The organism is Janthinobacterium sp. SUN176, from assembly GCF_030587335.1.
Classification (GTDB): domain Bacteria; phylum Pseudomonadota; class Gammaproteobacteria; order Burkholderiales; family Burkholderiaceae_D; genus Janthinobacterium; species Janthinobacterium kumbetense.
The window spans coordinates 2,449,499-2,507,169 of record NZ_JAPWIA010000001.1 but is presented as its reverse complement, the minus strand read 5'-3'; the positions used below and the strand labels follow the sequence as shown (position 1 = coordinate 2,507,169).

38 protein-coding genes (1 of these 38 cut by a window edge) are annotated in these 57,671 nt (G+C 65.2%); 19 read left to right on the top strand and 19 right to left on the bottom strand.

The features are described from left to right. Window position 1: 1 nt before the first annotated feature. Both O3299_RS11245 and O3299_RS11240 read left to right on the top strand, forming a co-directional pair. Entirely contained in the window at window positions 2-898 is an 897-nt protein-coding gene (locus O3299_RS11245) for a LysR family transcriptional regulator (RefSeq protein WP_305062349.1), read from the top strand. 146 nt (window positions 899-1,044) lie between these two features. After that, the gene (locus O3299_RS11240; RefSeq protein ID WP_305062348.1) at window positions 1,045-1,662 is read left to right on the top strand and encodes an OmpW family protein; all 618 of its coding nucleotides are present in this window, start codon (window positions 1,045-1,047) and stop codon (window positions 1,660-1,662) included. An 81-nt stretch (window positions 1,663-1,743) separates the two neighbouring features. Here O3299_RS11240 and O3299_RS11235 read toward each other — a convergent pair whose 3' ends face one another. The 8 genes from O3299_RS11235 to O3299_RS11195 all read right to left on the bottom strand — a co-directional run bounded on the left by O3299_RS11235 (window position 1,744) and on the right by O3299_RS11195 (window position 10,603). Further along, a complete protein-coding gene (locus tag O3299_RS11235) occupies window positions 1,744-2,571 on the bottom strand; it encodes a MetQ/NlpA family ABC transporter substrate-binding protein (protein WP_099667284.1) in 828 nt (275 codons plus the stop codon). Between the two features lie 32 nt (window positions 2,572-2,603). Then, window positions 2,604-3,278: a methionine ABC transporter permease gene (locus O3299_RS11230; protein ID WP_152251093.1), complete on the bottom strand. Its 675-nt coding sequence runs from the start codon at window positions 3,276-3,278 to the stop codon at window positions 2,604-2,606. After that, window positions 3,271-4,080, bottom strand: coding sequence for a methionine ABC transporter ATP-binding protein (locus O3299_RS11225; protein WP_099667285.1), 810 nt, complete (start codon window positions 4,078-4,080; stop codon window positions 3,271-3,273). Before O3299_RS11225 ends, O3299_RS11230 begins: the two co-directional genes overlap by 8 nt. A 185-nt stretch (window positions 4,081-4,265) precedes the next feature. Further along, window positions 4,266-5,405, bottom strand: coding sequence for a TonB family protein (locus O3299_RS28090; protein WP_370385275.1), 1,140 nt, complete (start codon window positions 5,403-5,405; stop codon window positions 4,266-4,268). Next, window positions 5,405-6,025, bottom strand: a complete 621-nt coding sequence (locus tag O3299_RS11210; RefSeq protein ID WP_251348083.1) for a biliverdin-producing heme oxygenase — start codon at window positions 6,023-6,025, stop codon at window positions 5,405-5,407. The genes O3299_RS28090 and O3299_RS11210 overlap by 1 nt, the downstream gene beginning before the upstream one ends. A 35-nt stretch (window positions 6,026-6,060) precedes the next feature. Further along, window positions 6,061-8,982, bottom strand: a complete 2,922-nt coding sequence (locus O3299_RS11205; RefSeq protein ID WP_305062347.1) for a TonB-dependent receptor — start codon at window positions 8,980-8,982, stop codon at window positions 6,061-6,063. 101 nt (window positions 8,983-9,083) lie between these two features. Beyond that, window positions 9,084-10,079 (bottom strand): FecR domain-containing protein, encoded by a 996-nt coding sequence (locus O3299_RS11200; protein WP_305062346.1) that lies wholly within the window; start codon window positions 10,077-10,079, stop codon window positions 9,084-9,086. An 8-nt stretch (window positions 10,080-10,087) separates the two neighbouring features. Next, complete coding sequence (locus O3299_RS11195) at window positions 10,088-10,603, bottom strand: sigma-70 family RNA polymerase sigma factor (protein WP_251348086.1); 516 nt, start codon at window positions 10,601-10,603, stop codon at window positions 10,088-10,090. Window positions 10,604-10,937: 334 nt separating this feature from the next. Between O3299_RS11195 and O3299_RS11190 the strand changes: the two genes are divergently transcribed. Then, window positions 10,938-11,504: a YceI family protein gene (locus O3299_RS11190; RefSeq protein WP_099667289.1), complete on the top strand. Its 567-nt coding sequence runs from the start codon at window positions 10,938-10,940 to the stop codon at window positions 11,502-11,504. A gap of 74 nt (window positions 11,505-11,578) precedes the next feature. Here O3299_RS11190 and O3299_RS11185 read toward each other — a convergent pair whose 3' ends face one another. Both O3299_RS11185 and O3299_RS11180 read right to left on the bottom strand, forming a co-directional pair. Then, window positions 11,579-13,387 carry an NAD(P)/FAD-dependent oxidoreductase gene (locus O3299_RS11185; protein WP_305062345.1) on the bottom strand — a complete coding sequence of 603 codons (1,809 nt, stop codon included), beginning with the start codon at window positions 13,385-13,387 and terminating at the stop codon, window positions 11,579-11,581. Between the two features lie 142 nt (window positions 13,388-13,529). After that, window positions 13,530-14,666 (bottom strand): sigma-54-dependent Fis family transcriptional regulator, encoded by a 1,137-nt coding sequence (locus O3299_RS11180; protein WP_305062344.1) that lies wholly within the window; start codon window positions 14,664-14,666, stop codon window positions 13,530-13,532. A 210-nt stretch (window positions 14,667-14,876) separates the two neighbouring features. Between O3299_RS11180 and O3299_RS11175 the strand changes: the two genes are divergently transcribed. The 3 genes from O3299_RS11175 to O3299_RS11165 all read left to right on the top strand — a co-directional run bounded on the left by O3299_RS11175 (window position 14,877) and on the right by O3299_RS11165 (window position 19,393). Then, window positions 14,877-16,373, top strand: a complete 1,497-nt coding sequence (locus O3299_RS11175) for an alginate export family protein (protein WP_305062343.1) — start codon at window positions 14,877-14,879, stop codon at window positions 16,371-16,373. 28 nt (window positions 16,374-16,401) lie between these two features. Beyond that, window positions 16,402-17,730, top strand: coding sequence for a serine hydrolase domain-containing protein (locus O3299_RS11170; protein WP_370385274.1), 1,329 nt, complete (start codon window positions 16,402-16,404; stop codon window positions 17,728-17,730). Window positions 17,731-17,851: 121 nt separating this feature from the next. After that, window positions 17,852-19,393, top strand: coding sequence for a CHASE2 domain-containing protein (locus O3299_RS11165; RefSeq protein ID WP_305062342.1), 1,542 nt, complete (start codon window positions 17,852-17,854; stop codon window positions 19,391-19,393). A gap of 15 nt (window positions 19,394-19,408) precedes the next feature. Here O3299_RS11165 and O3299_RS11160 read toward each other — a convergent pair whose 3' ends face one another. The 3 genes from O3299_RS11160 to O3299_RS11150 are packed head-to-tail and all read right to left on the bottom strand — an operon-like array spanning window position 19,409 to window position 24,650. Continuing rightward, complete coding sequence (locus O3299_RS11160; protein WP_305062341.1) at window positions 19,409-22,192, bottom strand: Hsp70 family protein; 2,784 nt, start codon at window positions 22,190-22,192, stop codon at window positions 19,409-19,411. Between the two features lie 2 nt (window positions 22,193-22,194). Next, window positions 22,195-24,066, bottom strand: coding sequence for an Hsp70 family protein (locus O3299_RS11155; RefSeq protein WP_305062340.1), 1,872 nt, complete (start codon window positions 24,064-24,066; stop codon window positions 22,195-22,197). Beyond that, window positions 24,063-24,650, bottom strand: a complete 588-nt coding sequence (locus tag O3299_RS11150; protein ID WP_305052629.1) for a DUF2760 domain-containing protein — start codon at window positions 24,648-24,650, stop codon at window positions 24,063-24,065. Before O3299_RS11150 ends, O3299_RS11155 begins: the two co-directional genes overlap by 4 nt. Before the next feature lie 255 nt (window positions 24,651-24,905). Between O3299_RS11150 and O3299_RS11145 the strand changes: the two genes are divergently transcribed. The 7 genes from O3299_RS11145 (at window position 24,906) to urtE (ending at window position 32,095) form a co-directional block, all read left to right on the top strand. After that, entirely contained in the window at window positions 24,906-25,505 is a 600-nt protein-coding gene (locus O3299_RS11145) for a transglutaminase family protein (RefSeq protein WP_305062339.1), read from the top strand. Between the two features lie 16 nt (window positions 25,506-25,521). Continuing rightward, window positions 25,522-26,310 (top strand): DUF4349 domain-containing protein, encoded by a 789-nt coding sequence (locus O3299_RS11140; protein WP_305062338.1) that lies wholly within the window; start codon window positions 25,522-25,524, stop codon window positions 26,308-26,310. Between the two features lie 200 nt (window positions 26,311-26,510). Beyond that, a complete protein-coding gene (urtA, locus tag O3299_RS11135; protein WP_305062337.1) occupies window positions 26,511-27,764 on the top strand; it encodes an urea ABC transporter substrate-binding protein in 1,254 nt (417 codons plus the stop codon). 67 nt (window positions 27,765-27,831) lie between these two features. Further along, a complete protein-coding gene (urtB, locus tag O3299_RS11130) occupies window positions 27,832-29,433 on the top strand; it encodes an urea ABC transporter permease subunit UrtB (RefSeq protein WP_305062336.1) in 1,602 nt (533 codons plus the stop codon). After that, window positions 29,430-30,551, top strand: a complete 1,122-nt coding sequence (gene urtC, locus O3299_RS11125; protein WP_180278740.1) for an urea ABC transporter permease subunit UrtC — start codon at window positions 29,430-29,432, stop codon at window positions 30,549-30,551. Before urtB ends, urtC begins: the two co-directional genes overlap by 4 nt. Next, window positions 30,548-31,378, top strand: a complete 831-nt coding sequence (gene urtD, locus O3299_RS11120) for an urea ABC transporter ATP-binding protein UrtD (protein WP_305062335.1) — start codon at window positions 30,548-30,550, stop codon at window positions 31,376-31,378. Before urtC ends, urtD begins: the two co-directional genes overlap by 4 nt. An 18-nt stretch (window positions 31,379-31,396) precedes the next feature. Continuing rightward, complete coding sequence (urtE, locus tag O3299_RS11115) at window positions 31,397-32,095, top strand: urea ABC transporter ATP-binding subunit UrtE (protein WP_305062334.1); 699 nt, start codon at window positions 31,397-31,399, stop codon at window positions 32,093-32,095. Between the two features lie 3 nt (window positions 32,096-32,098). On the opposite strand, the gene O3299_RS11110 is transcribed toward urtE, so the two are convergent. Continuing rightward, entirely contained in the window at window positions 32,099-32,683 is a 585-nt protein-coding gene (locus O3299_RS11110; protein WP_099667303.1) for a chromate transporter, read from the bottom strand. Further along, the gene (locus O3299_RS11105) at window positions 32,680-33,267 is read right to left on the bottom strand and encodes a chromate transporter (RefSeq protein ID WP_305052622.1); all 588 of its coding nucleotides are present in this window, start codon (window positions 33,265-33,267) and stop codon (window positions 32,680-32,682) included. The genes O3299_RS11110 and O3299_RS11105 overlap by 4 nt, the downstream gene beginning before the upstream one ends. Before the next feature lie 220 nt (window positions 33,268-33,487). Between O3299_RS11105 and O3299_RS11100 the strand changes: the two genes are divergently transcribed. Continuing rightward, window positions 33,488-33,709 carry a hypothetical protein gene (locus O3299_RS11100; protein ID WP_099667305.1) on the top strand — a complete coding sequence of 74 codons (222 nt, stop codon included), beginning with the start codon at window positions 33,488-33,490 and terminating at the stop codon, window positions 33,707-33,709. A 417-nt stretch (window positions 33,710-34,126) separates the two neighbouring features. Here O3299_RS11100 and O3299_RS11095 read toward each other — a convergent pair whose 3' ends face one another. Together O3299_RS11095 and O3299_RS11090 are read right to left on the bottom strand one after the other, a co-directional pair. Next, window positions 34,127-34,726: a response regulator gene (locus O3299_RS11095; protein ID WP_251348103.1), complete on the bottom strand. Its 600-nt coding sequence runs from the start codon at window positions 34,724-34,726 to the stop codon at window positions 34,127-34,129. Between the two features lie 361 nt (window positions 34,727-35,087). Continuing rightward, window positions 35,088-35,630: a phosphohydrolase gene (locus tag O3299_RS11090; protein ID WP_305062333.1), complete on the bottom strand. Its 543-nt coding sequence runs from the start codon at window positions 35,628-35,630 to the stop codon at window positions 35,088-35,090. 203 nt (window positions 35,631-35,833) lie between these two features. Between O3299_RS11090 and O3299_RS11085 the strand changes: the two genes are divergently transcribed. Both O3299_RS11085 and O3299_RS11080 read left to right on the top strand, forming a co-directional pair. After that, entirely contained in the window at window positions 35,834-38,971 is a 3,138-nt protein-coding gene (locus O3299_RS11085; RefSeq protein WP_305062332.1) for an FAD/NAD(P)-binding protein, read from the top strand. 46 nt (window positions 38,972-39,017) lie between these two features. Beyond that, window positions 39,018-39,929, top strand: coding sequence for an alpha/beta hydrolase (locus O3299_RS11080; RefSeq protein ID WP_305062331.1), 912 nt, complete (start codon window positions 39,018-39,020; stop codon window positions 39,927-39,929). On the opposite strand, the gene O3299_RS11075 is transcribed toward O3299_RS11080, so the two are convergent. Continuing rightward, window positions 39,914-42,805, bottom strand: a complete 2,892-nt coding sequence (locus O3299_RS11075; protein ID WP_305062330.1) for a hybrid sensor histidine kinase/response regulator — start codon at window positions 42,803-42,805, stop codon at window positions 39,914-39,916. The genes O3299_RS11080 and O3299_RS11075 overlap by 16 nt on opposite strands. 156 nt (window positions 42,806-42,961) lie before the next feature. Between O3299_RS11075 and O3299_RS11070 the strand changes: the two genes are divergently transcribed. Continuing rightward, a complete protein-coding gene (locus O3299_RS11070) occupies window positions 42,962-43,591 on the top strand; it encodes a LysE family translocator (RefSeq protein ID WP_251348108.1) in 630 nt (209 codons plus the stop codon). Here the strand turns inward: O3299_RS11070 and O3299_RS11065 are convergent. Beyond that, complete coding sequence (locus O3299_RS11065) at window positions 43,554-44,288, bottom strand: YceI family protein (RefSeq protein ID WP_305062329.1); 735 nt, start codon at window positions 44,286-44,288, stop codon at window positions 43,554-43,556. The two genes, O3299_RS11070 and O3299_RS11065, sit on opposite strands and share 38 nt — an antisense overlap. A gap of 588 nt (window positions 44,289-44,876) precedes the next feature. Here O3299_RS11065 and O3299_RS11060 point away from each other — a divergent pair. Together O3299_RS11060 and O3299_RS11055 are read left to right on the top strand one after the other, a co-directional pair. After that, a complete protein-coding gene (locus O3299_RS11060) occupies window positions 44,877-56,519 on the top strand; it encodes a hypothetical protein (protein WP_305062328.1) in 11,643 nt (3,880 codons plus the stop codon). A 52-nt stretch (window positions 56,520-56,571) separates the two neighbouring features. Beyond that, window positions 56,572-57,671, top strand: partial view of a hypothetical protein gene (locus O3299_RS11055; protein WP_305062327.1) — the 5' end (the start) only. The gene runs 2,206 nt beyond the window's last position; 1,100 of the gene's 3,306 nt are visible here — the first part of the coding sequence; its start codon is at window positions 56,572-56,574; the stop codon falls past the right edge of the window.

Genomic DNA, 57,671 nt, shown 5'->3' with positions numbered 1-57,671 from the left:
CATGGACCGATTTGATGCGATGCGCATCTTTACGCGCATCGTCGAACTGCGCAGTTTTACGCAGGCGGCGCATGACCTCGGCTATCCGAAGGCCACCGTCACGCATGCGATCAAGCAACTGGAAGCGCGGCTGCGCGTGCGCCTGCTGCAGCGGACCACGCGGCAAGTGACGTCCACGCCCGATGGCGACGCGTATTACCAGCGCTGCGTGCGCCTGCTGGCGGACCTGGAAGAAACGGAAGCCGTGTTCAGTTCGGCGGCGCAGCAACCGGCCGGCAAGCTGCGCATCGACTTGCACGCGACCCTGGCCATGCACTTCGTCATGCCCGTGCTGGACCGGTTCTGCGCCCGCTATCCGCTGATCGAACTGGAAATCGGCATGGGCGACCGCCTCGTCGACCTGGTGCGCGAAGGCGTCGATTGCGTGCTGCGCGTGGGCGAACTGGGCGACTCGTCGATGGTGGCGCGCCGCGTGGCGCTGCTCGACCAGGTGACGTGCGCCAGCCCCGCCTACCTGGCCGCGCACGGCACGCCGGAGCATCTGACGCAGCTGGATGGCCACCGTGCCGTCAATTTCTTTTCCGCCCAGACGGGCAAGGTCTGGCCCTTCGATTTCAAGGTGGCGGGACAGCGCCACAGCGTGGCCTTGCCAGGCACCGTGTCCGTCAACAATGCCGACGCGTATCACGCCTGCTGCCGCGCGGGCATGGGCTTGATCCAGGCGCCCCGTTATCACCTGGAGCGGGCGCTGGCGGCCGGCGAACTGGTGGAAGTGCTGCGGGACTGGCGGCCCGACCCGCTGCCCGTGTCCGTGCTGTATCCCCACCACCGGCAATTGTCGCCGCGCGTGCGCGTGTTTGCCGACTGGGTCGCCAGCCTGTTTGCCGACGTGCATTGATGCGCTGCAATGCGGCAATTTTTGACCTGGGCAAAGGAAAAAATCCCTCTGGTGATGCCATATAGCACTATTTGATGTGGATCAAAGTTTTTGTTGCACTGCACTCTTAGACTTCGCAGCGTTACTTAACGACAGAGGAAAACATAATGAAAACGTCCGCAACTGCAGCAGCAATCGTCCTGGCCGCCATTGGCGCATTCGCCGGCAACGCAATGGCACAGGAAAGCCCATGGCTGGTCCGTGCGCGCGCCGTGCATATCGATCCGGCCGATAAATCGACTCCTGTTGGTGGCCTCGGTGCATCGGACCGCTTGACGGTCAGCAGCAAGACGATTCCTGAAATCGATATTTCGTACTTCTTCACCCCGAATATCGCTGCCGAGCTGATCCTGACCTACCCGCAAAAGCATGACGTCAAGCTCGATGGCGGCCAAGTCGGCACCTTCAAGCACCTGCCGCCGACCCTGTCGCTGCAATACCACTTCATGCCTGAAAAACAGTTCAGCCCTTACGTGGGTGCCGGCGTGAACTACACGAATATTTCCGATGTGAAATTGCTGAACGGCGCCGGCCGCCTGGAACACGACAGCTGGGGTTTCGCGCTGCAAGCTGGCGTCGACTACAAGCTCGATAAAAACTGGTCGCTGAACTTCGACATCAAGAAAGTGCAGATCCGCAGCGACGTCTTCATCGGCGGCGCCAAGGCCAGCGAAGTCAAGGTGGATCCGCTGCTGATCGGCGTCGGCGTCGGCTACCGCTTCTAAGCAAGGCATGACTGCGCCCGCGCGGCGCGGACAATAAAAAAGGACGGCCTTGGCCGTCCTTTTTGCATGGCATGCAGCGGTCTATTTTTTCAGCGTCTTTTCCAGCGCCAGCTGGTAATCCGTCTTTTCGTAGCCGGCCAAATACTTGTTCGTCGCGTCGAGGAAGGCGCGCGAGCGGTAGGCCGCTTCCAGGTCCTTCACCCATGGCTTGGCCTTGTCGGCCGTGCGGATGGCCACCAGGTTGATGTAGCTGTCCGAAATCTTTTCCACGCTCAGGGCCGACGTCAGCTTCATGCCGGCGGCCAGGGCGAAGTTACCGTTCACGAAAGCGTAGTCGGCGTCGGCCAGCGAACGTGGCAGCTGCGCCGCTTCCAGTGGCACCAGTTTCAGCTTCTTCGGGTTTTCCAGCACGTCGCGCTCGGACGCGCGCAGCGGGTCGACGTTCGGTTTCAGCTTGATCCAGCCCATCTTGGCCAGCATCACCAGCGCGCGCGCCTGGTTGGTCGGGTCGTTCGGCATGGTGATGGTGGCGCCGTTCTTGACTTCCGCCAGCGTTTTCTGCTTGCCGCCGTACAGGCCGATCGGCATGGTCGGCACGGTGATCAATGAGCTCAGTGGCAGCTTGTTATCGGTGGCGAACTTGGTCAGGTAGACGATGTGCTGGAACACGTTGGCGTCCAGCGAGCCTTCGGCCAGCGCGTAGTTCGGCTGCACGTAGTCGTTGAATTCCACGATCTTGACCTTGTAGCCCTGTTTTTCCAGGATAGGCTTGATGCCCAGCTTCAGCTGGTCCGAATACGGGCCGGAGCTGGTGCCGATGACGAGTTCTTTCGGGTCCTTGGCGTGGGCGGCGGTGGCGAAGGCCAGGCTGGCAGCGGCCAGGAGCAGGTTGCGGCGAATGTGGTTCATGCTTTTCCTTGTACTGAAATACTGAATATGAATTAACGTTTGTCGAGGCGCTTGGCGATGCGCGTGCCGGCGAACTGGATGGTTTGCACCAGCACGATCAGGATGGCCACGGTGGCGACCATGATGTCCGTCTCGAAGCGGTAGTAGCCGTAGCGGATGGCCAGGTCGCCGATACCGCCGCCGCCCACCACGCCGGCCACTGCCGAATACGACAGGAAGCTGATCGACAGCACGGTCAGGGCCAGCACCAGGCCGGAACGCGCTTCCACCAGCAGCACGCGGAAGATGATCTGCATTTCCGACGCGCCCATGGCGTGCGCCGCCTCGATCACGCCGCGCGGCACTTCGCGCAGGTTCTGTTCCACCAGGCGCGCCAGGTAGGGAATGGCGGCAAACGACAGCGGCACGCTGGCCGCCAGCGGGCCGATCGAAGTGCCCGCGATGATGCGTGTAAACGGCGTCAGGGCGACCAGCAGAATGATGAAGGGGAAGCTGCGCACGGTATTGACCAGCCAGCCGAGGATCGTCGACAGTGGGCGGTTTTCCAGCGATTGGCCTTCCGAGACGAGGAACAGCAAGATGCCCAGCGGGCCGCCGATCAGGATGGCGGCCGTCAGGCCGATGCCCAGCATGGTCATGGTCTGGCCCAGCGCCACCCAGATTTCCGGCAGCAGCTTGATGACGTTATTGATCGATTCTTCAAACATGTGTTGCATCCTTCCATGCGGTGGCTTCAAACGCCTCGGTGCCGTAATAAGCCAGCTCGCGTCCCAGCGCCGTCTTGCGCGGGGTGGCCGTGTCGCTCAGGTCGAATTGTTCGGCGATGGCGCCGCTTTCCACGACGGCGACCCGGTTGCAGATGGCGCCCAGCACCGACAGCTCATGGCTGACGATGACGATGGTCACGCCCAGGCGCGCATTGATGTCGCGCAAGGTATCGAGCAGGGCGCGCGTCGTTTCCGCGTCCAGCGCGGACGTCGGTTCGTCGCACAGCAGCACGTCGGGGTGGCTGGCCAGGGCGCGGGCAATCGCCACGCGCTGTTTCTGCCCGCCCGACAATTGCGCCGGATAGCTGTGCAGCTTGTCGGACAAGCCCACCAGCGCCAGGCATTCCTCGACGCGGGCGGCGATGTGCTCGCCCTTGGTGGTGCCATGGATTTTCAGGGGGAAGGCGACGTTGTCGAACACGCTGGCGTTTTGCAGCAGATTGAATTGCTGGAAAATCATGCCAATATTCTGGCGCGCGTCGCGCAGTTCGCCCTTGCTCAAGCTGGTCAATTCGCGCCCGGCGACCGTGATGCTGCCGCTGTCGGGACGCTCGAGCAGGTTAATCAGGCGCAGCAAGGTCGATTTGCCGGCGCCGCTCTTGCCGATCAGGCCGAAAATATCACCGGGATAGACTTCCAGCGTGACCGATTTGACCGCGTGGAATTGTTCGCCCTTGGGCAGCGCGAAGGTCTTGTTTGCGCCATCGATGCGAATCACCGGCGTACGGTGTGGTGTGGTCATGCAGTGTTTCCTTTTTTATTGGACCGTGACAGGCGCGCTTGCAGGGGCCAAATCGCCCAGCCTGTTACGTCGGTTGCGTAGTATACCTCCGATCGTGTTATTACTCCTACGACAGAATCTTGCTTTGAATATGCAAATAATGTCTATATGGGTGTTTGGCGAGAGTAAAAGCGGTTTTTACGCGATCAGCCGATGGAAAATTCGACGGGAATCGATAATTCCAGCGGCTCCGGCCGTTCCTTGGGGATGCGCGGCAGTGGCGCCGCCCGTTGCAAAGTGTCGAGCGCGGCCTGATCCAGCGCTGCGGAACCGGAACTGCGCTCGATGGCGGCCGCCAGCACCTGCCCGTCGCGGTCGATGCGGCAGCGCAGGTACACCACGCCCTGTTCCTGCTTCGCGCGCGACGCCGTCGGATAGCGGCGGAAGCGCTCCATGCGCGCCAAAACCTTGCCTTCCCAGCTCGATACGCCGCTGCGCAGCTCCTGTGGCGCGGGCGGCAGGGCGGGCGAGGGAGGCGCCGCCGCGACGGATGCCGTGGCCACCGGTGCCGGCGTGACGGGGGCAGGGCGCAGCTCGGCGACGGCCGCGACGGCCTCGGCTTGAGGCGGCATGGGCGCGGCATCCGGCTGCGGCGGCACGAATTGCGGCAGGGCTGGCGCTGCTTTTTTGGCAAGGGCGCGCGACGGCGCGGCCGCGGCGCTGGCCTGTTCAGCAAGATTCTGCTCCAGCGGGCGGGGCGGGGCGGCGGCCGGCAGGAACAGCAGCATGGCCGGCTGCGCGGAGTCGGGCGCGATGGCCAGCACGGGCGCTGCCGGCGCGCGGTGGTACACGGCCCATCCCAGCAGGGCGCCATGCATGGCGAAGACCGTGGCGATGGTCAGCGGCTTGTGCCAGTCCGCCGGCGGCGTCTTTTCCGGCGCCGGCCCTTCCGGGCGGCGCAGCAGATAGATGATGACGGCGATTTCCATCGTTGCCACGAGGATGATGACCCACCAGGGCGGATGGCCGAGGCACATGGCGACAAAGCCGATGGCCATGCCCAGGCAAGCGAGGACCTTGCCGCGCCGCGACACGGCGCGGTGTTCACGCCACTGGCGCAGCGGCGCGCCGAAGCGCGGGTGGTGCAGCAGCCAGTGTTCCAGGCGTGGCGAGGCGCGGCTGAAGCAGGCCAGTGCCAGGATCAGGAAGATCGTCGTCGGCATGACGGGCAGCAGGGCGCCGATCACGCCCAGCGCCACCATCAGCATGCCGGCGGCCGTCCAGGCCCAGCGGCGCAGCCGTGCCGTATGCGCTTCCGCGCCGGCCTGGATTACTGGCTCTTCCATCAGGCGCAAGCCTCCACGTGGCCATGCATGCGCAGGAAGGCGGCGCGCGCGCCGTCGATCACGCGCGCTTCACCGGCGGCGTCAAGGACGGCCGTATCGAGTACTGACGTAAAATCGCGCCAGTGGCGCGCGCGTCCGTCCGGATGGCCGGCCAGGTGGCGCGCGCCGTGATGCTCGTCCAGGCCGATCTTGCCGGCCAGCTTATACAGGATGGCCGCGCCCAGCTTCGAGCCTTCGCTCACGTACAGCCAGCCCAGCGCCGTGGCCAGGTCCAGTTGCGCGTCGAACGGCGGCGTGGCCGCATCGGCCGGCAGGACGGTGCCCAGGTCGCTCAGGTCGGCCGCGATGCTGGCGTAGCGGCGGCGCTGTTCCAGGTCCGGCAGCAGGGCGGCCAGCTGCGCGTTGTCGTACAGCGCGTCGACATCGCGCAGGAACGCGTACTGCGCCTGCAGGAAGCGCGCGTAATTGTCGCGGCTGGAAAACGGCGCGCTGGCCATGATGCGCTGGTCCAGCAAGTCGTGGGTGGCCATGGTGTCGGCTTTCAGGCGCTGGCTGCGGCTAGGGGCCGCGTTAATCGGAACGGTGTTCAAGGTGCTGCTGGTGTCGCTTGCTGCATGCATGGAATATCTGCTCTCTATTATAAGGATGAATCAAATCAGAAACGAACGCCAAGCGTGACGCGCGCCGTGCGGCCCGGTCCCGGCATCAGGCTCAGAGTCAGCGGATCGAGGTAGTAACGGTCCGTCAGGTTGTCCACCGCCACATCGACGGTGGCGTTGGGCGTGATCTTGTAGCTGGCGAACAGGTCGGCCAGGGTGTAGGCCTGCGTCAGCACCTGCGGCGAGGTGCCCGTCCACGACTGCCACACGGCCTTGTCATCCTGGCGCGCCAGCGGATGGCCGACGTGCGTCAGGCGCGTGCCGACGGTGAGTTTTTCCTGCAGCCAGCGCGTGCCCAGGGTCAGGTTGGCGCTCAGCTTGGGCTGGATATGGTTGCTCACGTAGGAACTGGAAAAGCCGATGGGCGAGCAGTCGGGCGTGTTCCAGATGTCCGATTCCCACTTGCTGGCCTTGCGCAAATAGGCCGCCGTGGCCGCGTCGCAGATCAGGGTCTTGCGGTTCCAGGTACCGGAAAAATCGGCAAACACGCTACCCCGGTCATATGACGACTGCAGTTCGATGCCCGAGACGCTGTATTTGTCCGTGTTCGCCATCGAAAAATTCTGCGCGTAGGCCGGCAAGTCGGGAATCGGGCGGCGCGTGATGTAGCCGTGGGTGACGTTGTCGAAATAGGAGATGCGCAGGCGCAGCTTGTCGGCGGCGCTCCATACGCCATCCTTGACCACGCTCACGCCCACTTCGCGGTTGTGGCTGCGCTCGGCGTTCAAGGGCGACGAATACGTGGCCGAGAAGCCCATCGTCGATTCGTACAGGCTGGGCATGCGCAAGCCGCGCGCATCGCGCAGGAGCAGGCTGACGCTGTCGGACAGGCGCGCCGTCAGCGCAAACGTGGGCGCAAAACCGTGGTCCTTGCGGCGGATCGGCGTGCTGTACTTGAACAGGCCGGGGATGGCGTCGCGGTAGACATAGCCATTGCCGCTCCACTGGTCCACCTGCGAGACGTCCAGCGGCGCCGGCGCGGTGCCGTAGTTTTCCACCATGCCGCCCACCAGCGCGGGATTGGTGGCGGGCGTGAACCGGCCCTGCGCATCCTGGTACCACTTCGCCGCGCCGATCTGATCGCCGTCCTTGTCCCACATGGTGACCCATTGCCAGCCTTGCGGATGGTATTGCTGCTCGGCGCGGCGGTTGCGGTCGCGCGTATCGAAGCGCTGGAAGCGTCCGCCCGCCTCGACACTCAGCCAGTCGCGCGCCTGCCACTGCAGCGAGGCGAAGGCGCTTTGCTCGTGGCGCTTGCCGTTGCGCAGCGTGTGATTGGCGTTCAAGTCTTCATCGAGGATGCGCACGCTGTCGGCCGGGCCGATATCTTCATTTTGCAAGGACAGGCCGTAATCGAGCTTGAGCGCGCCCATGCCGGTGGCGAAGCGCGAGGTATTCGTCAGGTCCGTGCCGACGCGGCGCGCCTGGTTCTTTGCCAAGTACAGCACTTCCACGCATTCCTTGCATTCGTGGTCGCCCGGATTGGTCTTGCCTTCCAGCGGATTGCTGAAGATATCGCCGTTGCGCGACTTGCTCTGCATGTCCGTCAGCCACAGGTTGGCCTTCAGGTCGATCAGGTTCTGGCCTTCCGGCTTCCATTCGTAGCGCGCCGTCAGCGCGTTGGTGCGCACCTGGCTGGGGTCCCATTGCGGGATGCTGCCGGTGCTGTTGCGGTAGATTTGCGAGGGCATGATTTCGCCATAGCTGCTGTCGAAATAGCGGTAGCCCAGCTCCAGCTTCTGTTCGTGCGGCAGGCGCAGGTTGGCTTTCAGCAGGGCCGAGGTGGTGCGGTTGGCCGTGTTCAGCACTTCATCGCCTTTCTTGAAGAACTGCGTCACGCCATTGTCGTCGCCCCATTCGTTGAGCAACTGATAGCGTTCGAAACCGCGCGTGCCGGAAAAATAATTGCCGATGCTGCGCTGGCTGATGGCGGCCACCAGGTCGTAGTCGTCCTGGCGCGTGGCCACGGCGATGCTGTCAAAGCCGCTGCGCGGGTTGCCCAGCTTGTTGCGGTGCGTGCGCGGCGCGCTGCCGAAATCGTCCGGCGCCGAGACGCTGTTGTCCTGGATGCCGCCGCGCAGGCGCACGCCCGTGCGCTGGCCCGGGCGCAGGATGTCTTCCGGGCGCAGGGTCTGCATGCTGACCATGCCGCCGATGGCGCCCGCGCCTTGCGCCGACAGGTTCGGCCCCTTGTCGATGCGGATGGCGCTGATCAGGTCAGGGTCGATGTAGCTGCGGTCGGCGATGCCCGCGTAACCGCGGTAGACGGTGGATGATTGCAGGCTGCCGTCGATCAGCAGGGGCACGCGGCCCTGGCCCTGCATGCCGCGCACGTTGACGTCGACGGCGCCGCTATTGCGGCTGTCGCCCACCTGCACGCCGGCCACCCCCTTGAAGATGTCGGCCGGCGAGGTGCCGCGGAAGCGTTCGATCTGTTCGCGCCCGATGTAGGCGGACGAGGCGGACGTGACGTAGGGCAGGTCGGCCGGGTCCGTGTCGTCCGTCTCGAACGTGCCGCTGCCGCCCTGGCCATTCACGCGCAGGGTGCCGATCTGCACGGCGCCTGCGGCGACGGGGGCGGGCGCGCTGATGATGATGGTCGTGCCGTCTTGCAGCTGCGCCTGCAGGCCGCTGCCGGCCAGCAGCTGGCGCAGCGCCTCGGGCAGCGAATGGCGGCCTTGCAGCGGCGCGCTTTGCCGTCCCTGCGTCAGGCGCGCGTCGGCCAGCAGCACCATGCCGGCCTGGCGCGCCAGTTCGTTCAGCGCGCGGTTCAAGGGCTGCGCGGGGATGTGCCATTCGACCTGTGCCACCGGCGCGGCGGCGGCATGCACGGCGGGCGTGGCGAAGGCCAGGCCGATGGCCAGGAAGAGGGGAGACAGGCGGGCGTGCAAGGGAGGGCGCGGTGGAGTCATATGCATGTTTTTCCTATGGTGATGTGGTGATCCTTCATAGTTAAAACGAATGAGTCTCATTTACCCTGACGTGCGGATGCATTTTATTTCGCTGCATGTGGACTACATCAGCGGGCGAGAATGTGCAGCTTGCCGTCCTGGCGCTGCAGGCGCACGGGCAAGGCCAGGGGCAGGGCGGCGGCAAACTGCGCCGGCAGCTTCGCGTCGAAGCTGCCGTTCAGGCGCAGGCCGGCCAGGGCCGGGTCGTCAAGCACGAGGCCTGAATCGCCATAGCGCTCGAATTCGGCCAGCGCCTCGGCCAGGGTGGCGTCCTCGAAATCGAGGCGCCCGGCACGCCAGTTGCCCACCGCTTGCGCGCTGACCCTGGCCAGCGCTTGCACGCCCTGCGGCGTGACGGTGACCGTGTCGCCCGCCCGCAGCACTTCGGCATGCGCGCCGGCTTCGCTCTCCACCCGCACCGTGCCTTGCGCCACGCTCACCTGTGTCGTGGCGCCCACGTGGCGCACTGAAAAATGCGTGCCCAGTACCGTCGCCGTGGCCGCTCCCGCGATGACCTGGAACGGACGCGCAGGGTCGGCCTGCACATGGAACATGGCCTGGCCGCGCAGCAGGCGCACGCTGCGCCGGTCGCGGTACAGGGCCACGTCGACGGCGCTGCCGCTATCGAGTTCGATGCGGCTGCCGTCGGGCAGGACTTGCGTGGCGAACTGGCCGCGCGCCGTGCTGTAATCGTGCTGGAAGCCGGGGCGCTGCAGATGGCCGGCCAGCGGCCAGGCCAGCAGGCCGCACAGCAGCAGGCAGCCGCCGGCCAGCGCGCCGCGCGGCGGGAAAGAGGCCGCCTGGCGCAGCCGCCGCAGCAGCGATGACGGCGCGCCCGCCGCCGCGACGGGCTGGCTGAAGGCCGCCACGCGCTGCGCCGGCAGGCTGGCCAGCAGCGCATCGGTGCGGGCCAGCGCCTGCCAGGCCTGCTGGTGGCGCGGGTCCGCTTCCAGCCATTGCTGCAATGCCGCCAGGTCGTGCGCGGCCAGGCCGGCGTCGCGGCGCAGCAGCCATTGCGCCGCCAGGAAGTCGATGTCGTCGGCCGTCGTGTCTTGTGATGTCATGTGCTGTTTCATAGCGTATCCCGCTCGGGCAAGCCTTTTTTACAGGCGAGCATGCCGTTGATGATGTGTTTTTCCACCATGTTGACGGAGATACCCATCTGTGCGGCGATCTCGATCTGGCTCAGGCCGTCGAACTTGTACAGCGCGAAAGCCTGGCGGCAGCGCGGCGGCAAGCCCTCGATGATGAGCAGCAGGCGTTCCATGGTTTGCCGGTCGTGCAGCCGTTGCTCGGGTTCATCGGCGCGCGGCGCGCGCAGCTGCATGTGCGGCTCGTCGAGCGCGTCATGGGGCCGCCTCTGGCGCAAACGCTGTTCGTCGATGGCGATGTTTTTCGCCGTGACGTACAGCAGGGCGCGCTGGCCGCTGTCGGGTGGCGTATCGCCATGCAGGGCGCGGGCGCCGCCTTGCGGCTGGCGCGCCAGGAGGCGGGCATAGGCTTCCTGCACCACGTCCTGGGCCTTGTCGCGGCATCCCGTGGAGCGCGAAATCAGGCGCAGCAATTCCTGGTAATAGCGTTCAAGCACCGCGCATGTCCCCGTGATCAAAGCGCGCCATGATAGCAAGCCCATCAAATAATAACAAGAATCATTCTCATTTATGATGTAATCTGAGGCGCCGGATAACGCTGGATATTTTTGGCAATGCAGACAATAATCGGCAGCAGAAGGCGCTGTCACAGAGAATATCGCCATGTATTATCGATTTTATCGATGCTAACTAGGTATATTTTCCGTTTTACATCGATCTTCATGCCATGCATAATCTGTTGCAACTGAAGCCAGACAATCAGCCGCATGCGCCAGTCGCCTGCAGCTGGTTGCGGTTTTGACATCCTCCACTTTCTGTTAGGAACCTACAATGAAAAAACTGCTCGCTTTTATCGCCGCCGCCGGCTTCTCGCTGTCCGCCGTTGCCGCTCCTGAAGTCTATGTCATCGATGGCAGCCACACTTTCCCCCGCTTCGAGTACACCCACATGGGCTTCTCGACGCAGCAAAGCCGTTTCAATAACACCACCGGCAAGGTCACCCTGGACCGCGCCGCCAAGACGGGCGCCGTCGAAGTGCTGATCGACACCAAATCCGTCGACACGGGTTCGACCCTGTTCAACTCGCACATCCAGGGCGAAGATTTCCTCGACACGGCCAAGTTCCCGGTCGCCACCTACAAATCGACCAAGTTCAATTTTGACGGCGACAAGCTCGCTTCCGTCGACGGCAACCTGACCCTGAAAGGCGTGACCAAGCCAGTCACCCTGACCGTCACCTCGTTCACCTGCGCACCGCACCCGATGCTGAAAAAAGACGCTTGCGGCGCCAACGCCACGGCCAAGATCAAGCGCTCGGAATTCAACGCCGGCAAATATGCGCCAGCCGTCAGCGATGACGTCACGCTGACGTTTGCCATCGAAGCCATCAAGCAGTAATTGTTGGCTGCATAATGCAAAATGGCGGCGGACTTCGGTCCGCCGCCATTTTTTTTATCTGCTTGCCCCTGCCATCACGCCAGGTGATGTACCTCCTGCTGCGCATACACGGGGGTGGTCAAGCCTTCCATGCGCGCCTTCAGCTGCAGCGACAGGTACTGGGAATAGTGGCGCGACTGGTGCAGGTTGCCGCCGTGGAACCACAAGGCTTGCTGCTGCGTGGGCTTCCACATATTGCGCTGCTCGCCTTCCCACGGACCGGGATCCTTCGTCGTGGCGGAGCCCAGTCCCCACACCTTGCCCACCTTGTTCGCTACTTCCGGCGAAATCAGGTCGGCCGCCCAGCCATTCATGGAGCCGTAGCCGGTGGCGTACACCACCAGGTCGGCCGGCAGTTCCGTGCCGTCCGACAGCACGATGGAATGGCTTTTCAGTTCCTGCACGCCGACGCCGCTTTTCAGCTTGATCTTGCCCTCGGCGACCAGCTCCGAGGCGCCCACGTCGATGTAGTAGCCGGAGCCGCGGCGCAGGTATTTCATGAACAGGCCGGAATCGTCATCGCCGAAATCGAGCATGAAGCCCCGTTCTTCCAGGCGCGCATAAAAGTCCGCATCGCGCTCGCGGATGGCCTGGAAGACGGGCTTCTGGAAGTCGGCCAGTATCTTGTACGGGATCGAGGCGAACGTCAGGTCGGCCTTCGCCGTCGTCATGCCGGCCGCCAGCGCCCGTTCCGAATACAGGTCGCCCAGGGCCAGGTCCATCAGGGAATCGGACTTGACGATGTGCGTCGACGAGCGCTGCACCATGGTCACGTCCACGCCCGCTTCCCACAGGGCGGCGCAGATATCGTGCGCGGAATTGTTCGCGCCGATGACGACCACCTTCTTGCCCGCATACGCGTCCGGCCCCGGATGCTGCGACGAGTGCTGCTGTTCGCCCTGGAACACGTCCATGCCCTTGAACTTCGGCATGTTCGCCTTGCCCGACATGCCCGTGGCCAGCACCAGCTGCTGCGGCTTCAGGGTGACGGGCTGGCCGTCGCGCAGCACTTGCACCGTCCACTCGCCGGACGCTTCGTCGAAGCTGGCCGATTCGCAGGAAGTCGAGCCCCAGTAGTTCAGCTCCATCACCTTGGTGTACATTTCCAGCCAGTCGCCGACCTTGTCCTTGGGCGTGAAGACGGGCCAGTTGTCGGGGAAGGGAATATACGGCATGTGGTCGTACCAGACGGGGTCGTGCAGGCACAAGGACTTGTAGCGCTTGCGCCAGCTGTCGCCGGGGCGCGCATTTTTCTCGATGATGATGGTGGGGACGTTCAATTGCCGCAGGCGCGCGCCCAGCGCGATGCCGCCCTGGCCGCCGCCGATGATGACGCAATAGGGCTGGCGTGCGTAGCCCAGTTCCTTTGCTTCCTGCTCGCGGTGCTCCAGCCAGCTGCTGCGGTTGGTGCGCGCGCCGTGTTCCGTGCCCATGGGCCGCCGGCCGCCCTTGGCTTCCTCAAAACCCTTCAATTCGCTCATGGTGGTGAGCAGGGTCCAGATCTTGCCGTCGCGGATGCGGATGAAACCCACGCCGCGCGCCGCCTTCGTTTCCACCGTGATCCAGCTTTGCAGCACGCCGCCGGCCTCGCTGGCGTGTTCGCCGTCGGCGATGCGAATGGAGAGCGGCTGCACGGCGCCCAGCTGGGCGGCCAGCATGGCGGCGATCTGCTCGCGGCCTTCCAGGGTTTTCAAATTCCAGGTAAACAGCACCAGGTCGCGCCAGTAGCCGTCCTGTTCGAACAATTGCGCGGCGCCCGTGCTGTCGCTGGCGCGCAGCGCGCCTTCGAGCTGCTCCAGGATGCCGGCCACGGCCAGGTCGTGCGGGTTGCTATCGGTTTGCATCGTGTCTCCTCCAAGTCTGCTGACTTTATGATGGGATGCGGCTGTGTTGCCGCTGACGATGTTGTAACACTGGCGTTCCGGCGCCGCATTGCGCAGCGCAGCATGGCTGAAGTTGAGACGGAAATCTCAGCTTTTCGGACGGCTACTGGCGGTGCGGCGGCACGATGTGCAGTTGTTTGAGACGCCGGTACAGGGTGGCGCGCGAAATGCCCAGCATGGCCGCCGCTTGCAGCGGGCGCCATTTGGCGGCGTTCATGGCGTGGGCGATGCGCGTGCGTTCGGCCTGTTCCGGCGCGGTGTATGCCAGTGCGTCCGGCGCGACAGGCGCCTCGCGCGTGGCGCGCACGCCGGCCTGGCGCAGCGGTGCGCGCACGCGGGCGTGCAGCCAGGTGCTGCCTCCGGCCAGGCGCAAGGACAGCAGATTGTGTCCCGCGCGCGCATCGAACAGCCGCTCGGCGCGCACTTCCAGCACGTCGCCGACGGGACGCGGCAGCGTGTCCAGGCCCCCGATGACGTCGCGCGCGCAGCGGTTGGCGGCGACGATGTCGCCATGCTCGTCGATGGCGAGCAGCATCTCCGGCTGCACTTCCACGAAGTGGCGGTTGCGGTGCGCCAGCAGGATGCAGCAATGGCCGTAGGACTTCAGGAAAAAGCCGTCCTCGATCAGGGTCGCGCCTTGCCGCACCAGTTGCCTGACCAGGCGCTGGCTGTCGCGCGCATCGGGGGAAGTCAGCGCGGAGGCATCAAGTACGCCGATCAAGTCGCCGTGCGGCGAAAAGATCGGTGCGGCGCTGCAGGTCAGGCCCGTGAACGCGGCGCGGAAATGGTCGGTCTTGTGCACCGTGATGGCTTCCTGGTCGAGCAGCACGGAGGCGATGCCGCACGTGCCTTCCTCCTCTTCCGACCAGCACGAACCGGGATACAGGCCCGCCTTCTTGAAATCCTTGCGCTGGTCCGTGTCGACCACGTAGTCGATCGTCACGCCGCGCGCATTGGCGAGGATGACGCAGTAGCCCGCTTCGCGCACCATGGCGTGCAGGCGCGGCAGGCACTGGCCCGTGGAGCGCAGAAAATTTTCTTCGGATTGCTGGATGGCGCGCAGCTCGGCGCCCGTCAGGATGCGCGGCCCCGTGGTGGAGGCGGGGTCGAGCCGGTAGTCGTCCAGCGAGCGCCGGTACGATGACGCCAGCCTGGCCGTATCGGCCCCTGGATTGACGATGCGGCCGGCGATCAGGTCGCGCACGCGGTCGATATGGCTGGTCTGGCGGACGTAGGGCATGGCGCTCTCCGGTGTCTCGGTATTTTTTATGGTATGCCCGTTTTTAGCACGAAGCGCCGGCACATGCATGCCGCATTGCAGCATGGGACTGCCGTGAGACGTTCGTCTCACCACAGTCGCGCCGCACAATAGGATGCTTTACAACAATAAAAAAGAGCATCTCTGATAACATTCGCTCAAATTGACAGTCAGCCGGCGCAAGGGATATCTATGGCAATGCAAACGATGTTCCTGGCACGCAGAACGATGATGCTGGCCTTGCTGGGAGCGAGCGCCTCCTGCGGCGCCGCCGGCCAGCTCGATCCCGATGGACAGAGCAGCCTGGAAAAGGAAGTGGCCCGGCGCGCCGCCGTCGAACCGGCCTTCGGCGCCGACTGGCAAGTGACGCGCTCCGTGGAAGCGGGCGTGCAGGTGGCCGGCGAAAGCAATCTGTTCTGGAAGCTGTCGAATACGCCAGCGCGTAATCCCGGCTTCGAATTCAACCCCTATTGGTACGAGTTCTATGTCAAGCCGGCCCTTGGCTTCAAGCGCAATCTGGGCGACGGCAAGCAGCTGTATGCGCGCGTGTCCGCCGTCGGCTCGGGCACGGCGCGCCATGATCCATTCGGCGCCGGCGATACGGGCCGCATCTCGATCGAGGAATTCGTCGCCGGCATCCGCATGCCGCTCGGCGGCACGCGCGCCATGCTCGACTTGTCGGCCGGCGCACAGAATTTCACGCTGGGCACCGGCATGCTGATCGCCAATGGCGGCTCGAACGGCTTTGACCGTGGCGCGCTGAAACTGGGGCCGCGCAAGGCCTTCCAGAATTCGGTGGTGGCGAAAATAAGCCAGGATGCGGTCAGCGCCCAGGCGTTCTATCTCGACCCGAATGAAAACCCCGACAACGATTCGGGCACGCGCGTCGTCGGCGTTGATTTCAGCTATGCGCCAGCAAACGACCGCAAGGCCGGCATTGCATATGGCAAGGTGCCCCGTTCGCATGCCGCGTATCCGCAGGCGGCGCCAGGCGGCATCGGCGCGCCGCTGGCCGTGCCCGAAGGCCGCAAGGACTTGCAGTTCGTGTATGGCTATGCGCGCGTTCCCGTATTGCCCACCGTGCTGCCGAAAGGCTGGTTCGGCGTCGACGCGGCGCGCGAATGGAATACGCGCGAGCCGATGCGGGCCTGGGGCTGGCGCACGGAAGGGGGCTTTTCGCTGCCCGACGTGGCCTGGACGCCGAAGTTCACGCTTGGCTACCAGAGTTTTTCAGGCGACGATCCGCGCACGGCGCGCAACGAGCGCTTTGACCCGCTGTTTTTCGAAGGCACGCCGGGCGCCTGGGCTTCTGGCAGCAAGGCGACCTGGGTCTTCGTCAATGCCAACGTGAATGCGCTGCAGGCTACCATCGAGCTGCACCCGACGCCGAAAGATACCGTGACCGCCTACCTGGCCCAGGTACGGGCCAACCAGATGGGCAGCCCGCTGCAGTTCGGCCAGGCCACGCGCCTCGACGTGCCGGGCGACGCGCCCGTGGTGATCGCCGGCGTGCTGCGTCCGATGCTGGCGAACGATGTCTTCGTCAAGTACGTGCGCGTGGTGAACCCGAATACCTACCTGACCCTGGGCTTCAGCGCCTCGTTCGCGCAGTCGGGCGTCAACCAGCTGGTGAATGGCCAGGCCAGGACGTGGACGGGCTGGCTGGCGAACGTCGTCTGGGTCTATTAAGTATTCTGTCTATCAAGGAGAGCATCACATGAACAATTTCCCCAGCATGAAACGCCTGGCCCTGGCCGCAGCCTGCCTGGCGCTGGCCGCCGGCGCCCATGCGGCAGAAGCGACGGCGCCGCTGTCGGCCGCCGCCAGCGACCCGGCCACCTTGCAATGGATGGTGGGCGCGCCGCCGCCGGCCGATAAGATCATCCGCTTCGACGATGGCAGCTATTTCAATTTCCCCCAGTTGCGCTGGAGCGTGTCGCATTTCCGCCAGCTGATGCCGACGGTGGAGGTGTCGCGCGGCCTGAAGGCGCCCGTGCCCTTGCCGCGCGCGCTGCGCAAGGATATCGACAGCCTGCGCTTCACGCCCCTGGGCGCGACGGAAACGATGACCTGGGAGCAGTCGCTGGGCGCCAACTACACGGACGGCATCGTCGTGCTGCACCGGGGCCGCATCGTGTATGAGCGCTATTTCGGCGTGCTGAAGGACAGCGGCCAGCATGGCGCCATGTCCGTGACGAAGTCCGTGATGGGCACCATCGGCGCGGCCCTGGTGGCCGAAGGCAAGCTCGACCCGAACAAGAATGTGGCCGAGTATGTGCCGGAACTGGCCAAGTCCGCATTTGGCGACGCCACCGTGCGCCAGGTGCTCGACATGACCACGGGCCTGAAATTCAGCGAAGATTACGCCGACCCGACAGCGGAAGTGTGGCAGCACGCGGCGGCTGGCAATCCGTTGCCCAAGCCGAAGGATTACACGGGGCCGCGCAGCTATTTCGAGTATTTGCAAACGGTGCGGCACGAGGGCCGGCATGGCGAGGCGTTCGGCTACCGCACGGTGAACTCCGACGTGCTGGGCTGGATCATCGCCCGCGTCACGGGGCAGAACGTCAACGCCTACCTGTCCGAACACGTCTGGCAAAAGCTGGGCGCCGAACAGGATGCCTACATGAGCGTCGATTCGACGGGCACGCCGTTTGCCGGCGGCGGCTTGAGCGCGGGCTTGCGCGACCTGGCCCGCTTTGGCGAAATGCTGCGCAACGATGGCCGCTACAACGGCCAGCAAATCATCCCCCGCGCGGCTGTCGCGGATATCCGCCGCGGCGGCGACAAGCAGCTGTTCGCCAAGGGCGGCTACGATTTGCTCAAGGGCTGGAGCTACCGCGACATGTGGTGGGTCACGCATAACGACCATGGCGCCTACATGGCGCGCGGCGTGTATGGCCAGCGCATCTACGTCGACCCGAAGGCGGAAATGGTGATCGTGCGCTTCGCCTCGACGCCGACGGCAGCCAATGCGGCCAATGACCCGACCACCACGCCAGCCTTCGAAGCGCTGGGCAAGCTGCTGCTGGCCAGGCCGAAGTAGGGTGCCAGGCTGACCCTTGCCAGCCGTGCGGCGGAACGGGCACAACTGCAATACACTGTCCTTTCGTTATCGCTTGTTGTTTGAGTGATAATTTATTCGTTGCGCGCAAGGAGCAGGCACCGTGGAAACCAGCCAGCCGGATCAACCGCACCTGCCGCTCTGGCGGCGCCTGCTGTGGCCGGTTACCCAGCTGGGTTCGGCCTTCAAGCTGACGGGCACGCACCTGCTGCACCACGTGATCGGCGCCAGCCTGATCGCCTCGCTGATGCTGGCGCTGGAAGGTTTTCACGTGCTCGAATGGCTCGATGCGGCCATGCTGCGCGCCAGCGCGGCGCAGGAGCAGTTGCTGGACCGGGGCAAGGACCCGGGCGCCGCCTACCGGCCCGGCATCATCGAAATCGACCAGCCCGCGTTCGAACAGGTCTTCGACGAGCGCGAACCGCTGGAACGCACGCGCCTGGAGCAATTGATCGCCAGCGCCGCTGCGCGCGGCAGCCAGGTGCTGGCCATCGACCTGGACCTGGCGCCGGCCGTGTACGAACAGCACAAGGCGGGCGAGCGGCCGCTGGACCGCCTGCTCGACCGGCTGGCCGCCGATGGCCGGCAACTGGTGCTGATCCTGCCCGAGCAATCGGACGAGAATGCGAACCTGCCCTGGATACGCGCGCGCTGCGCGGCCGGCATCCACTTTGCCAGCCCGCGGATCCGCGAACGCATGGGCGCCGTCACGCGCATCGAGCTGAAAAGTCCCGTGCTGGCGGCCGTGGCCTTCGAGCTGGCGCATGGCGCCGATGAACAGGAGCAGAAGCAGCCCATGCCGGCCGTCCTGTCCGAGCAAAAGCAAGGGCTGGCGCTGGCGGGCCGCGTGTGCCAGCTGGCGCGGCGCTCGGGCAGCGAAAGGGACTTGGCGCGCTGGGCGTTCGAACCCGTCATCCACGGCGACGCCAAGGATGCGGCAGAGCAGAACGCCGTCACGGCGCCGTTTCATCCGGCGGCCGTGGCGCCGGCATTCCTGAACCCCACGCGCACGCGCGTCAAACTGATCGAAGGCCAGGCCGGCGTAGATGCCGGGGCGTTGCGCAAGAACGTCGTGTATATCGGCAGCACGTATGATGTGCGCGACCGCTATACGACGGCCGAAGGCGAGCAGGCCGGCCTGCACCTGCATGCGGCCGCCCACACGTCGCTGGGCATCGGCACGGCCGACGTCAATAAATATGCGGTGTTCGCGGCCGATATCGTCATCGGCGTGCTGCTGGGCTGCCTGTTCGGCGGCCTGTGGACCCTGTACGGCCGCGCCGAACTGGCCATCGACAAGCGCATGGAAGACCACGATTTCAGCCGCCTGCACCGCATGGGCACCCTGGCGGAATTCTATGGCATCCGCCTGATGCTGGCGCTGGTGTGGGCTTCGCCGTTTGCCATCGGCGCACTGGCCATCTACCTGTCGCGCGGCTTGCTGGAGCAGGGCTGGTGGGTCAATCCCGGCCCCCTGATCGCCGGCATGTTCCTGCACGCGATGTCGCTGCGCGACGAAGCCCACCATCCGCACGAGGAAGTGCCGGGCCTGTCCGTGTGGGCCCAGCTGCGCCGCACGCATCCCGGCATCGTGCTGGTGCAGGCGCCGCTGGCGGTGGTGTTGCTGGTGGTGGCGCTGGTGTAGCGAGATGGCAGTTGATTAATTGATCAGCTTCAACCCCGGCGGCAGCGCCTCGCCCAGCATGCGCTTGGTATTCGCTTCGTCCAGCTGCGTCACTTCGCTGACCATCGCTTGCCACAGGGGCGGGGCGCCGACGGCTTTCAGGCGGGCGAGGATGGTGGCGCGCAGTTCGTCGGCGATGTCGCGCGAGCGGTCTCCTGTCATGCGCGCCAGGTGGGTGGCGGCGAAGGCGGCCGGCTCGATTTTTTTCCAGTCCAGCGCCAGCAGCACCTGCAACCAGTCGGCCACGGTGGCGCTGTCGACCACTTCGTGCGCGCTGCCGTGGAAGGGCTGGCGCGCGCCGACCCTGGCCAGCGCCCACAGGGTGTTCGTGTCCGCCGCTTCCCCCTTCTTGCCGGCTTTCTCCAGGCGTTTCAGCAGCCAGGCGCCCACTTCCGCCTTGTAGGCGCCAGGGATGCGCTCCAGCGAGGCGCCCAGGCGCAGCATGTCGTCGTCGCTGCCGTTCACGAGGGTGACGGGGCGGCTGCCCCGCTGGGCCGCATCGGCTTGCAGGTTGAAGGCGAAGTCGTCGAGCAGGCGCAATTGCTGCTCGGGGTTCAAGCCGCCAGCCACCCGGCGCCACAGGGTCCACCATTCGGCGCACACCTGGTTGTCCTTGTGGTGCTGTGCGCCCGCGTCGAACAGGGCCCACAGCTGCTCGATGCGCCACGGGTCCAGCGCATCGCCGTAGCCGGGACGCAGGCAGTAGCCGGCCAGATTCAGCCAGACCCGCTCATGCTCGGCGGAGCGGCGCCGGCCGCGGGCGCGCAGCAGGAGGGCGTCGAACAGCTGGCGCAGCAGCGGCGTATCCCAGCTTTCGCGTCCGCCCAGCCCCCGTTCCAGGTGCTGGCGCAGCTGGCGCACTTCCTTGATGTCGACTTTTTGCGCCTTGCCGCCGAAAATGCGTTCGATCTTCTCGATGGCTTCCTTCATGCGCGGCGACACGGCTTGAGCCTCGCCACCGCCTTGCTCTTCCTTACCAGCGCGTAACTGGAATTCCAGCAGCCAGCGCGCACAGGCATCGGCTGCGGCCACGCAATGCACTTCCAGCGTACCCACTTCCGTCATCACGGTGGCCAGTTGCACGGTGATGTCGCGTTTGTCGTTACCGCCGTCTTTGGCGTGCAGCACGCTGGCCAGCGGCGGCAGGCGCAAATACTCGCCGTCGTCCAGGTCGACGATCTCGCCCAGCTGCGGCGGCGTGCCCGCCTCAAAGAGGGACGTGGCCAGGTGGAAGCGCACGGGCCGGCCCAGGCGCAAGGCGAACAGGCGCTCCGTCAGGCGGATTTCCTCGCCGCTGGCGCTGCCGCGGGGCAGGATGCAGACGGCGCGGTGGTCCTTGCCCACCTCGCCCAGCACGAGGAAATAGCTGCGCGGCGAACCGCCGCCGATGCGCGGCGCCTGGCCGCGCCGGGCCAGCGCGTAGGCGACGGCGCCACGGGCCACGGCCACGTCGGGATTGTCATTGTGCAGGATGGTCAGCGGCTGTCCGCGCCAGTGTGCCAGGGTGTCGGCCAGGCGGCGCGCCAATGCGTCGGCACGGAATACGCCGCCATTCAGCAGCAGGGTATCGGGCAGTGCGCCGGTATGCTGCTGCAGAAAGCTGGCCAGATGGCGCGTGATGGCCGCGTCCTGCGCATACGGCAGGCCGAATTCGACGATGCCGGCGCGGCCCTTTCTGGCCACCTCGCTCAGTTCCACCTTCGGGAAGAAGCCATCGACCACCATGGCCGCCACTTCCTCGCGCGTGACGTCGACGGAACGGCTGCCGCCGATCAGGCGCGAGCCCGCGCCCAGCAGGGTGACGGTGGTTTTCTCCGGCGCGTCGGCGGAGAGCAGCAGCTCCTTGGCGGCGCGGCAGCGTTCCATCAGCTGCGACAGGCGCGCGGCCGACAGCTTCATGCCGCCTTCCTGGCCGGCGGCCAGGCGCGTTTCCACCAGGTGGGCCAGCGCCAGGTCCATATTGTCGCCGCCGAGTATCAAATGGTTGCCTACGCTGCTGCGCGTGAGCTGCGGTTCGCCGTCGTCATCGAAGGCCACGTCGATCAGGCTGAAATCGGTGGTGCCGCCACCCACGTCGCAGACTAAAATGCGGCGCGTGTCGGCCAGGTCTGCGCGCAGGGTGGCGCGCTGGCGCTGCAGGAAATCATAGAAGGCCGCCTGCGGTTCTTCCACCAGGCGTAGCGCGGGCAAGCCCGCCATGCGGGCCGCTTCCAGGGTGAGTGCGCGCGCACCCTCGTCGAACGAGGCGGGGATGGTCAGCACCAGTTCCTGGTTTTCGAGGAGAGCCTGCGGGAATCGGTGGTTCCAGGCGGCGCGCACGTAGGCCAGGTAGCTGGCGCTGGCCGCCACGGGCGACACTTTCGCGACATCGGCATCCGCGCCCCAGGGCAGGATGGGCGCCTGGCGGTCCACGTTCGCGTGCGACAGCCAGCTCTTCGCGCTGGCCACTAACCGGCCCGGCACCTGGGCGCCGAGCTGGCGCGCCAGGGCGCCCAGCACGCTTTGGTCCACGCCGGCCACGTCTTGCTGCGGCCAGGGCAGCTGCAAGTCGCCCGCCGCCAGTTCGCCGGCGGCGGGATGGTAGCGCAAGGAAGGCAGCAGGGGGCGTGCGCCCACTTCGCCGGGAGCGACCAGCTGCTCGATGGCGAACAGGTTTATTCCTGCCGGCGCATCGCCAGCCGCCGCATACGCGACCACCGTGTTGGTGGTGCCCAGGTCGATGCCGACCAGGAAGGCCGGCTTGCCCACAGCGCTGCGCATGCCTATTGCTGCGGCGTGCCGCGCACGTCGAATTCCACTTTCCAGCGCTCGGCGCCGTCAGGGGAAACGGCCAGCAGTTCCAGGGTACCCGCTTCCGTCACGCGCGCGTGCAGCTTGACCTGCACCACGTCGCCGGCCGACCGGCCTTCGGCGGACAAGGTCGCCTGGATTTCGCTCAGTTCCTGCAATTCGTCGGGACCCCAGAAATCGAGCAAGTCGCCGATCTGGTCGTTGCGGCGCGTGGACGAGGCGAAGAAGCGGAAGTGCACGGGTTCGCCCACCACCAGGCCGAATTGCTGGCCCGGCAATTCCAATTCGCTGCCTTCTTCCATGCCGAACGGCGCCACGCACAGGGCCTGGATCGGCGGTTCCATGCCGGGGATGGCGGGCATGGCCGATTCGATGGCGACATAGAAGGAACTGGCCGTGCCGCCGCGGATGCGCACGCCATGGCCGCGTCGCACATAGCTGTAGTAGGCCGCGCCACGGGCCACGGCCAGGTCCAGGTCGGCCCCGGCCAGCATGCGCGCCGGTTCCGCGCCTTCCATGTACAGCCAGTCGTTGACTGTAGCCATGATGCGCTGCACCAGCAGGTCGGACTTGAAGACGCCGCCGTTGAACAGCACGGCCGTCGGGTGCAAGAAGCTGGCGTCGGCCGACTGGCGGCCCGAAAAGCCTTCCAGTTCGCTGGTGGCTGCCACTTGCCGGCCCAGGAAGGCGGCCAGGTGGCGCGTGATGGCCGCGTCCTGCGCATACGGCAAGCCCAGTTGCGTCAGGCCGGCGCGCGTGCGCACGGCAGGGCGGCTCGACGCTTCCACTTGCGGGAAAAAGCCGTCGAGGATGAAGGTGGATACTTCGGCGCGCGTCAGTTCCGTGCGGATGGAGCCGCCGATCAGTTTCGAGCCGCGGCTCGGCACGACGATGGGCGCCACATCGAGGCCGCTGTCGGCCAGCAGGCTTTCCTTGGCGCTGCGGCAGCCATAAGTGAGTGCGCGCATCTGCCAGGCGTCCAGCTGGGTGCCGTTGGCTGCCAGCTTGCGGGCCACCAGGTGGGCCAGGGCCAGGTCCATATTGTCGCCGCCCAGCAGGATGTGTTCGCCGACGGCCACGCGGTGCGGTTCCAGCACGCCGTCGCGTTCCAGCACGGCGATCAGCGAAAAGTCGCTGGTGCCGCCGCCCACGTCGACGACCAGGATGATGTCGCCCGGCTTGACTTCCTTGCGCCAGCGCCCTTCGCTGGTCTGGATCCAGCTGTACAGGGCCGCCTGCGGCTCTTCCAGCAAGGTCAATGAGGAATAACCGGCCGCCTGCGCCGCTTCCATCGTCAGCTCGCGCGCGGCCGGATCGAACGAGGCGGGAATGGTGACGGTGATTTCCTGCTCGGCGAACGGTGCTTGCGGGTGGGCGTTGTCCCACGCCTGGCGCAAATGCGTCAGGTAGCGCGTGGCGGCCGTGATGGGCGAAATGCGCGCGACTTCCGCCGGCGCATCGTTCGGCAGGATGGCCGCGCGGCGGTCCACGCCCGGGTGGCACAGCCAGCTTTTCGCGCTGGAGACGAGGCGGATCGGCGTGGTGGCGCCGCGGCTGCGGGCCATTTCACCGACGACGAACGGCGCTTCGGCTTCCTCGGTGACCCAGGGCAGGGCCAGGTCGCCCGCCGCCACTTCATCGGCGTGCGGCAGGTAGACGAACGACGGCAGCAGCGACAATTCTTCGACGGTGCCCGGCGCCGACAACTGCGGCACTTTCAGCACGCCGTGGCTCGATTGCTCGCCGTCGCTCTCGACCAGGTTCACATACGACAGGGCGCTGTGGGTGGTGCCCAGGTCGATGCCGATGGCGTAGCGCGGGCTTGGGTTGGCTTGATCGTTCACAGTTCCACCTCGGCTGGCGCCAGGATGGCCGCGTCGTGCTGCTCGCTCAGTTTCGGCAGGCGCACGCTGGACGCGCGCCAGCCGCGGTGGCTGAGGGTGCCCGTGAACGGCGCGGAACCGACCACGTTGCCCGTCAGGCGTACTTGCGCAGAATCAAAGCCTTCCTGCAGCACGATGCGGCTGCCTTCGGCTTCCTGGCGCACGGCCTCGATGGTGAAGTATTCGCGCATGACCTTGGCGCAGCCTTCATGCACGACGCGGGCGGCCGCGCCGATGTCGGCATCGGCATGGCTGCCCAGGTTTTCCTGGGTAAAGTCGATCAATCGCGCTTCGCGTTGCAGCAAGGCCAGCAATTGCAGGGCGGCATCGGGCGTCGCTTCCTTCAAAATGACGGGCGCGGCGGCCGGCGTCGGCACGGGGGCGGGCGCCGGAGCCGGGGCCACTGGCGCCACCGGGGCGGCTTCGGGCAAGGACAGCTTTTCCACGCGGGCCGCATAGGCGGCGTCCGACAGGGTGCTGAAGAAGGTGCCGAAAGCCAGCGGGACTCGGCGCCAGAATGATGGGTGGGACGATGAAGTGCTCATAGGGAACTCGTTTCTCTGATCTGTAGGGAGGCGTCGGCGGCGGGGGCCGCTTCGCAAGGTAGTGCCATGTGCGGGGCCAACAGGGCCGGCTGCGTTTGCCCGCATGATACCAGCTACCGGGCCGCCGCCAAAGTCGCCGCCCCCCTGGCAGGCAGGCCGAAGCGTGGATTTTCTTTGTTCTTGCGCAAGGAAACGTTCGATTTCGTGCCGCTTCGACTAGAATCGCGCATTATCTTTTTGCATGACCTCGATGCCATGTCTACCGACTTTTCCCTGTATTTAGCCAGCAGCACTTACATCGACAGCGACCATCCAGCCGTGCGCGCCAGGGCGGCCGCGCTGGCGGTGGGCGCGGTGGGCGACGCCGCGATCGCGGCCCGCTGCTTTGCCTTCGTGCGCGACGAGGTCGCCCACAGCTGGGATTACCAGCGCAATCCCGTCACCTGCCGCGCGTCCGACGTCTTGCAGCATGGCACGGGCTATTGTTATGCGAAGAGCCATCTGCTGGCCGCGCTGCTGCGCGCCAACGGCATTCCTGCCGGCCTGTGCTACCAGCGCCTGGCCATGGGCGAGGCGGGGCCGCCGTTCTGCCTGCATGGCTTGAATGCCGTGTATCTGCAAGACTTCGGCTGGTACCGCATCGATGCGCGTGGCAACAAGCCCGGCGTCGACGCGGCGTTTGTGCCGCCACGGGAACAGCTGGCCTTTCCCGTGCTGGCGCCCGAGGAACGCGATTTGCCGGAAATCTGGCCGGCGCCGTTGCCGCAGGTGATCGCCTCCCTGACGGGCCATGCAACGGTGCAGGAAGTGGCGGCGCATCTGCCCGATGTCGAGATGCTTCCGTTGAACAAGTAATTCATAGAAAGAAACCATGAAAAAAATCCATATGGGTCTGATTGGCCTGATGCTGCTGGCCGGTTGCGGCAGCAAGGGCGAGAGCGGCGGGCAATCGAGCGCCGCGCGTCTCGATGGCAAGGAAAAGGGCAGCGAGTTTCTTGCCTATGAACATAATGTCAGCGTCGATACGCACGAGGCGCAAGTGCGTCCCCTGTATGAAAAAGTGGTCGCTGCCTGCAAGGCCGATACGGAAAACGGCTGCCTGCTGCTCGATTCCAGCGTCGACAGCGGCCGCTACGTGCATGCGCGCATCAGCATGCGCGCCAAGCCAGCCGGCATCAAGAAGCTGGTCGCGCTGGTCGCGGCCGAAGGCGACGTCACCAGCCAGGGCACCAAGGTGGAAGACCTGGGCCGTCCGGTGCTCGACAGCAAGAAACGCCTGGAAATGCTCAAGCAATACCAGGCGCAGCTGCAAGACCTGGAAAAGCGCTCGGGCACCAACGTCGATGCCCTCATCAAGGTGACCAAGGAGCTGGCCACCGTGCAAGTGGAGCTGGAGCAGGCGACGGCCGCCAACGCGCTGTTGATGCAGCGCATCGATACGGACTTGTTGAACGTGGCCATCAGCGCCGAAGGCAAGCAGTCGTTCTGGCGGCCCGTCAAGCGCGCGCTGGGCAATTTCACGGAAAACCTGTCGGAAGGCGTGGCCAATGCCATCACGGCCATGGCCTATATTCTGCCGTGGCTGCTCGCTTTCGTGCTGCTGTTCCCGCTGGGCCGCAAGGGCTGGCGCCGTTTGAAAGGCGTGCCACGCAAGAATTGATGCGTATGGATTAACTGCTTCGGCGCACCGTTTTACGGCAATTTGAAACCTGGCTGCACAGTCCTTGTGCAGCCAGGTTTTTTTTCGTGCGGCGCCGGCCCCGTGCACCATGGCGGACACCTGCTGGCGCTGGCATGCATTCTGCTTTAACAACATCGCAGGCCCAGCTCGCCCCCCACGAACCCATCACAGGAGTCCCTATGTCACGACGCATCATCCTGAAAGCGGCCGCCGCCGGCGCACTGGCCCTGGCCACCTCCACTTATATGCAGGCAGCCTTGGCCGCCGACACGATCAAGGTGGGTATCTTGCACTCCCTGTCGGGCACCATGGCCATTTCCGAAACGTCGCTCAAGGATGTGGCGCTGATGACGATTGCCGAGATCAATGCCAAGGGCGGCGTGCTGGGCAAGAAGCTGGAAGCCGTCGTCGTCGATCCCGCATCGAACTGGCCCTTGTTTGCGGAAAAAGCGCGCCAGCTGGTAGCGCAGGATAAAGTGGCTGTCGTGTTCGGTTGCTGGACGTCCGTGTCGCGCAAGTCGGTGTTGCCCGTATTCAAGGAACTCAACAGCCTGCTGTTTTACCCGGTGCAATACGAGGGCGAGGAGCTGGAAAAGAATGTGTTTTATACGGGCGCCGCGCCGAACCAGCAGGCGATTCCCGCCGTGGAATACCTGATGAGCAAGGATGGCGGCGGCGCGAAACGCTTCGTGCTGCTGGGCACGGATTACGTGTATCCGCGCACCACCAACAAGATCTTGCGCGCCTTTCTGAAAAGCAAAGGTGTCAAGGATAGCGATATCAGCGAGGTCTACACGCCGTTCGGCCACGCCGACTATCAAACCATCGTCGCCAACATCAAGAAGTTTTCCACGGGCGGCAAGACGGCCGTCATTTCCACCATCAATGGCGATTCCAACGTGCCGTTCTATAAGGAACTGGGCAATGCGGGCTTGAAAGCCACGGACGTGCCCGTCGTCGCGTTTTCCGTGGGCGAGGAAGAGTTGCGCGGCATCGATACCAAGCCGCTGCTCGGTCATCTGGCGGCCTGGAATTACTTTGAGTCCGTCAAGAATCCAGTGAATACAGCCTTCATCAAGCAGTGGAAAGCGTATGCGGTGGCGCAAAAGCTGCCGAACGCGGGGGCGGTCGTGACGAACGACCCGATGGAAGCGACCTATGTGGGCATCCACATGTGGGCGCAAGCCGTGGAAAAGGCGAAATCGACGGATACGGACAAGGTGATCGCCGCCATGGCCGGCCAGAGCGTCAAGGCGCCGTCCGGCTTTACCCTGACCATGGATGCCACGAATCACCACTTGCACAAGCCCGTGATGATCGGTGAAATCAAGGCCGACGGGCAATTCAATGTCGTATGGAAAACCAAGGAAGCAATACGCGCCCAGCCGTGGAGCCCGTTTATCAAGGGCAATGAGGGCAAGCAAAAGCTGTAAAAGCCACGCCGGCGCCATCGGGCATGCGTCCGGTGGCGCCGACCATCAACGCTTTCCCGGGATATCAATGAGGCTATTCACATCGCTGCTGGTCTTCGCCTGCCTGTGCCTGTCGTCCATGGCGCAGGCCGCCATCCCTCCCGACCTGCTCAAGCCGCTATCTGGCGACGACCCTGACGCCCGTGTCGCCGCCGTCGCGCAGATCGCCGCCCTTGCCACGCCCGAGGCCGCCCGTGTGCTGCAAGCCTTGCAGGATGACGCGTTGTACGCCACGCCCGACGGCAAGGTGTATATCGTCGACGGCGAGCAGGCGCTTGACCCGGCGCTCGGCAAGAGCGTGCCGCTGCCGGACGGCATCGATGGCGTGATGGTCAACAACCGCTTGCGCTCGGCCGTGGCGGGCGCCTTGTCGGGGCTGAAACTGCTGGCACCGGAACGGGCCGAACGGCTGGCGGCCGCGCAAGCGTTGCAAAAGGCGGTTGATCCTGCGCAGCTTCCCTTGATCCGCGCGGCGCTGGCGCAGGAAAACGATGCTGACATCAAACAGATATTGCAGGTGCTGATCGCCAGCACCAACCTGCATGCGCCCGACGTCGCCACGCGCAAGGCCGCCGTGCAGGCGCTGGCCGGCAGCAGCGATGCGCGCCTGCTGCCCGTGCTGCAAGCCATGCTGGAGAAAGGGCCAGATGGCAAGGTCGGTGAGCCGGACGAGGCCGTGCAACTGGCCGCCATCGAGACCATGCGCCAGATCAAGGGCAGGGTGGCGCGCATGGAGTTCGCCGGCAATGTGTTTTACGGCATTTCACTGGGCAGCGTGCTGCTGCTGGCGGCCCTGGGTCTGGCCATCACGTTCGGCTTGATGGGCATCATCAACATGGCGCATGGCGAGCTGCTGATGATAGGCGCTTACACGACGTATCTGTGCCAGCTGTTTTTCCGCCACTTCCTGCCCGGCGTGCAAGACTGGTATTTGCTGACCGCCTTGCCTGCCGCATTTTTCGTCTCCGGCCTGGTGGGCGTAGTGCTGGAACGCACGGTGATCCGCTGGCTATATGGCAGGCCGCTGGAAACCCTGCTGGCCACCTGGGGCATCAGCCTGATCCTCATGCAGGCGGTGCGCACGATCTTTGGCGCGCAAAACGTGGAAGTGGCCAATCCCGCCTGGATGTCGGGCGGCGTCACCGTGCTGGGCGGCCTCGTGCTGCCGTACAACCGCCTGGCCATCATCGCCTTTGCCATCGTTGTCGTGGTGGCCGTGTGGTTGATCTTGAACAAGACGCGGCTGGGCCTGTTCGTGCGGGCCGTCACGCAAAACCGCCGCATGGCCGATTGCGTGGGCGTGGCCACGGGCAAGGTCGACATGCTGACCTTTGGCCTCGGCTCCGGCATCGCCGGGCTCGGCGGCGTGGCCCTGTCGCAGCTGGGCAATGTCGGGCCGGACCTGGGCCAAAGCTACATCGTCGATTCCTTCATGGTGGTGGTGCTCGGCGGCGTGGGCCAGCTGGCCGGCACCGTGATCGCCGCGCTGGGCCTGGGCGAAGTGAACAAATTCCTCGAGCCGGTGGCGGGCGCCGTGCTGGCGAAGATCGCCATTTTGATATTCATCATCATTTTCATCCAGCGCCGGCCGCAGGGCCTGTTTGCCATGAAGGGACGCAGCGTCGAATGATTACCTCCCATCAAATCAAGCCTGGCCTGTTCACGCGGCCCGTGTGGCTGGCGATTGCCGCCTGTACATTACTGGCGGCGTTGTTGCCGATTTTTAACCTGGCGTTTGCCGAAGGCCATGCGCTGCACGTGTCCGCCTACACGGTGGCGCTGGTGGGCAAGTTCATGTGCTACGCGCTGGCCGCGCTGGCACTGGACCTCGTCTGGGGCTACACGGGCATATTATCCCTGGGCCACGGCGTGTTCTTTGCCCTGGGCGCGTATGCGCACGGCATGTATCTGATGCGCGCCATCGGCGACCAGGGCCAGTACCACAGCAGCTTGCCCGACTTCATGGTCTTTCTCGACTGGAAAACCTACCCCTGGTACTGGGCCTTCACGGAACATTTCTGGTATTGCATGGCCCTCGTCGTGCTGGTGCCGGGCGTACTGGCCTTTGTGTTCGGTTACTTCGCGTTTCGCTCGCGCATCAAGGGCGTGTATTTTTCCATCATCACGCAAGCGATGACGTATGCCTTCATGCTCTTGTTCTTCCGCAATGACACCGGCTTTGGCGGCAACAACGGTTTCACGGACTTCAAGACGATCTTGGGCCACAGCATCACGGCACCCGCCACGCGGGCCGTGCTGTTCCTGCTGACCCTGGCCTTCCTGCTGGCGGCCCTGGTGGGCGCGCGCGCCATCGTCCGCTCGAAGCTGGGACGGGTGCTGCAGGGCGTGCGCGACAGCGAGGCGCGCTTGATGTTTCTCGGCTACAACCCGCTGTGGTTCAAGCTGTTCGTGTGGACCTTGTCGGCCGTGCTGTGCGGCATCGCTGGCGCCCTGTACGTGCCGCAAGTGGGCATCATCAACCCGTCCGAGATGTCGCCGGCCAACTCCATCGAGATGGTCGTGTGGGTGGCCGTCGGCGGGCGCGGCACCTTGCTCGGCCCGATTCTGGGCGCCTTCACCGTCAACGGCTTGAAAAGCTGGTTCACGGCCGCCATGCCGGAACTGTGGCTGTTTGCGCTGGGCTTGCTGTTCATCGTCGTCACCCTGTTCATGCAGCAAGGCATGCTGGGCGTGTTGAGCAAGCTCAAACGTAAAAAAGCCGCCGTCGTGGCAGAGGAGGCCGCATGAGCATCCGCATGTTGCCCGGTATGGCCAGCGCCGAAGCGGGCCCCACGTATGCGCGCGTGAAGGGCGAGGGCGTCGACACGACGCATGGCGCCATTTTGTATCTGGAAGATATCAGCGTGTCCTTCGACGGCTTCAAGGCCATCAACAAGCTCAGTCTCGATATTTCCGTGGGCGAATTGCGCTGCATCATCGGGCCTAACGGCGCGGGCAAGACGACGATGATGGACGTGATTACCGGCAAGACGCGGCCCACGTCCGGCACGGCCTGGTTCGGGCAAACGATGAATTTGGCGACCATGACGGAAGCGCAGATCGCCCACGCGGGCATCGGCCGCAAGTTCCAGCGTCCCACCGTGTTCGAGCAGCACACGGTGTTCGACAACCTGGAACTGGCGATGAAGATGGACAAGCGCGTGGCGCCCACCCTGTTTGCCCGTTTGACGTCCGAGCAGGAAGGCAAGATCGAAGCGATATTGCGCCTGATCCGCCTCAACGGCCACGAAGCGCGGCCTGCCGGTTTGCTGTCGCACGGGCAAAAACAGTGGCTGGAAATCGGCATGCTGCTGATGCAGGAGCCGCAGCTGATTTTATTGGATGAACCCGTGGCCGGCATGTCGGATGCGGAAACGGCGCGCACGGCGGAATTGCTCAATGAGTTACGGGGCAAACATTCGATCATGGTGGTCGAGCACGACATGGGCTTTGTGACGGAAATCGCCCGGCAAGGCATCGTCACCGTGCTGCACGAGGGTTCCGTGCTGGCGCAGGGCCGCATGGACGAGGTGCAAGCGGACGAGCGGGTCATCGAAGTCTATCTGGGAAGGTAATAGGGGAGATCGCAGACTATGCTGGAAGTGCAACAGTTAAATCAATACTACGGTTCCTCGCACACCTTGCGCGGCATCAACTTGTCAGTGCGCAAGGGCGAGTGCCTGGCCTTGCTGGGCAGGAATGGCGTGGGCAAGACGACCTTGCTGAAATGCCTGATGGGCGTGCTGCCCGTGGCGCAGGGCCAGGTGGTCTTCAATGGCCGCGACATCACGAAGCTGGCGCCCCATGCGCGGGCCAAGCTGGGTATCGCTTACGTGCCGCAGGGGCGCGACATCTTTGCGCGCCTGACGGTCGAGGAAAACTTGCTGATGGGTATGGCGGTGAAGCAGGGCAGGCAAGCTGCGCGCATCGATCCCCACGTGTATGAACTGTTTCCGGTATTGAAAGAGATGCTGCAGCGGCGCGGCGGAGATTTGTCTGGCGGGCAACAGCAGCAGCTGGCCATCGCCCGCGCCCTGCTGGCCGAGCCGCAGCTGATCATCTTCGACGAGCCGACGGAGGGCATCCAGCCGTCCGTCATCAAGGATATCGGCAGGGTCATTTCCTTGCTGAAACAGCGCGGCAACATGGCCATCGTGCTGTGCGAGCAATATTTCGATTTCGCCCGCGAACTGGCCGACGAATTCATCGTCCTGTCGCGCGGCAGTGTCGTGGCCAGCGGCAATGCAGAACAGATGGATGGGGAGGAGGTGAAGCGGCACCTGGCGGTGTAGCAACTACACCAGCTGCAGCCAGCCCAGCACGGCGCCGGCCGCCAGCAGCCACAATAAATGGATCTTCGTGCGCCAGATGATGAGGCCAGCCACGATGGACAGGGTCCACAGGGGCCAGTCGGTGCGCCATTGGTGGTTGGCGCCGCCCAAGATCATGCCCGTGGAAATCAAGAGGGCGACGACGATGGGCGCCATGCCTTGCTTGAAGGCGCGCACGGGGCGCAGGTCGCGGTTGCGGTAGCCCCACTGGGCTGCCACGTAGGTGAGGGTGGTGCTGGGCAGCATGATGCCCACCATCGTGATGAACACGCCAAGCCAGGCGGCCGTGTAGCTGCCCGCGTTCATGCCCACGTTCCAGCCCATCAAGGCGACGAACAGCACGTTCGGGCCGGGTGCGGCCTGGGCGATGGCGATCGATTCATTGAATTGCGCCTGCGTCAGCCAGCCATGCTGCTCGACGAGGAAACGGTGCATTTCGGAAGTGGTGGAAATGGCGCCGCCGATCGACATCAGCGACAGCATCAGGTAATGGCCGAACAGGTTCAGCCAGTCGCCCGCGCTCAATACCAGTTGCAGGGGCGGCGTCATGCGGACAGCTTTCGATACGTGAGCAGGCAGCCGATGCCGCCCAGGCCCAGCAGGATGTACAGCAGGGGCCAGCGGAAGATCGCCACCATCAGCACGCCCAGCACGGTGATGGACAAGGTCAGCCACAGGGGCAGCGGATGCCTGACCAGCGCGGTCGCCAGTTTCACGCCCGTGGCGGCGATCATGCCGGCCGAGACGGCCGCCATGCCGCGCAGGGCGCCCGCCATCTGCGGATTGTCGCCGAAGCGCGTGTACAGCACGCCCAGCACGAGCACGATGACGAGGGGCACGGCCAGCATGCCGGCCAGCGCCGTCAGCGCGCCTTTCAAGCCGAAATAGCGTCCGCCCACCATCAGGGACAGGTTGACGACATTCGGCCCCGGCATGATTTGCGCCACGGCCCAGTCTTCCAGGAATTCCTCCTGCGTCAGCCAGCGCTTGCGCTCGACCATCTCGCGCTGGATCACGGCCAGCACGCCGCCGAAGCCTTGCAGGGCCAGCCAGGTGAACGAGAAGAACAGGTCGGCAAGCGAGGCGGGTTGGGGGCGGGGGAGGTCGGGCTGGGTGGCGGCGGGGGCAGGCATGGCTGATTATCGCCGTGGCTGCTCGCGCTTGTCCATCGCTTTCGGCTGCGGTTGTGCCTGGAAGAAAAAAACCGTGGCTCATGTTTCCCTGCCATTGACATCGAGAGTTTATCGGCAATACTTTTATCGGCACCATGATCGCTGTCCCTGTCCGCGCTGTCGCGGTTCGCACCGCTACGCCGTCTCCCCCCCTCCGTACCCTTCGCAGGAGTTGTCCATCATGCCTCAATCCACAGAAACGCTGCATATGCCCGTCAAAACCGTGGTGCCGCATGCCCGGGTCGACCAGAAGATGTGCGATATCGTCAATCTGGGCATCGCCGTGCAGGCGGCCTTCAGTACCTTGTGCGCACTGGAATACCTGAAGTCATACAATGTCGCCCCGGAACTGATCGAGCGCGTGCTGCTGCACCCGGAGCAGCGCCGGCAGACCGTGCATTGAGTATCCGCACGGCAACTGTGTTGCCGGCGGCCGCGATCCGCTGTTGTCGGATTGATCATTACGGCTCAGTTATGCACAAATGATGAGTTAACGAAATTGGCGAAATAATTTTCTTGTGATTATGTGTGAGTTTCTAAGTGGTTGATTTTAATGGGTTTTATTTTTGCTGTTTGATTGAGCAGTTTATTGAAAGCCGCACGGGCTGTGGCTTTGAGGGCTGTCAATAGGCGCTTATCCACAAAGATATCCACAGTCCGTGTGGATATCTGAAAAAGCGCTTAACAATCCGCCACTTAGGAAATTGACGCCGCTCAGCCCATGCAATCGGCGGGCAAGATGGGCCGGAATGGGGCATGCCGCAAGCCTGTATGCCTATCCAGTGCTCTTGTTTTTATGACTGAAAGTAGCGGCGCAGGGTCAGGGCGTGCCGCCGGCCGGCGCCGCTGGCGTGTCGCCGCACTGGGCCAGGGCGGCGGCCAGTTCGGCGACCTGTTGCTGCGCTTCGCGCAAGGTGGCGTAGGTGCGCAGCGAGGCGATCACGGTGGTAAACAACTTGCGCGTGGTGAGGTCGGTCTTGCACCAGAAATCGTTGATGTCGTAGTCGATGATGATGCGGTGTTCCAGCGCCTGGCCGGGCTGGCCCGTGCGCAGGATGATGCGCACGGCGCTGTTGTGCAAGTCTTCGCGCACCTGGCGCGCCACTTGCAGGCCGGCATCCTGGGTTTCCATGATGACATCGAGCAGCACCACGGCGATATCTTGTGTGCCACGCAGCAAGGCCAGCGCCTCGGCGCCAGAATACGCGTGCAAAAAGCTCAGCCGGCGGCCCTGGAAGCTGGCCTGGCTGAGGGCGAACTTGGTCACCACATGCACGTCGACATCGTCATCGACGATCAGCACGCGCCAAGGCGCCGCGTTGGCGGGTTCCGCCGCCGCTTCTGCCCGTTCCAGCGGTTCGTCGACCAGCCAGTCGGGTTCGTCCGCCCCCTTGGCGGAATTATCGCTATCCATATTCATGCGTTTATCCACCGTTGATCGTCGTCGCTACTCCACACTATGCCAGTCTGCGGGGTTTGTCAAAACAATGCTGTTCAAGCAAGACGGCCTGGAGCAGGGATTGCCAATGCACAGAAAATATATTTTCATGGTGGCAGAGAAAGTTTGTTCTAGCGCAAACTCCTGATTGCAAGTCATTGATTTCATTGGGGTAAAAAATTGCCTGTGAAATCAGCAAATTGTTGAAACCCGCATCAATACTGGTGTTGCGGCTTGTCAAGAGGGGCTTATCAACAACTTTATCCACAGTTGCTGTGGATATCTAAAAAAGCCGTGCAAAAACCGGGGCTTAGCGCCCGTTCGTGCGGCTGGGTGCAAGCATTCATGCGGCGAGCCCGAGGCCGCCCAACCGGGCAAACGCCTGCAGGAAGCGCTGCTTGGCTTCGGCCGGACCCATGGCCTCGATTATACCGGGCAAGGGGGCGATGCCGTCAAGGTAAGCCCAGCGCTCGGCCGAGTGCGGCATCAGGTCGCGCTTTTCCGTGGCCAGCGCGATCAGGTCGGCCCGCTTGATGGGGGCGTAATCGGAAAAGTCCAGGCCATACGTGGCGGCGATGATGGCGCTGACCTTGTCTTCCAGCACGGCAAACTCCGGCAACAGCACTTTCAAGGGCTTCACCATGTCGCCCAGGTAGGCTTCGGCCGCGTCGTGCAGCAGGGCGGCCAGGCGCAAGGGGGGCGGCACCAGTTCGGCGACGATCAGGCTGTGCTGGGCAACCGAGTAAAACACTTGCGTCTGTCCATTGAAGCGGCACTGGTAAGCGAGGCCGTGGGCGATGTCTTCGATGGCGACCTTGTCGATATGCGGGCGCAAGGGATAAAAACGGTTGCCTGAATAAGTGGATACGTAGTCGGTAGTAATCATTTCTGGATCAGTTCGCCTGCTTTGCACGGATGAACCATCCTACACCCGATGGCCGCCGCTTGCCTTCCGCCCGTCCTTCGCCCTTCCGGCCGAGCCTATGCATCTTGGCAAATCCTTTAATTTATTTCATATCATTCATTGATATTTCTCAAATACACTGTGGAAATCTTGTTTGTCTGAAATTTAAATTTGGGGGCAAGGCAATGACGGCGATACCTACGGCAAGACCTTCTTATATCTATCAGGGCGGTTCGGTGATGATGCACTCGCCGCTGCAATTGAAACAGTCGGAAATGTACGGCTATTTCGTCCGGGGCGACCTGGCGAAGCTGCAAGCGACCGTGAATACCACCCTGAACCAGGTGGCGGGCAGCAAGATGACACTGAAAGCCCTGTCGCCGTATGTGATGCTGACGTTTACGCGCGTCAACCATGCGGATTCCGCCAACCCCGTCGACCAGGCCAAGGGCTGGATCACGGAAGTCGATATCGTCACCTGGATCATGGTCGGCCAGATGGACGCGGCCGGCAAGCTCGCGCATATCTACTGGTATCCGTGCCATATCTTCGTCGATGACGCCATGGCCCTGATCAACGGGCGCGAACTGTTCGGCTATCCGAAATACCTGTGCGACTACGAGATCCCCGCCGCCGGCAGCGAGCCGCTACGCTGCTCCGTGGCCGCCAAGGGTTTCCAGCATTTTTCGCCGGAAACAAAACTGGCCCTGCATCCATTGCTGGAAGTCAACGTCACCGTGCAGACGGGGCAGCACAAGCCCATCAACAGTTTCCTGGAACTCATCGAGCAGGCGTTCCAGATTTTCCTGTCCATCCCCGATTTCTTTGACATGGATCAGGCCGGCTGGGCCGATGTTTTGTCGCTGCTGCGCAACCCGCGCATCGACCAGATTTTCCTCAAGCAATTCCCCGACAGCGCGGGCGTGAAAGCCGTGTACCAGGCCCTGGTGGCTGCGCCGGCCGAGATCAACCGCCTGCACAGCGCGCGCCTGCTCGGCTATGAGTATGAATGCACGCTGCACGCGTTCGACAGCTTCCCGCTGGACCAGACCCTGGGTCTCAAACTGGGGCCGCAGGCGGCGATATTGCCGTTCCAGGTGAATTTCGACTTCACGGCCATGCCGGGCGAGGAGCTGGTCGACAATTCCCGCATCGCGCCGGAAAAGATCGCCATCCTCGGTGGCGGCGTGGCGGCCATGACCACGGCGTATTATCTGACGAACCAGCCGGGCTGGCAAAACCGGCATGCCATCACCGTCTACCAGCTGGGCTGGCGCCTGGGCGGCAAGGGGGCCAGCGGGCGCAATGCGCAAGCGGGCCAGCGCATCGAGGAGCACGGCCTGCACATCTGGTTCGGCTTCTACGCGAACGCCTTCAAGATGATCAAGGAAGCGTACGCGAGCCTGGAGCGTCCGCCCGGCGCGCCGCTGGCCACCTGGCGCGACGCTTTCAAACAGCACGATTACGTGGCCCTGTCGGAAGACGTCAAGGGCAAGTGGCGCAACTGGTCCATCGTCTTTCCCACCTTGCCGGGCGAACCGGGCGAGGGCGGTGAAGACATCACCCTGTGGCAGATGGCCATCGCCATGGTGGGCTGGATCGAGCAGTGGATACGCCAGATCCGGCAAGTGGCGGACGCCGACGCGCGCATCGTGAGCGCCAGCGCGTCGCAAGGCGAAGGCGTGTGGCCGGGCTGGCTGCGCCGGCTGGCCGACGAAGTGGTGGGGCAGGCCGATGAACTGGGCCTGGACGTGGGCCTGTCCGTGGGCGCGCTGGTGGCGCTGGTGGCCGACCTGGCGCCGGACTCCACGCGCCACGACCAGGCCCGCCACCAGCTGCTGGCCAGCACCCTGAACGGCATCCGCGCCTGGCTGCGCCTGCGCTACCGGGCCCTGATCGATGGCGACGACGAATTGCGCCGCCTGTTCATTTGCCTGGACCTGGGCATCACGGTCATGAAGGGCATGTTCCAGGATGGCGTGTTCAAGAACGGCTTCGACGTCATCAACGATATCGATTTCCGCGACTGGCTGCGCAAGCATGGCGGCGACGAGCAGTTCAGCGTCAACTCGGCGCCCGTGCGCGGCTTCTATGACCTGGTGTTCGCCTACGAGGGCGGCGATTTTGCGAAACCGAACATCGAGGCGGGGACGCTGTTGCGGGCGATGGCGCGCATCGGCCTGGCCTACAAGGGCGGCATCATGTTCAAGATGCAGGCCGGCATGGGCGACACGATCTTCACGCCGCTGTACCAAGTGTTGAAAAAAAGGGGCGTGGAATTCAAATTCTTCCAGCGCGTGGAAGAACTGGTGCCGGGCGCGGGCGACATCGACAGCATCCGCATCACCGAGCAGGTGCAATTGAAAGACCCCGCCGCCGGCTATGCGCCGCTGGTCGACGTGAAAGGTCTGGCGTGCTGGCCCAGCGCGCCCGATTATGCGCAGATCGAAGCGGCGCAGGCGGCGCTGCTGCAGGAGAAAGAGGTCAACCTGGAATCGTACTGGAGCGACTGGCCGCAGCAGTACCGGCAAGCGTTCGGCCGCGCGCTGCCCGCCACGGTATTGAAGAAGGGCGTCGACTTCGACAAGGTGGTGTTCGGCATTTCCATCGGCTCGCTGCCCGCCTTGTGCCCGCAACTGCTGGCGCAAAGCCCGGCCCTGCAACTGGCGGCCGACAAGGTGAAGACCGTGGCTACGCAAGCCTATCAGGTGTGGCTCAACAAGGATTTGCGTCAGATGGGCTGGACCACGCAACCGAAGGGCCAGCAGCCCGTGCTGTCGGCCTTCACGGAGCCGTACGACACGTGGGCGCCGATGGATCAATTGTTGGCGCGCGAGGATTGGCCTGCGGGACTGGCGCCGAAAAACGTCTCCTACTTTTGCAGCGCCTTCCCCGTCGACAGCTATCCGCCCGTCACCGACACGGATTTCCCCGCCCGCTGCGCGGCCAGGGCGAAGCAGGGCGCGCTGCACCAGCTGGAACGCGAGATCGGCGCCCTGTGGCCCGAGGCGGGCGGGCCGGGCGCGTTCCCGTGGCAATGGCTGGTGGACGCGAAGGCGGCCATGGGCGCGGCCCGTTTCGACAGCCAGTACTGGCGCGCCAACGTCGACCCGTCCGAGCGCTATGTGATGTCGGTGGTGAACAGCACGCAGTACCGGCTGGCCACCGACCAGTCAGGATTTTCCAACCTGTTCCTCACGGGCGACTGGATCAAGACGGGCATCAACGCGGGCTGCGTGGAGGCGGCCGTGATGGCCGGCATGCAGACGTCGCGCGCCATGACGGGGTATCCGGCCGTGATCCAGGGCGAGACGGATTTTTAGTGATTTCGCTATGATGGCGTTTCATTGTTCCCTGCGCGAGCGAATCATGCAACGCCTGATGCTGTTGTTTCTGATCTGTATCAACCTGCACGCGGTCGCCGCGCCGCCGCGCGCGATCATGCTGTGGCCCGGCGCGCCGCCCGGTGGCGCGGCGCCTGGGCCGCAGCGCGACAGCGCCAAGGGTTCCATCACGCAGGTCGAACAACCGTATCTGATCGCGCACCGCCCGGCGCAGCCGAACGGTATCGCCATGCTCCTGGTCAGCGGCGGCGGCTATGCGCATATCGAGGCGGGCAAGGAGAGCGGCCCCACCGCCCGCTGGCTGCAGGCGCAAGGCGTCACGGCGTTTGAACTCGTGTACCGCCTGCCGCAGGAGGGTGGAGGCGTCAGCGCGCCGTTCCAGGATGGCCAGCGCGCCATGCGCGTGATCCGTGCGCGCGCGGCCGAATGGGGCATCGACCCGGCACGCATCGGCATGCTGGGATTTTCCGCCGGCGCGCACCTGGCCGGCATGACGGCCGTGCAGCCCGACGCGGCCCGCTACGCGCCCGTCGATGCGGTCGATGCCGTCTCCGCGCGCCCCGACTTTGCCGTGCTGCTGTATCCCGTGCTGACCATGCAGGCGCCATTCGACACGACGCATGCGAAAAAGCAGTTGCTGGGACGTCACCCCGCGCAGGCGGCGCGCGATGCGCTGTCGGTGGAATTGCACGTCGATGCGCGCACGCCGCCCATGTTCATCGCGCAGGCGCTCGATGACCCGATTGCGCCGCCCGAGAACAGCCGGCTGATGGCGGCCGCCCTGCGCCGCGCGGGCGTACCCGTCGAGCTGCATTTGTTCCAGCGCGGCGGCCATGGCTGGGGCCTGGGCAAGCCGGGCAGCGAGCCGGCCGCCTGGCCGCAGCTGTTCCTGGCGTGGCTGCAAGCGCATGGCTGGATGGCTCAGTCGGCGGGCTGAGTTTCCAGGTCGCGCCGCGCCACGCTCAGCGCCTCCTGCAACTGCGGCAGGAGCTGTTCCACGTTATCGAGCTGGCCGTTCGAGGCCAGGGTTTCCATCTGGTGGCACAGGCCATGCAGGGTGGGGCGGCTCAGGTAGCCGGCGCTGCCCTTCAGGGCGTGGAAGGCGGCGGCGGCCGCGCTGGCGTTGCCATCGCGCACGGCGTGGCAAGCCAGGTCCAGGCGCCGCGGCGCTTCCGTCAGGAACGCTTGCGCGATGCGCTGCAAATGCTGCGGCGACAGGCCGGCCAGCGGCAAAATATGCACGGGCGCCGTCATGGGATCGGCCGGCGCGGGAGGTGCGTCATCGGCGTCGTCCAGGCCGAACTGGCGCGCCAGGCTGTCGTCCCCGGTGGGCGCCGCTGGCGGCAGCGCGTGGCCGCGCGCCAGCAGCAGGTCGATGAGGGCGTCGATTTTCTCGAACAGCAGCGCTTCGTCGACGGGTTTGCTGAGGAAGTCGTCCATGCCGGCGGCCAGATAGCGTTGCCGGTCATGTTCGCTGGCGTTGGCCGTCAGCGCGAGGATGGGAATGTGTGCGTCGGGAATGGGGAATTCGGCGTTGCCGCCGTCGCGGATCAGGCGCGCGGCCTGTTCGCCATCCATCAGCGGCATGCGGCCATCCATCAGCACGCAATCGTAGGTGCCCGCACCCAGCGCGCGCAGCGCCTGCTCGCCGTTTTCCACGATGGTCACGGCATGCCCCATGCTTTCGAGCAGGGTGCCGATGATGATCTGGTTGGTGCGCACATCTTCCGCGCACAGGATGCGCAGCCGGCAGGCGTGACGCGCGTGGCGTGCCGGCCGGCGCGCGTCGGCCGCCGGCGCGCTGCCCGGCGTCAGCGGCAAGGTGAAATGGAAGCGCGAGCCGATGCCGATGCGGCTTTCCACGCCGATCGTGCCGTTCATCAGTTCGACCAGCTCCTTGCAGATGGCCAGGCCCAGGCCCGTGCCGCCGTAGCGCCGCGTGGTGGAATGGTCGGCCTGCTCGAATTTCTGGAACAAACGGGGCAAGGTGTCCGCGTCGATGCCGGGGCCCGTGTCGCTGATGATGAATTCGATCTCGCTGCGGCCGTCGCGGCGCGGCGGGGTGCGGGCGCGCCGCACTTCCAGCAGCACTTCGCCATTCGCCGTGAATTTCAGCGCATTGCCCAGCAGGTTGATGAGGATTTGCCGCAGGCGCGTGGGATCGGCGCGCACGTAGCGCGGCAAGTCCAGCGCCAGTTCGCGGCGCAGCAGCAGGCTCTTGGCGTCGGCCTGGCCCTGCACGATGCCGGCCGCGTCGCCGATCAGCGCCAGCAGGTCGAAGTCCACGGTTTCCAGGGTCAGCTTGCCGGCGTCGATCTTCGAGAAATCGAGGATGTCATTGAGAATGGTCAACAGCGACACGCCATTGTGCAAGCCGATGCGCAGGTATTCCTGCGTGCGGCCTTTGACGGACTGGTCGCGCAGGGCGAATTTCAGCATGCCGATCACGCCGGCCAGCGGCGTGCGGATGTCGTGGCTCATGGCGGACAGAAAATCGATGCGGTGGCGGCTGACCACTTCCGCGTGTTCCTTGGCCTTCAGCAGGGCGTCGTTGCTGAGGGTGAGCGCCAGGGTGCGCTCCTGCACGCGCTGTTCCAGGTTGTTGCGCAGCAGGCGGATCTGGTCGGCCAGGGCAAAGGCCAGCAGCAAGCCGTCGAAGGTGCCGCCGAGCAGGGTCACCAGCTGGGCGTTGGCCACCATGGCCGGCATCAGGCCCAGGTTGGCGGGCAGGATCAGGAAGCCGGGCAGCATCAGGGCGACGAAGGCCAGCACGAAGAAGCGCGCCGGCTGGTAGCCGCGGCACCAGACGACGATGCCGCAGACGAGCGCCAGCAGCATCCAGATGCTGATGACGATGGTGGCCAGCGTGTGCGCATACGACAGGGCGAAGAAGCAGCTGGGCAGCAGCAGCAGGGGCAGCACCAGGTTGACCTTGCTGATGCGGTGCAGCAGGGGCGAGTAGTCGCGCAGGCGCAGGAAATGCGTGTAGAACAGGGTGCTGAAGACGGGCAGCAGGAAAAACGGCACGTAATGCAGCTGCAGCAGGCGCCAGTCGAACAGGTCGGCAAAGACGTGGAAGGTCATGGCCCAGGCCAGGCCATAGGTCAGCACGTACAGCGCGTAATAGGCCGAGGCTTTTTCCAGGGTGATGGAAAAGATGAAGAAATTGAACAGGCCCAGCGCGAGCAGGGCGCCGATCGACGCCACCATCAGGAAGTTTTCCTTGCCCACCAGCTTGCGGTAATCCTGCTGCGTCTGCACGCCGAACAGCGGCGCGCGCGCGTAATAGGGGCTGGAAAAGCGGATCAGGATGTCATACGTGGCGCCCGGCGCCAGTTGCACGTTCCTGCCGTAGTGCAACAAATATTCGTGCGGACGCTGGTAGCCCGTCAGCAAGGTCTGCGGCGCCGTCTGCGGCCCGGGGCCATACACGTACACGTCGACCAGGTCGATCAGGGTGTCGTTCGGGTCGATGACCCAGGCCGTTTCGCCGCTGTCGTTGCGCACCTGCGCGTGCAGCCAGTAGGCGCCGCCGAACAGGTCGACCTGGCTGGCCGGGCGCTGGTGCGCCAGCCAGGCGGGCAGGGCGGCCGCATCGGCGGGCGCGGCGTCATTTCCGGCGAGAAACAGTTGCCCACCGTTGCCCAGGTGCTGGATGCCTTGCTTGCTCAGGGGCAAGGGCGCCGCCTGCGCCCCACCCGCCAGGCCCAGCAGGCCGATCAGCAGGCCGACCACGAGCGGCCAGCCGCATAGCCAGGCGCAGACGCGGGAGCTGGAAGCGCGGTGGCGGGAAAGGGGCGGGTGGGCTGGCATCGATGGGTTTGGTGATGGTCGCGCGGGAAGCGGCGGCAACGCCGTTTGCTGTGGAGTGCCCATTTTAATCGACTCTTGCTGGCATACGGGCAATTTCATGTCCTGCCGGCATGACGCCCGCTCCGGTATCATGGCGCCTTTGCCCGCGAGATATTCATGCTCAGTCCCGACCAGTTCCTGGCCTTCCTGGCCGCCGCCGTTCTCATTACCGCCAGTCCCGGCCCCGACAACCTGATGGTGCTGGGCGTGGGCATGTCGCGCGGGCGCCGCCAGGGCATGGCGTTCGGCCTGGGCTGCGCCCTTGGCTGCCTCACGCACACCGTGCTGGCGACCATCGGCGTATCGGCCCTGCTGGCCGCCTCGCCCACGGCCTTTACCGCGCTGAAAGTGGCCGGCGGGCTATACCTGGTGTGGCTGGGCATCGGCGCCTTGCGCAGCCGCGGCGGCGCCAAGGTCGATGGCGCGGCGGCCCTGCCGGACGAATCGCTGCTGCGCCTGTTCGGCAAGGGCTTGTTTGCCAACAGTATCAATCCGAAAGTCGTGCTGTTTTTCCTCTCGTTCTTGCCGCAGTTCATCGTCGCGGGCCAGGGCAATGCCAGCTGGCAGACGGCGCAGCTGGGCCTCGTCTTCACGGCACAGGCTTGTGTGCTGTTCGGCCTGCTCGGCTATTTTTCCGGCGCCGTCGGACACTGGCTGAACCGCCGCCCGCGCGCCGGCCTGTGGCTCGACCGCGTGGCCGGCACCATCTTCATCGGCCTGGGCTTGCGCCTGATCCTGGCGCGCTGAGTTCTTGCCTGGCGGTAATGCGAAACGCCAGTTCCATCTGATCCTGCACGGCCATGGCGCCGCCCAGGACGGCGAAGGGCACGATGCCGAAGTCGCTCTGTTTCAAGAGCAGGCTGCTGCTGGCCTGCAGCTGGCGGCCATCGGCCGTTTCCTCAATCCGCACCGGCAGTTGCAGCGTGCGCGTCACGCCATGCAGGGTGATGTCCGCCTCGAGCACTTCCTTGTCGCCCGTGCGGCGCGCCTCGATGTTCACCCACGGATAGCGTTCCGCCTCGAGCACGCGCACCAGCATGTTGTGGCGCGTGCCGGCGATGGCGTCGGCCGACGGCGTCGTCGTCAAGCCGGCCGCCTGGCGCAGGCCGGCTTCATCCACACTCATCTCGTCGAGCCGGAAGCGGAACTGCGCGCGCCCCGGCGCGGGCGCCACCACGCCCTGCAGGCTGCGGCTGGCCACCACGTGGTCATGCCCGAGCCGCGCCAGCGCGCCGCCGCGGCGCACGGTGATGGTCAGCAGGGATTCCTGCGGGGCGATGTGCAGGATGCGCACGCCCGGCTGTTGCCAGGGCGGCGCCTGCATGGCTGGCGCCGCTGCCGGCGCGGCCGGGAGCGAGGCGGCGGGCGGCGGGGTGAACGGGCTGCAGGCCGCAAGCAAGGCGCAGGCGCAGGCCAGCAGCAGGCGGCGATAGGCGTGGGGCATCAATGAGGACTCCTGGCAAAGGGATGGCGGTGGCGCAGGGCGCGATGGGGCGATAGTAAGCGATCCGGGCACCGGTGCGATAGCCGCGACGCATGCGCCCCCGTTTTGCAAGACCAATTCCTTCAGTCGCATGCCAGCTCTTGCAGGGAAATGGACGTAAATGCAATGGAATTGGTATTAACAGCAGGCGCCAGAAAATGAATGTGCGGCAGTGCAAAATCGAATGGCGGAATTGCCGCGCATGCCGGGAAAAGGCATATTCGAATTAATGCTGTTAATTAGCATTAATAGTTTCTTTTGAAAAACAAACTACGCGTTTGATAGTTTCGCATGATTATGTAAATGATAATTTAAATATAATGTCGAGCTAATCAGTATGCGGTAAAAATAGAATGTCGGCGTGTCTACACGATGAATTCGATGAATGTGTTGTGAAATATCAACGAGATAATTTAATTTCATTGTTGGAAACAAAAAAACCACTGTTGTCGTACGCTTGAAGTGTTACTTGTTTATATAATCATGACAAATAAATGTCATTTTTATATTTGTCTGCATCTTGCAGCGGTACATTTCTTAGCGAACAACATGATCAAAACACACCAGGAAACGGCAGGCCGTTCCGGCCGCCACGCAGCTTTTTCGTCCGCCGGGCGCTATCTGGGGATGCTGGCCGCGTTTGTCGGCCGCGCCCGCCTGCCTCATTTTTCCAAGTGTCATGTTGCGCCGCTGGCGCTCGCTTCCCTGCTGCTGGGCGCCGCCGCGCCCGCCGCCGCGCAGGTGTTGTGGGAGGATTACCGCGGCATTGAGCGGGTGCCGGCCAATCCGCCCGCGCCCAATTACAACAACGGCTTCAACGCGGGCAGCACGGGCCGGCTCGCCAGTCTGGCGGCGCTGGCCGCCAATCCCGCCGCCAACGCGGCGCGCACGGGGACGTCGGCGCAGCTGGACTGGGCCAATGGCACGACCGCCAATCCCGGACAGTTATGCAACTTCGATACGCAGCAAACGTCGGCCGCCTGCCGGGCCTGGATCATGGGCCGCGTGATGTACACGCTGGTGGTATTTCCCCAGGCGGGCAATTACAAATTCAGCGTCGCGCACGATGACGACGTGAAGGTGGATTTCTCGACCCAATATTCGACCAATTACCGCAATACCGTGTACAACGTGGCCGTGGGCAGCGTGGCCGAATATTCGAATAATGAAACGGATTTCCAGAATTTGGCCGGCAATTTCAATAGCGCCACGCCCGGCGGCTGTTATCTGGCCCGCGTCCTGTGGAATAACGTGGGCGGCATCAATTATCTGCACATGCGCTGGACGCGTCCTGACAATGTGACGGAAATTATTCCCGCTGCGCAATTGCGCGATCCCGGCCTGGCCAGTTCCTATGCCGACTGTACCAATAGCAAGACGGACCTGGCCGTCAGCAAGGTGGGCCCGGCGCAGTTTTCCGTCGGCAAGCCCCTGAGCTACACCATGAAGGTGTGGAACCGCGGCCCGGCCCTCAGCACGGGCGCCACCTTCAGCGACGTGCTGCCGGCCAGCCTGAGCAATGTCAGCTGGACCTGCGCCGCCAGCGGCAGCGCTTCCTGCGGCACGAAAACCTCGGGTGCGGGCAGCAACAACGTGAGCATTACCATGGGCAACCTGCCCGTGAATGGCGCCGTCAGCGACCCTACCGCGGGTGCCTACCTGACGGTGACGATCACGGCCACGCCGGGCGACGCCGCCAGCATCGTGAATACGGCCAATGTGACCGTCTCGCCCAACGAAACGGATAGCGACCTGAGCAACAACAGCAGCAGCACCACGGCCACGGTCAGGACGAATACCTTGACGGTGCTCAAGGTGCTGGCGCCGGTCGGCGACAGCGGCCTGTTCATCATGAATGCCAACGGCACGGCCGGCGTGCAGGGCGGCAACGGCGCCACGGCCAGCGCCGTGGTGCGCGTGGGCAACCTCGTCACGTTTGCGGAAACCGGGGGCACGGCCACCGTGCTGGCCCAGTACCAGAGCAGCTACAGCTGCGCACGCACGGATACGGCGGCCGTCATTTCCAGCGGCGCGGCCAACGCGGGCAATTTCACCATGCCCGAGGCGCCCGTCACGTGTACCATCAGCAACCGCCGCCTGCAGGCGGACATGCAAGCCGTCACGACGGTGCCGGCCGGTCCCTACAATGCCGGTTCGCCCGTGACGGTGACGGGCGTGTGCACGAACAACGGCCCCGACAGCGCGGCCGCGCCCACCTGTGTGATGAGCGGCTTGCCCGCCGGCGCCACGGCCAGCTGCAGCGCGCCCGTGTCGCCCTTCATTCCCGGCTCGCGCATCAATTGCAGTTCCACCTTCAACCTGCCCGCCAGCGGCAGCCTGACGATCACCACCACGGCCGGCGCGAGCACGCTGGACCCCATCCCCGCGAACAACGTCGACAGCGACACCCTGGGCATCGTCAGCCCGCTCGTGCGCGTGCAAAAAAGCGTCGACAAGACCAGCGCCTTCATCGGCGACACCGTGCAGTGGACCTTGACGGCGAACAATACCGGCACGGGCGCCACCACGGCCATCCTGACCCTGAGCGATACCTTGCCAGCCAACCTGGCCGGCATCGTCGTCACGCCCACGGCGCCCGCCACCTGCGCGCCGCTGGCCGGCAATACGCTCAGCTGCAGCGTGCCGGCCGGCCTGGCGCCGGGCGCCAGCGCCGTGGTCAGCCTCACTGGCGTGCCGACGGCGGCCGGCAATTTCGTCAACAGCGTGGCGCCGTCCGGCGGCAATGGCGCCAGCTGCGCCACGGCGGGCGCCTGCCAGACCACCACCGTGGTCAGCAAGGCGCTGGTGGACGTCACCACCACCCTGAACGGCTTTCCCGGCTCGACGAATGCGGGCGATGCCATCAGCGGCACGGTCACCTACCGCAACATGGGACCGGGCGCGGCGGAAAACGTCACATACACGCTGCAATTGCTGCCTGGCTTGACGGGCGTGTCCGTCGGCGGCGTGACGGGCGTGTACAACGCGGGCACGGGTTTCATCGTCCTGTCGGGCCTGCCGCCGAACCTGGCGGCCGGGCAGGGCGTCACCTTCAATCTCAGCTATACGCAGCCACCCACGAACAGTTCGTTTGTCACCAGCGTGATCGGCACCTCTTCGGTCGAAGTGGCCAACGATTTGCCGAATACGGCCACCGTGATGGTGCCGGGGCCGAACGTGCGCGTCACCAAGGTGGCCGACAAGCTGACGGCCAACGTGGGCGAAAACATCACGTGGACGATTACGGCCAGCAATACGGGCAATATCGCCAACCAGGGCGTCGTGAGCCTGGCCGATCTGCTGCCGCCCAACCTGGTGGTGACGAACGTGGTGGCGGCACCCGGGGTGACCTGCCCGCCGCTGGCGGCCTGGGTGGCGTCGAGCACCCAGACGTGCACCATCGCCGCCGGCCAGCTGCCGGCCCTGAACGGCAGCCGCAGCGTCACCATCACGGCGCATGCGACGGCGGGCGGCAGCCTGGCCAACCGCATCATGCCGGCCGGCCCCGATAATCCATCCTGCGCCACGGCGGAAAATTGCAGTACGGTCACTGCGATCACCAGCCCCAAGGTGGCGGTGACGAAAACCGTCGACCACGCCAGCATCAATATCGGCGCCACCCTGACCTGGAGCGTCACGGCGACCAATAGCGGCGATGGCGCGAGTACCGCGGCCATCACGCTGACCGATACCTTGCCGGCCAACCTGACGGGCGTGAACGTGGCGCTGGTCGGCAGCGCCACCTGCGCCGCGCCGGTGGGCAATACCCTCACGTGCACGGTGCCGGCCGGCCTGGCCGCGAATGGCGGCGTGGCCGGTTTCACCGTCACGGCCCAGCCTGCTGCAGCGGGCACCTACAACAACAGCGTCGTGCCGTCCGGCGCCGACAACCCGGCCTGCGCCACGCCTGCCGCCTGCGCCACCACCAGCACGGTGACCAGCCCCAGCGTGGCCGTGACGAAAGGCGTCGACAGGACCACCGTCAACCTCGGCGACACCATCACGTGGACCCTGAAAGCCATCAACAGCGGCAGCGGCCCCACGAATGGCCCGATCACCCTGACCGACACCTTGCCCGCCAACGTGGGTGCGCTGCAGATCCTGCCCGTGGCGCCCGCCAGTTGCGGCGTGCCCGCCGGCACCACACTGACGTGCACGGTGCCGCCAGGCCTGGCCAGCGGCATGCAGGCAACGGTGACCATCAAGGCCGTGGCGAATGCGGCCGGCACGGTGGCCAACAGCCTCGTGCCTGGCGGCGTCGACAATCCTGCCTGCGCCACGCCGGGCGATTGCCAGACCACCACCACCGTCACCAGACCGAACGTGGCCGTGAAGAAAACCGTCGACAAGGCCAGCATCAACGTGGGCGACACGCTCACGTGGACCTTGATGGTGAGCAATAGCGGCACGGGCGCCAGCACGGGCGCCGTCACCTTGGCCGACACCTTGCCGGCCGGCCTGGCGAACGTCGTCGTCAGCCCGCAGGCGCCCGCCAGCTGCGCGCCCGTGGCGGGCCAGAACCTCGCATGCAGCGTGCCGGCCGGCCTGGCCCCAGGCGCCTCGGCGAAAATCGTCGTCAGCGCCACGGTCACCGTGGCTGGCGCCGCCGTCAACAGCGTGCTGCCATCGGGTCCCGACACTCCCGCCTGCGTGCTGCCCGGCGATTGCGGCACCACCACCACGGTGGTCAAGCTGCTGGTCGACGTCACCACCACCCTGAACAATTTCCCGCCAAATACCCTGGCGGGCGACATGATTTCCGGCACCGTCACCTACGCCAACGTGGGACCGGGCCCGGCCGAAGGCGTCACGTACACCCTGCAACTGACGCCCGGCTTGAGCAATGTCACCCTGACGGGCGCCGTGGGCAGCTACAATCCCGCCACGGGCGTCGTCACCCTCAGCGGCTTGCCCGTGGGCCTGGCGAATGGCCAGAGCACCAGTTTCAACGTCAGCTACACGCAGCCGGCCGACAACCTGTCGATGGTGACGTCGAGCATCGCCACCACCTCGGTGGAAGTGGCGAACCACTTGCCGAACACGGCCACGGCAACCGTGCCCGGCCCCATCATCCGCGTGACGAAACTGGCCGACAAGACGACGGCCAACGTGGGCGAGACGATCACCTGGACCATCACGGCCACGAACACGGGCAGCCTGGCCAACCTGGGCGTGCTGACCCTGACCGACATCCTGCCCGCCAACGTGGCGGTGCTGTCCGTCACGCCGGGCGCGGGCGTCAGCTGTCCGCCGCTGGCCAGCTGGCTGGCCAACAGCGCGCAAGCGTGTACCGTCGCGCCAGGCCAGCTGGCCGCCGTGAATGGCAGCCGCAGCATCACCATCACGGCCAGGGGCACGGCCGGAGGCAGCCTGGGCAATAAAGTGCTGCCGAGCGGGCCAGACAATCCCGCCTGCGCCCAGGCCGCTTCGTGCCAGACGACGACGACCATCCTCAGCCCGCAAGTGGCCGTGCGTAAAACCGTCGACAAGAGCAATATCAACGTGGGCGAGGCGCTGACGTGGACGATAGCCGTGGCCAATACGGGCACGGGCGCGACCATGGGCATCGTCACCCTGACGGACACCTTGCCGGCCAACCTGACCCTGTGGCAAGTGTTGCCCGCGTCGCCCGCCACGTGCGCGGTGCCGAGCGGCAACCAGCTCGTGTGTTCCATTCCCGCCGGCATGGCGGCGGGCGCCACGCTCAATATCGTCGTCAAGGGCGTGGCCAATGCGGCCGGCGCCTATGTCAATACGGTCGTGCCGAGCGGCCCCGACAATCCCGTCTGCCCGCAGCCCGGCGATTGCAGCACCACCAGCACGGCCGTGAAACTGCTGGTCGACGTGACCACCACCCTGAACGGCTTTCCCGGCAGCACGCATGCGGGCGACACGATAGCGGGCACCGTCAATTTCAGCAATATCGGCCCCGGCCCGGCCGAAGGCGTGACGTACAGCCTGCAACTGGCGCCCGGCCTGGCCGGCGTCAACCTCGGCGGCGTGACGGGCAGCTACAACGGCGGCTCCGGCCTGGTGACCTTCAGCGGCGTGCCCGCCACCCTGGCGCAGGGGCAGGGCTTCAGCTTCCAGCTCAGCTACATCCAGCCGGCTAGCAACCTGTCGACCGTGGTCAGCCGTATCGCCACGACATCGACGGAAGTGCCGAACGACCAGCCCAACGTGGCCACCGTCACCATGCCCGGTTCCATCATTCGCGTCAGCAAGACGGCCAACAAGGCCGTGGCCAATGTCGGCGAGGAAATTATCTGGACGATTACGGCCAGCAACACGGGCAGCCTCGCCAACCAGGGCGCCGTGATCCTGACGGACTTGCTGCCAGCCAATATCGTCGTGACGAATGTGGCGCCCGACAGCGGCGTCACCTGTCCGCCGCTGGCCAGCTGGGTGGCCAACAGCAGCCAGAGCTGCAGCGTGGCCATCGGCCAGTTGGCGGCCGGCAACGGCCAGCGCCAGATCGTGCTGACCGGCAAGGCCAGCGCGGGCGGCAACCTGGCCAACCAGGTCATGCCGAGCGGTCCGGACAATCCGGCCTGCTTCCAGGCCAACAGCTGCCAGACGCAGACCACCATCACCAGCCCCAGCCTGGCGCTGAGCAAGAGCGTCGACAAGCTGGCCCTGAATATCGGCGACAGCCTGACGTGGACGGTCACCCTGGCCAATAGCGGCACGGGGGCCAGCACGGCCGTCGTCACCCTCACCGACACCTTGCCGGCCGGCCTGGCGAATATCGTCGTCACGCCCGCCGCGCCCGTCACCTGCGCGCCGCTGGCCGGCAATGTGCTCACGTGCAGCGTGCCGGCCGGCCTGGCCGCCGGCGCCAATGCCACGCTGCAAGTGACGGCGCGTGCCGCCGCCGCCGGCAGCCTGGTGAATGGCGTCAGCGCCAGCGGCACGGATAACCCCGTCTGCCTGCAGGCGGGCGATTGCAGCACCACCAGCACCGTCAGTTCGCCGCTGCTGCACGCCAGCAAGACTGTCGACAAGACGGCGGCCAACGTGGGCGATACCCTGACGTGGACCTTGACCTTGCGCAATACCGGCACGGGACCGAGCACGGCCATCGCCACCCTGGCCGATACCCTGCCCGCGGGCCTGACGAACGTGCTGGTGACGCCCACGGCGCCCGTCACCTGCGCCGCGCCGGCGGGCAATGTCGTCAACTGCAGCGTGCCGGCCGGCCTGGCCGCCGGCAGCGCCGCCACCGTCAAGCTGAGCGCCACGGCGACCCTGTCGGGCAGCCTCGTCAATGCGCTGCTGCCGGGCGGGCCGGACAACCCCGTCTGCGCCGTGCCCGGCGATTGCCAGACCACCACGGTGGTATCGAAACTGCTGGTCGACGTGACCACCACCCTGAACGGCTTTCCCGCCAGCAGCAATGCGGGCGACGCCATCCGCGGCGTGGTGACGTTTGCCAACGTGGGGCCGGGCGTGGCGGAAACGGTGACTTACAGCCTGCAACTGGAAGCGGGGCTGAGCGGCGTATCGCTCAGCCCCGTCAGCGGCGCGCCCGGCATCAGCGGCGTCTACAACAGCGCCACGGGCTTGTACGTGCTGAGCGGCTTGCCAGCCACCCTGATCGCGGGGCAGAGCGCCAGTTTCAACCTGTTCTACACCCAGCCGGCCAGCAACAGCTCGCGCATCACCAGCGTGGTGGGGACCAGTTCCACGGAAATCGTCAACGACTTGCCGAATACGGCGACGACGAACTTGCCTGGCCCCGTGATTCGCGCCAGCAAGACGGTCGACAAGGTGAACGCGGCCGTCGGTGATATCCTGACCTGGAGCATCACGGCGACGAATACGGGCAACTTGCCGAATCAAAACGCCGTCGTCATCGCCGACGTGTTGCCCGCCAATATCGTCGTGCTCGGCGTGACGCCCGATGGGGGCGTGAGCTGTCCGCCGGCCGCCAGCTGGACGGCAGGCAGCGTGCAGGCGTGCACGATTGCGGCAGGTCAATTGGCCGCCGGCAATGGCAGCCGCAAGGTCGTCATCACGGGACGCGGCACTGCGGGCGGCAGCCTGTCGAACCGCGTCGTGCCCAGCGGTGGCGACAATCCCGCCTGCGATACGGCCAGCGCCTGCCAAGCCACGACGACCCTCGTCGCGCCGCAAGTGACGGTGCGCAAGAGCGTCGACAAGAGCAATGTCAGCGTGGGCGACTTGCTGACCTGGACCATTACTGCCAGCAATGGCGGCACGGGCGCGACCAAGTCCGCCATCGTGCTGACCGACAACCTGCCAGCGGGCGTCAGCGGCGTGCAAGTGCTGTCCACGCAACTGGCCACCTGCGCGCCCGTGGCGGGCAATATCGTCACGTGCAGCGTGACGGCCGGCCTGGCGCCGGGCGGACAGGCGCAAGTGGTGCTGCGCGCCACGGCCAGCGCGGCCGGCGTGCTGCAGAACACGGTCTTGCCTGGCGGCCCGGACAATCCTGTCTGCGCGCAGGCGGCGGACTGCAGCACCACCACCACGGCCATCAAGCTGCTGGTCGACGTGACCACCACCCTGAACGGTTTCCCCGGCACCACCAGCGCCGGCGACCAGATCAACGGCATCGTCAGCTACAGCAACGTGGGTCCCGGCACGGCCGAGAACGTGACGTACAGCCTGAAACTGGCGCAAGGCCTGATGGGCGTGACCCTGAGCGGTGCGGCCGGCAGCTATGACGCCGTCAGCGGCATGCTGACGGTGACGGGCTTGCCCGCCAGCCTGGCGGCCAACGAACTGCACAGCTTTGGCCTGTCGTATATCCAGCCGGCCAGCAATGTGTCGACCATCGTCAGCATCATCGCCACCAGCTCGACGGAAGTGCAGTACGACTTGCCGAACACGGCCACGGTGACCATGCCTGGTCCCGTGATTCGCGTCAGCAAGACGGCCAACGTCGGCAATGCCAACGTGGGCGACAGCATCATCTGGACCATTACCGCCATCAACAGCGGCGGCGTGGCCAACCTGGGCGTGGTGACCCTGGCGGACATCCTGCCGCCGAACCTGACGGTGCTGGCGGTCAACGCCGATGCGGGCGTGACGTGCCCGCCGCTGGCGAACTGGGTGGCGAACAGCGTGCAAAGCTGCAGCATTGCTGCTGGTCAATTGGCTATCGGCAATGGCACGCGCAGCGTGCGCGTGACGGCCACGGGCACGCTGGAAGGCGTGCTGTCGAACCGCGTCATGCCGAGCGGACCCGACAATCCAGCCTGCGCGCAGGCGAACAGCTGCGAATCGAGCGTCGTGCTGACGGGACCCAAGGTAGCGGTGCGGAAAAGCGTCAACCGTGCCAGCGCCAATGTGGGCGACACCGTCGTATGGACCATCACGGCCAGCAACACGGGCACCGGCCCCACGCGCGCCGTCATGACCCTGGTCGACACCTTGCCGGCCGGCCTGGCGAATGTGGTGCTCACGCCCGTGCGCGCCACTTGCGCGCCCGTGGCCGGCAATGTGCTCACTTGCAGCGTGCCTGCCGGCCTGATCGGCAATGGCGGCGAAGCCAGCGTGGAAGTGTCGGCGACCGTCACCCAGGCGGGCGCGGCGCTCAACCGCGTCGTGCCGTCCGGGCCCGATGCGCCGCTGTGCTTGTCTCCGGCCGATTGCCAGACCACCACCAACGTCACCAGCCCCAGCGTGATGGTCAAGAAAGTGGCGGACAAGGCCAATGCCAGCATCGGCGACACCGTCAGCTGGACCATCACGGCCACCAACAGCGGCAGCGGCGCCACCACGGCGGCCATCACCTTGACGGACGACCTGGCCGCCAGCCTGGCGGATATCGTCGTCACGCCCGCCGCACCGACCACGTGCGCGCCGCTGGCGGCGAATAAACTCGTCTGCACGGTGCCGGCCGGCCTGGCGCCGAACGCCGTGGCCGCCGTCACGGTGAGCGCGAAAGTGGCGGCCAGCGGCACCCTGAGCAATACCATCGTACCGACAGGTCCCGACTTGCCGCGTTGCGCACAGGCATCCGATTGCACGGCCGTCACGGAAGTGGCGAATCCCGCCATCGGCGCGGCGCTGGGCGTGGGCAAGGTGACCCAGCTGTCGGCCAAGGTCTTCAACGTGCCGTACACGGTGGTGATCCGCAACGTGGGCAAGGGCGCGGCGCAAAACGTGCAGGCGCTCGACAGCCTGCGTGCCGCCTTCCCTGAACCGGTCGCGTGCCGCATCATCGCGCCGCCTGCCGCGCCCGCCATTGGCGGCAGCCGGCAGCTGGCCGTCAATCCGGGCTTTACGGGCGGTTGCGGCGGCAGCGACTTGCGTTTGCTCAATGGTGATGCGGCCTTGGGCGAGGGCGAGTTGAGCGTCATTACTTTCACCGTGGAAATCACGGTGCAGGAGACGACCTTGCCGCAGTACAACAACAGCGTGTTTGCCAGCGCGCTGGGCGGCAATGTCGCCAACGGGGGCGGCGCCATCAGTGTGCCGCCCGCCCCGGCGGCAGGCGTGATCGCCGCCAACCCCACGTATACGCCGCCCGTGGGCAGCCTCGTGTTCGATGCGTCCAACAATGGCGGCAGCCATGCGGGCGCCGCGGCGACGGCGGCGGAGGTGGCCGCGCTGGCGGACAAGGTCGATCCTAACCGCAACGGCAATGCGTCGGATACCGTGGGCGGCGTCGCCTTCACGGGCGAAGACACGCCCACGCCCGTAGTGTTGCTGCGGCAAGTGGTCGATGTCATCAAGGCCGTGTCGGCGCAGCAGCAGGTGGATGCCAGCAAGTTCGAGATCAGCTACACCGTGCAGGCGGCCAACCGCTATCCTGCCGGTTACCCGACCTCGACCATGGTGCAGGTGGCGGAAAACCTGAAGGCCGTCTTCCCCACGGCCACCAGCGTCACCTTCAAGCCGGGCAGCCTGGCCGTCACGGCGCGGCCCGCCGGCGCCACGGCTTGCGTGGCGAATGCCGACTTCAACGGCGTCACCGTCTTTGGCTTGCTGAGCGGCCAGGGCGACTTGCAGCCGCAGGAAAGCTGCAACATCGTCTTCACGGTACTGGTCGACTTCGGCAGCGTGGCGGCGATTCCCACCGTGCCGCAATTGAACCAGGTGTATGCGAGCACCATGCTGGGCACGGATGGGAGCGGGCGCAACATCGGCCATAGCTACAGCGGCGCCGGCGGGATCAGCACGCCGGTGGCGCCGGCCAGCGTGCTGGCCCTGGCCAGCTCGGCCGACACCTTGCTGCTGCCGGCCACGCCAGGCGCCACGCCGCCCAGCTTTACGCCCGTCGTGTTCAACACGAAGGACAAGCCGATGTTGTTGATCAGCAAGAGCGTCAACAAGGCGCAAGCCGAGATCGGCGACAGCCTGCAATACACGATCGAGGTGAAGAACACGGGCCTGGCGACGGCGTTCGGCGTCAGCGTGCTCGATAAACTGCCGGCCGGCTTCCGCTACATCGACGGCACCACCACGCGCAACAATGTGTTGCAGCCCGATCCTTCCGGCAAGCCCGGTCCCCAGCTGAGCTTCAAGCTGGAATCGCTGGCGCCGAACGCCAGCGCCAGCTTCCGCTATCGCCTGCGCGTGGGCGTCGGTTCGCTGCAGGGCGACGGCATCAACCGCGCCCAGGCAACGACCACCAACGGCCCGCCCTCGAACGAGGCGCGCGCGAAAGTGAAAGTGACGGGCGGCGTATTCACGACGGATGCCTGCATCGCCGGCAAGGTGTTTGTGGACTGCAACAACAACCACGTGCAGGACGGCGAGGAACTGGGCATCCCGGGCGTGCGGCTGTACATGGAGGATGGCACGAACTTCACCACGGACGTGGAAGGCAAGTACAGCTATTGCGGCATCACGCCGAACAGCCATGTCATCAAGGTCGATGGTTCGACCCTGCCGCGCGCCAGCCGCATGATGGAAGCGTCGAACCGCAACCTGGGCGACCCGCACAGCCTGTTCCTCGATACCAAGAACGGCGAGCTGCTGCGCGCCGACTTCATCGAAGGTTCGTGCTCGAATCCCGTGCTCGAGCAAGTCAAGGCGCGCCGGGCGCAGGGCGAGGTGCGCAGCGTGGAAAGGGAGGGCGGCAAGGGAGGGGGCTTGAGTTTCAGCAGCCAGCCGGCCGCCGCGCCGGCCCAGGCAACGGACAGCGCCAACCAGCCTGTCGTCGCACCGCGCGTACCCGCCACCGCGCCAGATGCAGGAGGCAGCCATGCGCAATAAGCCTCTTCCACCTTACTTGCCGCTTGCCAATGCTGCTAAAGAGAAACAAGCCATGAAGAGAACTCTCCCCGCGCCCCGGCGCATGGCCGCCGCGCTGGCCCTGCTGGCCTTGCCGGCGGCCAGCCTGGCGCAATTGCCCTTGCCGGACCATGCGGCAAGCTCCGCCGTGGCGGCGCCATCCTTCCTTGCCGGCAAGGTGGGCGCCACCGATTACGCCATCAACCGGGGCGTGGCGCGCATCGCCGTCGAGACGGACGGGAACGGCGTGCCGGCCGATGGCCAGAGTCCCGTCAAGGTGACGGTGAGCCTGTTTGACGAGCAGGGCCAGCCCCTGGCGGGCAAGGCCTTGCTGACCATCGAAGCCAGCGGCGGGCGCATCCTGCTGCCCGGCGCCCGCACCGATGAACTGGGCCCGGAGCGGCGCGACGCCGACAAGGTCACGCCCGGCACGCAGCTGGCGGTGGAAAACGGCGTGGCGACGTTCAGCCTGCTGGCTCCGGCCACGCCGCAGGACGTGCTGCTGCGCGTATCGGCCGGTGCCGTGGCGGCACAGGGCACGATCAGTTTCTTGCCGGAATTGCGCGACATGCTGGCCGTGGGCTTGATCGACGGCATCATCAGCAAGCGCAGCCTGTCGAGCAGCGACATTGCGCCGTCGCGCTTCAATGACGGTTTCGAGCGCGACATCCAGCGCTGGAGCCGCGCTTTTAATAATGGCAAGGCCAATGTGGCCGGCCGCGCGGCGATGTTTTTGAAAGGTACCATCCGTGGCGACGCCCTGCTGACGGCCGCCTACGATTCGGACAAGGATACGCGCGCGCGCCTCTTGCGCGATGTCAATCCGGAAGAGTTTTATCCCGTGTACGGCGACAGTTCCGTGCGCAATTTCGACGCCCGCTCCAGCGACCGTTTATATGTGCGCATCGACCGGCAAAAAAGCTATGTGCTGTACGGCGACTTTGCCACGGGAGACGGCTTCAGCCAGATGACGGGCGGCGGCGCCGTGGCCAGCTTGCAGCAGAGAAAACTGGGCCAGTATAACCGCACGGCCACGGGCGGCCGCGGCCACTATGAACAGGATGGCATCGTCGCGAATGCCTTCGCCATCAACGATAGCCTGAAGCAGGTGGTCGAGGAATACCGGGCGAACGG

What these genes read in the sequence shown, in the direction of transcription:
- urtA (WP_305062337.1), top strand. Translation starts at nt 26,511, where the DNA reads ATGTCACGACGCATCATCCTGAAAGCGGCCGCCGCCGGCGCACTGGCC.
- O3299_RS11075 (WP_305062330.1), bottom strand. Translation starts at nt 42,805, where the DNA reads ATGCCAGCCCACCCGCCCCTTTCCCGCCACCGCGCTTCCAGCTCCCGC.
- O3299_RS11175 (WP_305062343.1), top strand. Translation starts at nt 14,877, where the DNA reads ATGGCAATGCAAACGATGTTCCTGGCACGCAGAACGATGATGCTGGCC.
- urtE (WP_305062334.1), top strand. Translation starts at nt 31,397, where the DNA reads ATGCTGGAAGTGCAACAGTTAAATCAATACTACGGTTCCTCGCACACC.
- O3299_RS11235 (WP_099667284.1), bottom strand. Translation starts at nt 2,571, where the DNA reads ATGAACCACATTCGCCGCAACCTGCTCCTGGCCGCTGCCAGCCTGGCC.
- O3299_RS11185 (WP_305062345.1), bottom strand. Translation starts at nt 13,387, where the DNA reads ATGCAAACCGATAGCAACCCGCACGACCTGGCCGTGGCCGGCATCCTG.
- O3299_RS11225 (WP_099667285.1), bottom strand. Translation starts at nt 4,080, where the DNA reads ATGACCACACCACACCGTACGCCGGTGATTCGCATCGATGGCGCAAAC.
- O3299_RS11190 (WP_099667289.1), top strand. Translation starts at nt 10,938, where the DNA reads ATGAAAAAACTGCTCGCTTTTATCGCCGCCGCCGGCTTCTCGCTGTCC.
- O3299_RS11085 (WP_305062332.1), top strand. Translation starts at nt 35,834, where the DNA reads ATGACGGCGATACCTACGGCAAGACCTTCTTATATCTATCAGGGCGGT.
- O3299_RS11100 (WP_099667305.1), top strand. Translation starts at nt 33,488, where the DNA reads ATGCCTCAATCCACAGAAACGCTGCATATGCCCGTCAAAACCGTGGTG.
- O3299_RS11095 (WP_251348103.1), bottom strand. Translation starts at nt 34,726, where the DNA reads ATGAATATGGATAGCGATAATTCCGCCAAGGGGGCGGACGAACCCGAC.
- O3299_RS11110 (WP_099667303.1), bottom strand. Translation starts at nt 32,683, where the DNA reads ATGACGCCGCCCCTGCAACTGGTATTGAGCGCGGGCGACTGGCTGAAC.
- urtD (WP_305062335.1), top strand. Translation starts at nt 30,548, where the DNA reads ATGAGCATCCGCATGTTGCCCGGTATGGCCAGCGCCGAAGCGGGCCCC.
- O3299_RS11140 (WP_305062338.1), top strand. Translation starts at nt 25,522, where the DNA reads ATGAAAAAAATCCATATGGGTCTGATTGGCCTGATGCTGCTGGCCGGT.
- O3299_RS11060 (WP_305062328.1), top strand. Translation starts at nt 44,877, where the DNA reads ATGATCAAAACACACCAGGAAACGGCAGGCCGTTCCGGCCGCCACGCA.
- O3299_RS11180 (WP_305062344.1), bottom strand. Translation starts at nt 14,666, where the DNA reads ATGCCCTACGTCCGCCAGACCAGCCATATCGACCGCGTGCGCGACCTG.
- O3299_RS11150 (WP_305052629.1), bottom strand. Translation starts at nt 24,650, where the DNA reads ATGAGCACTTCATCGTCCCACCCATCATTCTGGCGCCGAGTCCCGCTG.
- O3299_RS11105 (WP_305052622.1), bottom strand. Translation starts at nt 33,267, where the DNA reads ATGCCTGCCCCCGCCGCCACCCAGCCCGACCTCCCCCGCCCCCAACCC.
- O3299_RS11090 (WP_305062333.1), bottom strand. Translation starts at nt 35,630, where the DNA reads ATGATTACTACCGACTACGTATCCACTTATTCAGGCAACCGTTTTTAT.
- O3299_RS11145 (WP_305062339.1), top strand. Translation starts at nt 24,906, where the DNA reads ATGTCTACCGACTTTTCCCTGTATTTAGCCAGCAGCACTTACATCGAC.
- O3299_RS11160 (WP_305062341.1), bottom strand. Translation starts at nt 22,192, where the DNA reads ATGCGCAGCGCTGTGGGCAAGCCGGCCTTCCTGGTCGGCATCGACCTG.
- O3299_RS11205 (WP_305062347.1), bottom strand. Translation starts at nt 8,982, where the DNA reads ATGCATATGACTCCACCGCGCCCTCCCTTGCACGCCCGCCTGTCTCCC.
- urtC (WP_180278740.1), top strand. Translation starts at nt 29,430, where the DNA reads ATGATTACCTCCCATCAAATCAAGCCTGGCCTGTTCACGCGGCCCGTG.
- O3299_RS28090 (WP_370385275.1), bottom strand. Translation starts at nt 5,405, where the DNA reads ATGGAAGAGCCAGTAATCCAGGCCGGCGCGGAAGCGCATACGGCACGG.
- O3299_RS11230 (WP_152251093.1), bottom strand. Translation starts at nt 3,278, where the DNA reads ATGTTTGAAGAATCGATCAATAACGTCATCAAGCTGCTGCCGGAAATC.
- O3299_RS11070 (WP_251348108.1), top strand. Translation starts at nt 42,962, where the DNA reads ATGCTCAGTCCCGACCAGTTCCTGGCCTTCCTGGCCGCCGCCGTTCTC.
- O3299_RS11240 (WP_305062348.1), top strand. Translation starts at nt 1,045, where the DNA reads ATGAAAACGTCCGCAACTGCAGCAGCAATCGTCCTGGCCGCCATTGGC.
- O3299_RS11170 (WP_370385274.1), top strand. Translation starts at nt 16,402, where the DNA reads ATGAACAATTTCCCCAGCATGAAACGCCTGGCCCTGGCCGCAGCCTGC.
- O3299_RS11245 (WP_305062349.1), top strand. Translation starts at nt 2, where the DNA reads ATGGACCGATTTGATGCGATGCGCATCTTTACGCGCATCGTCGAACTG.
- O3299_RS11080 (WP_305062331.1), top strand. Translation starts at nt 39,018, where the DNA reads ATGCAACGCCTGATGCTGTTGTTTCTGATCTGTATCAACCTGCACGCG.
- O3299_RS11200 (WP_305062346.1), bottom strand. Translation starts at nt 10,079, where the DNA reads ATGACATCACAAGACACGACGGCCGACGACATCGACTTCCTGGCGGCG.
- urtB (WP_305062336.1), top strand. Translation starts at nt 27,832, where the DNA reads ATGAGGCTATTCACATCGCTGCTGGTCTTCGCCTGCCTGTGCCTGTCG.
- O3299_RS11065 (WP_305062329.1), bottom strand. Translation starts at nt 44,288, where the DNA reads ATGCCCCACGCCTATCGCCGCCTGCTGCTGGCCTGCGCCTGCGCCTTG.
- O3299_RS11210 (WP_251348083.1), bottom strand. Translation starts at nt 6,025, where the DNA reads ATGCATGCAGCAAGCGACACCAGCAGCACCTTGAACACCGTTCCGATT.